General features: G+C 72.1%; 48 protein-coding genes (1 of these 48 running past the window's edge). 23 read left to right on the top strand and 25 right to left on the bottom strand.

Annotated elements, in window-relative coordinates; genetic code table 11:
• The 3 genes in view from IEY82_RS35090 to IEY82_RS35080 are tightly spaced (each overlapping or abutting the next) and all read right to left on the bottom strand, a layout consistent with a single transcriptional unit that may run on beyond the window.
• Nucleotides 1–32, bottom strand: the 5' end (the start) of a protein-coding gene (locus tag IEY82_RS35090; RefSeq protein WP_225264071.1) for an MFS transporter. The gene continues 1,336 nt to the left of window position 1, outside the view; only the first 32 of its 1,368 coding nucleotides appear in the window; the start codon lies at nt 30–32; the stop codon falls past the left edge of the window.
• Nucleotides 29–2,515, bottom strand: a complete 2,487-nt coding sequence (locus IEY82_RS35085) for an MMPL family transporter (protein ID WP_189128585.1) — start codon at nt 2,513–2,515, stop codon at nt 29–31. The genes IEY82_RS35090 and IEY82_RS35085 overlap by 4 nt, the downstream gene beginning before the upstream one ends.
• The gene (locus IEY82_RS35080) at nt 2,508–4,202 is read right to left on the bottom strand and encodes a fatty acyl-AMP ligase (RefSeq protein WP_189128584.1); all 1,695 of its coding nucleotides are present in this window, start codon (nt 4,200–4,202) and stop codon (nt 2,508–2,510) included. The genes IEY82_RS35085 and IEY82_RS35080 overlap by 8 nt, the downstream gene beginning before the upstream one ends.
• 187 nt (nt 4,203–4,389) lie before the next feature.
• Here IEY82_RS35080 and IEY82_RS35075 point away from each other — a divergent pair, with 187 nt between their 5' ends.
• Nucleotides 4,390–5,664, top strand: a complete 1,275-nt coding sequence (locus IEY82_RS35075) for an MFS transporter (RefSeq protein WP_189128583.1) — start codon at nt 4,390–4,392, stop codon at nt 5,662–5,664.
• A gap of 111 nt (nt 5,665–5,775) precedes the next feature.
• On the opposite strand, the gene IEY82_RS35070 is transcribed toward IEY82_RS35075, so the two are convergent.
• Entirely contained in the window at nt 5,776–6,909 is a 1,134-nt protein-coding gene (locus IEY82_RS35070) for an NAD(P)/FAD-dependent oxidoreductase (RefSeq protein ID WP_189128582.1), read from the bottom strand.
• 84 nt (nt 6,910–6,993) lie between these two features.
• On the opposite strand from IEY82_RS35070, the gene IEY82_RS35065 reads away from it, so the two are divergent.
• From IEY82_RS35065 to IEY82_RS35035, 7 genes are all read left to right on the top strand, one after another.
• Complete coding sequence (locus IEY82_RS35065; protein ID WP_189128581.1) at nt 6,994–7,623, top strand: IclR family transcriptional regulator; 630 nt, start codon at nt 6,994–6,996, stop codon at nt 7,621–7,623.
• A gap of 99 nt (nt 7,624–7,722) precedes the next feature.
• Nucleotides 7,723–8,892, top strand: a complete 1,170-nt coding sequence (locus IEY82_RS35060; RefSeq protein ID WP_189128580.1) for a homogentisate 1,2-dioxygenase — start codon at nt 7,723–7,725, stop codon at nt 8,890–8,892.
• Nucleotides 8,889–9,662, top strand: coding sequence for a hypothetical protein (locus IEY82_RS35055; RefSeq protein WP_189128579.1), 774 nt, complete (start codon nt 8,889–8,891; stop codon nt 9,660–9,662). Before IEY82_RS35060 ends, IEY82_RS35055 begins: the two co-directional genes overlap by 4 nt.
• Nucleotides 9,659–10,762, top strand: coding sequence for a fumarylacetoacetase (gene fahA, locus IEY82_RS35050; protein ID WP_189128578.1), 1,104 nt, complete (start codon nt 9,659–9,661; stop codon nt 10,760–10,762). Before IEY82_RS35055 ends, fahA begins: the two co-directional genes overlap by 4 nt.
• A gap of 86 nt (nt 10,763–10,848) precedes the next feature.
• Nucleotides 10,849–12,021, top strand: coding sequence for a L,D-transpeptidase (locus IEY82_RS35045; RefSeq protein WP_229697774.1), 1,173 nt, complete (start codon nt 10,849–10,851; stop codon nt 12,019–12,021).
• 71 nt (nt 12,022–12,092) lie between these two features.
• A complete protein-coding gene (locus IEY82_RS35040) occupies nt 12,093–12,524 on the top strand; it encodes an NfeD family protein (RefSeq protein WP_189128576.1) in 432 nt (143 codons plus the stop codon).
• Nucleotides 12,525–12,526: 2 nt separating this feature from the next.
• Entirely contained in the window at nt 12,527–13,600 is a 1,074-nt protein-coding gene (locus tag IEY82_RS35035) for an SPFH domain-containing protein (RefSeq protein ID WP_189128575.1), read from the top strand.
• A 109-nt stretch (nt 13,601–13,709) separates the two neighbouring features.
• Here IEY82_RS35035 and IEY82_RS35030 read toward each other — a convergent pair whose 3' ends face one another.
• Nucleotides 13,710–14,231, bottom strand: coding sequence for a hypothetical protein (locus IEY82_RS35030; RefSeq protein ID WP_189128574.1), 522 nt, complete (start codon nt 14,229–14,231; stop codon nt 13,710–13,712).
• Between the two features lie 231 nt (nt 14,232–14,462).
• Entirely contained in the window at nt 14,463–15,632 is a 1,170-nt protein-coding gene (locus tag IEY82_RS35025; protein ID WP_189128573.1) for a Gfo/Idh/MocA family protein, read from the bottom strand.
• A 172-nt stretch (nt 15,633–15,804) separates the two neighbouring features.
• On the opposite strand from IEY82_RS35025, the gene tdh reads away from it, so the two are divergent.
• The 3 genes from tdh to IEY82_RS35010 are packed head-to-tail and all read left to right on the top strand — an operon-like array spanning nt 15,805 to nt 19,118.
• Complete coding sequence (tdh, locus tag IEY82_RS35020; RefSeq protein WP_189128572.1) at nt 15,805–16,911, top strand: L-threonine 3-dehydrogenase; 1,107 nt, start codon at nt 15,805–15,807, stop codon at nt 16,909–16,911.
• Entirely contained in the window at nt 16,911–18,080 is a 1,170-nt protein-coding gene (locus IEY82_RS35015; RefSeq protein ID WP_189128571.1) for a glycine C-acetyltransferase, read from the top strand. Before tdh ends, IEY82_RS35015 begins: the two co-directional genes overlap by 1 nt.
• 39 nt (nt 18,081–18,119) lie before the next feature.
• Entirely contained in the window at nt 18,120–19,118 is a 999-nt protein-coding gene (locus IEY82_RS35010) for a LysR family transcriptional regulator (protein ID WP_189128570.1), read from the top strand.
• Between the two features lie 16 nt (nt 19,119–19,134).
• On the opposite strand, the gene IEY82_RS39625 is transcribed toward IEY82_RS35010, so the two are convergent.
• From IEY82_RS39625 to IEY82_RS34970, 8 genes are all read right to left on the bottom strand, one after another.
• Nucleotides 19,135–21,000 (bottom strand): GTPase, encoded by a 1,866-nt coding sequence (locus IEY82_RS39625; protein WP_225264073.1) that lies wholly within the window; start codon nt 20,998–21,000, stop codon nt 19,135–19,137.
• Entirely contained in the window at nt 20,997–22,850 is a 1,854-nt protein-coding gene (locus IEY82_RS35000; RefSeq protein WP_225264075.1) for a P-loop NTPase family protein, read from the bottom strand. Before IEY82_RS35000 ends, IEY82_RS39625 begins: the two co-directional genes overlap by 4 nt.
• A 60-nt stretch (nt 22,851–22,910) precedes the next feature.
• Nucleotides 22,911–23,567: a response regulator transcription factor gene (locus IEY82_RS34995; RefSeq protein WP_225264090.1), complete on the bottom strand. Its 657-nt coding sequence runs from the start codon at nt 23,565–23,567 to the stop codon at nt 22,911–22,913.
• 68 nt (nt 23,568–23,635) lie between these two features.
• Nucleotides 23,636–25,057 carry a sensor histidine kinase gene (locus tag IEY82_RS34990; protein WP_189128568.1) on the bottom strand — a complete coding sequence of 474 codons (1,422 nt, stop codon included), beginning with the start codon at nt 25,055–25,057 and terminating at the stop codon, nt 23,636–23,638.
• Nucleotides 25,057–25,749, bottom strand: coding sequence for a response regulator transcription factor (locus IEY82_RS34985; protein ID WP_225264077.1), 693 nt, complete (start codon nt 25,747–25,749; stop codon nt 25,057–25,059). Before IEY82_RS34985 ends, IEY82_RS34990 begins: the two co-directional genes overlap by 1 nt.
• A gap of 17 nt (nt 25,750–25,766) precedes the next feature.
• Complete coding sequence (gene lhgD / locus IEY82_RS34980; RefSeq protein WP_189128595.1) at nt 25,767–26,951, bottom strand: L-2-hydroxyglutarate dehydrogenase; 1,185 nt, start codon at nt 26,949–26,951, stop codon at nt 25,767–25,769.
• Nucleotides 26,951–27,955, bottom strand: coding sequence for an NAD-dependent epimerase/dehydratase family protein (locus tag IEY82_RS34975; RefSeq protein WP_189128566.1), 1,005 nt, complete (start codon nt 27,953–27,955; stop codon nt 26,951–26,953). Before IEY82_RS34975 ends, lhgD begins: the two co-directional genes overlap by 1 nt.
• A 78-nt stretch (nt 27,956–28,033) precedes the next feature.
• Entirely contained in the window at nt 28,034–28,810 is a 777-nt protein-coding gene (locus tag IEY82_RS34970; RefSeq protein WP_189128565.1) for a hypothetical protein, read from the bottom strand.
• A gap of 272 nt (nt 28,811–29,082) precedes the next feature.
• On the opposite strand from IEY82_RS34970, the gene IEY82_RS34965 reads away from it, so the two are divergent.
• Nucleotides 29,083–29,454 carry a hypothetical protein gene (locus IEY82_RS34965; RefSeq protein ID WP_189128564.1) on the top strand — a complete coding sequence of 124 codons (372 nt, stop codon included), beginning with the start codon at nt 29,083–29,085 and terminating at the stop codon, nt 29,452–29,454.
• Nucleotides 29,455–29,510: 56 nt separating this feature from the next.
• On the opposite strand, the gene IEY82_RS34960 is transcribed toward IEY82_RS34965, so the two are convergent.
• Nucleotides 29,511–30,530, bottom strand: coding sequence for a hypothetical protein (locus IEY82_RS34960; RefSeq protein WP_225264079.1), 1,020 nt, complete (start codon nt 30,528–30,530; stop codon nt 29,511–29,513).
• Between the two features lie 179 nt (nt 30,531–30,709).
• Here IEY82_RS34960 and IEY82_RS34955 point away from each other — a divergent pair, with 179 nt between their 5' ends.
• Entirely contained in the window at nt 30,710–31,678 is a 969-nt protein-coding gene (locus IEY82_RS34955; RefSeq protein ID WP_189128563.1) for an aldo/keto reductase, read from the top strand.
• A 118-nt stretch (nt 31,679–31,796) separates the two neighbouring features.
• Here the strand turns inward: IEY82_RS34955 and thpR are convergent, their stop codons facing one another.
• From thpR to IEY82_RS34930, 5 genes are all read right to left on the bottom strand, one after another.
• Complete coding sequence (gene thpR, locus IEY82_RS34950) at nt 31,797–32,354, bottom strand: RNA 2',3'-cyclic phosphodiesterase (protein ID WP_189128562.1); 558 nt, start codon at nt 32,352–32,354, stop codon at nt 31,797–31,799.
• 22 nt (nt 32,355–32,376) lie between these two features.
• On the bottom strand, nt 32,377–33,600 hold the full coding sequence (locus IEY82_RS34945) for an MFS transporter (RefSeq protein WP_189128561.1): 1,224 nt from the start codon (nt 33,598–33,600) through the stop codon (nt 32,377–32,379).
• A 23-nt stretch (nt 33,601–33,623) separates the two neighbouring features.
• The gene (locus IEY82_RS34940) at nt 33,624–34,076 is read right to left on the bottom strand and encodes a MarR family winged helix-turn-helix transcriptional regulator (protein ID WP_189128560.1); all 453 of its coding nucleotides are present in this window, start codon (nt 34,074–34,076) and stop codon (nt 33,624–33,626) included.
• A gap of 148 nt (nt 34,077–34,224) precedes the next feature.
• The gene (locus IEY82_RS34935; protein ID WP_189128559.1) at nt 34,225–36,600 is read right to left on the bottom strand and encodes an SCO7613 C-terminal domain-containing membrane protein; all 2,376 of its coding nucleotides are present in this window, start codon (nt 36,598–36,600) and stop codon (nt 34,225–34,227) included.
• 237 nt (nt 36,601–36,837) lie between these two features.
• The gene (locus IEY82_RS34930) at nt 36,838–38,220 is read right to left on the bottom strand and encodes an NCS2 family permease (RefSeq protein ID WP_189128558.1); all 1,383 of its coding nucleotides are present in this window, start codon (nt 38,218–38,220) and stop codon (nt 36,838–36,840) included.
• Between the two features lie 143 nt (nt 38,221–38,363).
• Here IEY82_RS34930 and IEY82_RS34925 point away from each other — a divergent pair, with 143 nt between their 5' ends.
• Both IEY82_RS34925 and IEY82_RS34920 read left to right on the top strand, forming a co-directional pair.
• The gene (locus IEY82_RS34925) at nt 38,364–38,579 is read left to right on the top strand and encodes a DUF2530 domain-containing protein (RefSeq protein WP_225264082.1); all 216 of its coding nucleotides are present in this window, start codon (nt 38,364–38,366) and stop codon (nt 38,577–38,579) included.
• Between the two features lie 112 nt (nt 38,580–38,691).
• Nucleotides 38,692–40,158 carry an alpha/beta hydrolase gene (locus tag IEY82_RS34920; protein ID WP_189128557.1) on the top strand — a complete coding sequence of 489 codons (1,467 nt, stop codon included), beginning with the start codon at nt 38,692–38,694 and terminating at the stop codon, nt 40,156–40,158.
• Between the two features lie 50 nt (nt 40,159–40,208).
• On the opposite strand, the gene IEY82_RS34915 is transcribed toward IEY82_RS34920, so the two are convergent.
• Nucleotides 40,209–43,340: a sacsin N-terminal ATP-binding-like domain-containing protein gene (locus IEY82_RS34915; RefSeq protein WP_189128556.1), complete on the bottom strand. Its 3,132-nt coding sequence runs from the start codon at nt 43,338–43,340 to the stop codon at nt 40,209–40,211.
• A gap of 76 nt (nt 43,341–43,416) precedes the next feature.
• A complete protein-coding gene (locus tag IEY82_RS34910; RefSeq protein WP_189128555.1) occupies nt 43,417–44,217 on the bottom strand; it encodes a DUF3027 domain-containing protein in 801 nt (266 codons plus the stop codon).
• Between the two features lie 126 nt (nt 44,218–44,343).
• Here IEY82_RS34910 and IEY82_RS34905 point away from each other — a divergent pair, with 126 nt between their 5' ends.
• Nucleotides 44,344–45,861: an MFS transporter gene (locus IEY82_RS34905; RefSeq protein ID WP_189128554.1), complete on the top strand. Its 1,518-nt coding sequence runs from the start codon at nt 44,344–44,346 to the stop codon at nt 45,859–45,861.
• Here IEY82_RS34905 and IEY82_RS34900 read toward each other — a convergent pair.
• Nucleotides 45,858–46,253 carry a cold-shock protein gene (locus tag IEY82_RS34900; RefSeq protein WP_189128553.1) on the bottom strand — a complete coding sequence of 132 codons (396 nt, stop codon included), beginning with the start codon at nt 46,251–46,253 and terminating at the stop codon, nt 45,858–45,860. The two genes, IEY82_RS34905 and IEY82_RS34900, sit on opposite strands and share 4 nt — an antisense overlap.
• A 91-nt stretch (nt 46,254–46,344) precedes the next feature.
• A complete protein-coding gene (locus IEY82_RS34895) occupies nt 46,345–46,962 on the bottom strand; it encodes an HAD family hydrolase (protein ID WP_189128592.1) in 618 nt (205 codons plus the stop codon).
• Between the two features lie 243 nt (nt 46,963–47,205).
• On the opposite strand from IEY82_RS34895, the gene IEY82_RS34890 reads away from it, so the two are divergent.
• The 5 genes from IEY82_RS34890 (at nt 47,206) to IEY82_RS34870 (ending at nt 54,065) form a co-directional block, all read left to right on the top strand.
• Complete coding sequence (locus IEY82_RS34890) at nt 47,206–47,841, top strand: TetR/AcrR family transcriptional regulator (RefSeq protein ID WP_225264084.1); 636 nt, start codon at nt 47,206–47,208, stop codon at nt 47,839–47,841.
• Between the two features lie 155 nt (nt 47,842–47,996).
• Nucleotides 47,997–50,330 carry a helicase-associated domain-containing protein gene (locus tag IEY82_RS34885; protein ID WP_189128552.1) on the top strand — a complete coding sequence of 778 codons (2,334 nt, stop codon included), beginning with the start codon at nt 47,997–47,999 and terminating at the stop codon, nt 50,328–50,330.
• Between the two features lie 81 nt (nt 50,331–50,411).
• Entirely contained in the window at nt 50,412–51,899 is a 1,488-nt protein-coding gene (locus tag IEY82_RS34880; RefSeq protein WP_189128551.1) for an AMP-binding protein, read from the top strand.
• 78 nt (nt 51,900–51,977) lie between these two features.
• Nucleotides 51,978–52,349: a DUF4190 domain-containing protein gene (locus tag IEY82_RS34875; protein ID WP_189128550.1), complete on the top strand. Its 372-nt coding sequence runs from the start codon at nt 51,978–51,980 to the stop codon at nt 52,347–52,349.
• A gap of 63 nt (nt 52,350–52,412) precedes the next feature.
• Complete coding sequence (locus IEY82_RS34870; RefSeq protein ID WP_189128549.1) at nt 52,413–54,065, top strand: DNA repair helicase XPB; 1,653 nt, start codon at nt 52,413–52,415, stop codon at nt 54,063–54,065.
• A gap of 198 nt (nt 54,066–54,263) precedes the next feature.
• Here IEY82_RS34870 and IEY82_RS34865 read toward each other — a convergent pair whose 3' ends face one another.
• Complete coding sequence (locus IEY82_RS34865; protein ID WP_189128548.1) at nt 54,264–54,608, bottom strand: hypothetical protein; 345 nt, start codon at nt 54,606–54,608, stop codon at nt 54,264–54,266.
• A 113-nt stretch (nt 54,609–54,721) separates the two neighbouring features.
• Between IEY82_RS34865 and IEY82_RS34860 the strand changes: the two genes are divergently transcribed.
• Both IEY82_RS34860 and IEY82_RS34855 read left to right on the top strand, forming a co-directional pair.
• Nucleotides 54,722–56,734 carry a HelD family protein gene (locus IEY82_RS34860; RefSeq protein WP_189128547.1) on the top strand — a complete coding sequence of 671 codons (2,013 nt, stop codon included), beginning with the start codon at nt 54,722–54,724 and terminating at the stop codon, nt 56,732–56,734.
• Nucleotides 56,735–56,824: 90 nt separating this feature from the next.
• Complete coding sequence (locus tag IEY82_RS34855; RefSeq protein WP_225264086.1) at nt 56,825–57,355, top strand: YbhB/YbcL family Raf kinase inhibitor-like protein; 531 nt, start codon at nt 56,825–56,827, stop codon at nt 57,353–57,355.
• Nucleotides 57,356–57,671: the final 316 nt, after the last annotated feature.

The following is a 57,671-nucleotide window of genomic DNA, read 5'->3' as shown; positions in this document are numbered from 1 at the left end:
CCCGGCCGCGCGGGCGCGGATGCCACGGTCACGAGTCCACCTCCACCCAGCGCCATCCCGGCCCTTCGGGGTCGGGCCTCACCACCTTCGTCCGCTCCCCGGTCACCTTCACCCACCTCAGGTGGTCCGGCGCGCGGTCCGACTCCTCCTCGCCACCGCCGTACGGGTGTCTCCGCGCGGACGAGCGCAACACCAAGGACGACCCGGGCTCCTGGGGTACGGGCGGCAGCGCCACGGACGGCCCGGACTCGCGCAGGGCGGGGAGCGGGGCGGGGACGGGTTCCGGCGCGGGTTCCGGCGCGGGTTCCGGGGCGGGTTCCGGGGCGGGGGCGGGTTCCGGGGCGGGGGCGTGGAGGGAGAAGCGAAGGCGGCGCAGCGGCCGTGGCAGCCACCAGTTGGCCGACCCCAGAAGCCGCATGGTGGCGGGCACGAGCAGGGCGCGCACCAGCGTGGCGTCGACCACGATGGCCACGAACATCCCGACCCCGAGCAGCTTCACCACGGTGATGCCGGCCGTGGAGAAGGCCCCGATCACGACGAGCAGCAGCAGCGCCGCGCTGGTGATGACACCGCCGGTCTGCTGCAGCCCCGCCGCCACGGCCGCCGTGTTGTCGCCGGTACGCAGCCACTCGGCCCGCACCCGCGACAGCAGGAACAACTCGTAGTCCATCGACAGCCCGAACACCACCGCCAGGATCAGCACCGTGACCGTGGCCTCGATGGTGCCCGTGGAGGTGAAGCCGAGGACGGAGGCGAGGTGACCGTCCTGGAAGGCCCAGACGATCACCCCGAAGGACGCGCCGATGGAGAGCACGTTCATCAGCAGTGCCTTGACGGGCAGCACGATCGAGCCGAACGCGGCGAACAGCAGCAGCCCGGTGGCCAGGCCCACCACCAGGGCCATCCGGGGCAGTGTGTCGACCAGGCTGTCCATCAGGTCCATCTGCGCCGCCGTCGAGCCGCCCACGACGACCTGCCGGACGTTCGGCTCGGGGGCCATTGACCTGATCAGGGTGACGAGGTCGCGCGCCTCGGCGGACATCGGGTCGTAGGAGTAGCGGACGGCCAGGCGTACCGCGCCGTTGTCCTGGGAGAGGCCGGCCACGTCGACTCCCGTCACCCCGTCGAGGCGGTTGAGCCGGTCGGTGAGGGGCTTGACGTCGGCGGGGGTGACCGGGGTGACGGCGCTGATCGGGGTGTGGCCCTGGCCGAGGGGCCCGGGGACGGCGGGCCGTTCGGTGAAGGCGCGTTCGACGAGCACGTGGACGTCGATGGGGGCCATGGAGTTGCGGGCGAAGTCGCGGTCGATGGTCTCGGCGACCTGGCGGCTCTCGGCGGTGACGGGCAGCACCCGGTGGTCGACGTTGCCGAACTTCACGTGCAGGAACGGCACCGCCAGGGCGAGCAGCACGGCGGTGACGGCGACGAGGTAGAGCAGCGGGCGTCTCATCACGCTGGAGGCGACCGCGTGCCAGGCCCCGCCCCGGCCGCCGGAGCCGCCGAAGTCGGGCGTGAGCCTGATGGCGTTCACGCGGGTGCCGAGAACGCCGAGCAGGGCGGGCAGCACGACGAGCGCCGCCACCATGGCCACCAGCACGACGGCCGCCGCGCCGAGCCCGATCGAGCGCAGGAACATCTGCGGGAACAGCAGCAGCCCGAGCAGCGACGTCGCCACGGTCAGGCCGGAGAAGGCCACGGTGCGGCCGGCGGTCGCCATGGTGCGCACCACGGCCTGCTCGGTGGTGGCGCCCCGGCGGATCTCCTCGCGGAAGGCGTTCAGCACGAAGAGCGAGTAGTCGATGGCCAGCCCGAGCCCCAGCATGGTGACCACGTTCAGGGAGAAGACCGAGACCTCGGTCACCTCGGTGAGCAGCCGCAGCAGCACGAGCGCGCCGAGCACCGCCAGCGCGCCGACGACCAGCGGCAGCCCGGCGGCCACCAGGCTGCCGAAGACGACCACGAGCAGCACGAGCAGCACCGGCATGGAGATCGTCTCGGCGCGCACCAGGTCGGCCGCGGTCTGGTCGTTGAGCTCCTTGAGCAGCGGCACCGAGCCGCCGACCCGGACGACGAGGTTCCGCACGGCGAGCCGGTCCTTGATGGCGGCGTAGGCGGCCTGCCGGTCGCCCTTGAGGGTGATCAGCGCGTAGGTGGCGTGCTCGTCGGCGGACCTGAGCTCCTTGGCGCCGGTCGTCCAGTAGGTGGCCAGCCGGCGAACGTGCTCGGCGGGCAACGCGCGCAGCGAGTCGTGGACGGCCTTCTTGAACCTCGGGTCGCCCACCTTGACCTTTGGGTGCCGGTAGAGGACGACGACGTCGGGGGCGTTGCCGCCGTACCAGTCGTCGTTCCAGGTGGCCGCGGTGGTCGACTCGGCGGCGGGGTCCTCGAACCCGCCGTCGGACATCCGCCCGAACAGCTCCAGCCCGAAAGGCGCGACCAGAACGGCCGCCACCAGGCTCAGCACCAGGAGCGTCCACCTGCCGCGATAGACCAGCCGGCCGGCCGTCTCAAACAAGGGCGCCCTCCAGGTACGCCCGCAGGCACGCGCGCCGCGCGATCTTCCCGCTGGACGTGCGGGGCACGGCGCCCGCCTCGGTGAGCACGAAGTCGTGGACCGCCAGGTCGTGGTGGGCCCGGACCGCCGCCCGCACCCGGCGCGCCACCTCGGCCGGATCCGCGTCCGCGCCCCGGCGTGACCGCTCGGCCACCACCACGAGCCGCTCGGTCTCCTCTCCCGGCACGGCGAACGCCGCCACGTGGTCGCGGCGCACGGCCTCGTGCGCCTGCTGCACGGTGACCTCGATGTCCTGCGGGTAGTGGTTGCGCCCGTCGACGACGACCAGGTCCTTGATGCGCCCGGTGATGTACAGCCGGCCGTCGTGCCGGACGCCCAGGTCGCCGGTCCTGAGCCAGGTGCCGTCCGCGCCGTCCAGCACGGCCCCGAACACCTCGGCCGTGCGCGCGGCGTCCCGCCAGTAGCCGCGCGCCACGTTCGGCCCCTGCACCCAGAGCTCGCCGACGTGCCCGTCCGGCAGCGCCCGCCCGTCCTCGCCGACGACCCGCACCCGTTGCCCGGTCGGCCGCCCGCAGGAGACGAGCGCGCTGCGCGCCCCCTCCCCGCCGTACAAGACGGCCCGTCCCTCGCCGAGGGCGTCGCGGTCGAACTCGGTCACGAGGTACGGCTCGTCATGGCCCGCCGCGGCCACGAAGACGGTCGCCTCCGCCAGCCCGTACGCCGGGGTCTGGGCCTCGGGACGCAGGCCGCAGCCGGCGAAGGCGGCCTGGAACGCCTCCATCGTGGCCGGCCGCACCGGCTCGGCGCCGTTCAGCATGACGCGCACGCCGCGTAGGTCCAGCCCGGCCTTGTCCTGCTCGCTCACCCGGGCGGCGGTGTACTCGAAGGCGAAGTTGGGCCCTCCGGTGAAGACGTCGTCGAACTCGCTCAGCAGCCGCAGCCACCGCACCGGGTGCATGACGAACGCCACCGGGTCCATGAACGCGACCTGGTTGCCGCCCATGATCGGCATCGCGACCGTGGCGATGAGCCCCATGTCGTGGAAGAGCGGCAGCCAGAGCACCGCGACGGAGGTGCGGGGCGTGGCCCGGAACGCTTCCCAGAGCTGGGCGGCGTTGGCGGTGACGTTCGCGTGCGTGATCTCCACTCCGGCGGGCGACCGGGTGGAGCCGGAGGTGTACTGCAGGTAGGCCACATCCTCGGGCTCCGGCAGCGGCTCGTCCCACTCGTCGGCCAGCAGGTCGGAGACCGTGTCCACGGTGAGCACCCGTTTCGGGGCGGGCGCCGTCTCCAGGAACGCGGTGACGCCGGGCAGCGCCTCGGAGGTGGTGAGCACGACCACGGGAGCGGCGTCCGCGTAGGCCGCGGTCAGCCGGTCGGCGTGCCCCGGCAGGTCGGGCACGAACAGCGGCACCGCCACGACTCCGGCGTACATCGCGCCGAGCATCGCGACCACGTAGTCGAGGCCCTGCGGCGCCAGCACGGCCACCCGCTCGCCGGGCCCGGCGAGCTCGCGCAGCCGTACGGCCAGCGCCCGGGCCTTGAGGTCGGCCCCGCTCCAGGTGAGGGTGTGCCGTGCCCCGCCCTTCGAGTGATCGGCTCTCAGGTGGTCGACGAAGGTGTAGGCGGGCGCGTCGGGCGTCTCCCGCGCCCACCGCGCCACGCGGGCGATCAGTGTGTCAGGCATGCCGCGTTCCCCTCGCCGTCGGACAGGGACCTAGCAAATTACGGGAGATGGGGCCACGATTCTTGCCATACCTCCTCACATTCCGCGTTCGGTGTTGTTGCCGGAGTGACAAGCACTGAATAACGGGACGACAGGAGTTATAACGGGCGGGCACAATAGGGTGATCGGGCGTCGAGGGGGCCACCACGTGCACAGTTACCGTCGCGATCTCGGGCTGCTCCGGGATCGGCGTTTCGCGCTGCTTCTGTCGGCGCGGACGATCTCTGTTCTGGGGAGCGCCTTCGCCCCCGTGGCTCTCGCCTTCGGCGTCCTCGGCCTGCCCGGCGCCAACGCGACCACGCTGTCGGTGGTGCTCACCGCCCAGGCGTTGCCGATGGTGGTGTTCATGCTGGTCGGCGGGGTGATCGCGGACCGCTTCCCGCGCTCCCGGGTGATGATGGTCGGCGAGCTGGTCAACGCGCTGGCCTTCTTCGCGCTGGCCGCGATGCTGCTCACCGGCTGGACCCCGCTGCCCGCCCTGGTGACGGCCGCGGCGATCGGCGGCGTGGCGATGGCGGTGCTGTTCCCGGCGCTGACCGGCATCATCCCGGACATCGTGCCCGCCGAGCAGTTGCAGGCCGGCAACGCGCTGCTCGGCCTGGGCGCCAACAGTTCCCGGGTGGCCGGGGCGGTGCTGAGCGGCATCACGGTGGTGCTGTTCGGAGGCGGCTGGGCGCTGGCCGTCAGCGGCGCCATGTTCGCCGTGGCCGGCCTGCTGATCGCGGCGCTGAAGATGACGCCCGGCGAACGTCCCGCCGGTGAGAAGCGCCACTCGGTGCTGGCCGACCTGCGCGAGGGGTGGCACGAGTTCAGGTCCCGGCAGTGGATCTGGGTGGTGGTCCTGCAGTTCTCCGTCATGGTGATGGCGATCCAGGCGGGCCACGGAGTGCTCGGGCCGCTGCTGGCCAAGGAGAGCCTGGGCGGCGCCCCCGCCTGGTCGGCGTTCCTCGCCGGTGAGGCGGTGGGCACGATGGCCGGGGTGCTGTTCTCCCTGCGCCTGCGGCCCAGCCGCCCGATCCTGATGGCCACCCTGCTCTGCCTGCCCATCGCCGTGCCGTACTTCATGCTGGGGTTCAGCACGCCGCTCTGGGTGATCGTGGGCGGGGCGTTCGTGCTCGGCGTCTGCTTCGACGTGTTCGGCGTGCTCTGGTACACGACCATGCAGCGGGAGGTGCCGGCCGAGTCGCTGTCGCGGGTCAGCTCCTACGACGCGCTCGGGTCGCTGATGTTCGGCCCGCTCGGACTGATGCTGGCCGGGCCGGTGGCGGCGCTGGTCGGCACGCGGTCCGCGTTGATCGGTTGCGGCGTCATCGTCCTGCTCTCGACGCTCGCGGCGCTGCTGTCGCCGGGGGTGCGCAACCTGCGCGCTCCGGCCGCCGCCACCGCCGCCCAGCCCGCCGCTCCCCAGCCCGCCTCCGGCTGACCTCCGTCACCCGGCCATCTCCCGTCACCCGGCCCATCTCCGGCTGACCCGCCGTCACCCGCCTGCCTCCGGCTGAGCGCCGCTATCCGGCCCGCCTCCGGCTGGGCGCCGTCATCCGGTGTCGCCGCTGGTGCGCAGGCCGCGCGACGGCACGCGGTCGTGCGGGCCGAAGCGCGGCTCCGGCTCGTACGCGCCGTCGAGCACGCCGGCCACGTACTCGGCCAGCGCCGGGGCGTGCTTGAAGCCGTGGCCCGAGTCTCCGCCGAGCAGCCAGACACCGGGCGACGTCTGCGCGACGATCCACTCGGCGTCGGGCGTGAGCGCGTACTGGCAGACCTGGCTGAACAGCACGGGCGCCTCGGCCAGCGACGGGAACCTGCGCCGCAGGTAGGCCCTGACCCGCTCGATCCCGGCCGGATCGACGACCCGCTCGCCGTCCTCCGGGTCGAACGGCCCGCCCTCCACGTCGGAGGTGGCCTTCATGCCGACCCCGTCGACGTCGCCGTGCCCGTAGGCGGAGGCGCCGTAGTCGACCCAGGCGGGCGTGCCCGGCGTGGTCCACGCGGCGGGCACCGCGAAGTGCAGGGTGTCCTGCTTGGTGACGGTCAGCTGGTCGCCCAGGTCGAACAGCCGGGGCAGCCACGCGCCGCACGCCCACACCACCCGGTCGGCGCGCAGCACCTCACCGTCGACGTCGACCGCGCACGCGTACGGCGACTCGGCCCCGGCCACCGGCACCGCCCGCGCCCTGACCAGCCTGACGCCGGCCGCCTCGGCCAGCCTGGCGGTCACCTGGGTCGCCCGGCGGGCCCTGATCACGCCCGCCTTCGGCTCCCAGAGCAGGAAACTGAGGTCGTCGCCCCGGAAGTCGGGGAAGAACCGGGCCCCGTCGGCCGGGTCCAGCACCTCACACGGAATATCCAAATTTTTCAGGACTCGGGCGCTGGCGCTCTCCCAGCCGTCCGGTGTGCCGGCGAACCACAGCATGCCCGCCTCGTGATACAGCTCCTCGCCGGCCCGCTCGCCCAGCCGCCGCCAGCCGTCCCGGGCCTTCCAGGCCAGCCGGGCGTACCAGTCGTCGGCGCCGTGGGAGCAGCGCAGCAGCCGAGTCTCGCCCGCGCTTGCCTGCCGTACATGTCCGGGTTTGTGTTGCTCGACCAGCGTCACCCGCCAGCCCGTCTCGGCGAGCCGCAGGGCCAGTGACGACCCCCAAATGCCCGCTCCGACCACAATGACCGATTTCATGGGACCACCGTGACCGGAGAATCCCTGCCGGCGCAAGGGGTCAGGCGATCATCAATCGGACGGCACGCGTAGATAATCGGCCACATGCCCGCTGAATCAGCCCAGACTCTCGAACGCGGACTCCGGCTCCTGCGCCTGCTCGCCGACGGCAGAGGCGGGCGCACGCCGACCGAGCTGAGCAACGAGCTGTCGCTGTCGCGTCCCGTGGTCTACCGCCTGCTGACCACGCTGCTCAACGAGGGCTTCGTGCGCCGCGACGCCGACGGCCGGGTGCACCTCGGGTTCGGGGTGCTGCTGCTGGCCCAGGCGGTGCAGCCGCTGCTACGCCAGGCGGCGCTGCCCGCGCTGCGCCGGCTGGCCGAGCAGGTCGGCGCCACCGCGCACCTGACCGTGGCCGAGGGCGACGACGGGCTGGCCGTGGCCGTGGTCGAGCCGTCGTGGACCGACATGCACGTGGCCTACCGGGAGGGCTCGCGGCATCCGCTCGCGAAAGGCGCGGCGGGGCAGGCGATCCTGGGCCTTCGCCAAGGCCGGACGGACTATCTCGTGACAGAGGGGCAGTTGCAGGAGGGAGCCCGGGGCATCGCGGCCCCGGTCAGCGGCCTGCCGTGGCTGGAGGCGTCAGTGGGGGTGGTGACCTTCGGCTCGCTGGACGAGTCGGCCGGACCACGGGTCGTCGCGGCGGCGGCCGAACTGGCCGACGCGCTGGGCTGACCGCGCCCGTACCGGGTTGACATCGGGTGGGCGATGAACGACGGTAATCACATATAGAGGACATAAGCGTCCGATAAACGGACTCCCGGGGAGGGGCGGATGCCGTACTACCGCGTCGTGGGCGAGGTGCCCCGTAAGCGTCATGTGCAGTTCAGGCGGCCGGACGGCGGCCTGTACGCCGAGGAGCTGATGGGCGAGGAGGGGTTCTCGTCCGACTCCTCGCTGCTCTACCACCGCCACCTGCCCACCGCCATCATCAAAGCCGAGGCGGTCACCCCGGTCACGGAGTCGCGCCTGGAGCCCAACCTGCCGCTGTCCCCGCGCCACTTCCGCACCCAGGACCTGACCGGAGCCGGCGACCTGGTGTCCGGCCGCATCCTGCTGGCCGGAAACGCCGACGTCCGGCTGTCGTACGCCACCAGCGACGCGCCCAGCGAGCTCTACCGCAACTCGATGGGTGACGAGTGCGTCTACATCCAGTGCGGCCGGGTCAGGTTCGAGTCGACGTACGGCGTCATCGAGGCCGGCGAGGGCGACTACGTCGTCGTCCCGACCGGGACGATCCACCGCTGGGTGCCCGCCGGCCAGGTCAACGCCCTGGTCATCGAGGCGTCCGGGCACATCAGGCCGCCCAAGCGCTACCTGTCGCAGCACGGCCAGTTCCTGGAGCACGCCCCCTACTGCGAGCGCGACCTGCGCGGGCCCGCCGAGCCGCTCCTCGCCGAGGGTGAGGAGGTGCCGGTGCTGGTGCGCACCCGGGGCGGGCTGACCAGGCTGGTCTACCGCCACCACCCGTTCGACGTGGTCGGCTGGGACGGCTGCCTCTACCCGTACGCGTTCAACATCGAGGACTTCGAGCCGATCGTGAAGCGGACCCACGCCCCGCCGCCGGTGCACCAGACGTTCGAGGGGCCCGGCTTCGTGGTGTGCTCGTTCTGTCCGCGCCCGCTCGACTTCCATCCCGAATCGGTGCCGATCCCGTACAACCACCACAACGTCGACTCCGACGAGTTCATGTTCTACGTCGGCGGCGACTACACGGCGCGCAGGGGCTCCGGCATCGACGTCGGCTCCATCTCACTGCATCCCGCCGGATTCACCCACGGGCCGCAGCCAGGAGCGGTGGAGGCGGTCATCGACGCCGTCGCCCAAGGCGTCACGACCACCAGTGAGACGGCCGTGATGGTCGACACGTTCCGCCCGCTCGACCTCGGTCAGGGCGCCCTGTCCTGCGAGGATCCCGGATACGCCTGGACCTGGTCACGATGAGTCTTTTCTCCGCACTGGTCGACGACGCGGGCCTGTTCCCGCCGACTTCCCTGCACATGGACGAGGCGCTGAGCCGCCACGAGCGCGACCAGGCCAGGAACAATCCGCTCCTGACCCAGCGCTTCCTCTGCCCGACCAGCCGCCTCGACGGCCTGCGCCGGGAGAGCTTCCGGCCGCGCCGCATCGGGCTGATCGTCGACACGCCGGACCTCCCGCCGTTCGAGGACCTGCCGGTCGACCTGGTCGAGGTACGCCTGCCGCCCGACATGTCGGTCGCCGAGCTGGCCCGGAAGATGACCGACCGGCTGCCGCCGGGGGTGCGGCTGTTCGTCGAGGTGCCGGCCCGCAAGGGCAACGCCGACGTGCCTGAGGGCGTCGGGCTGAAGGTGCGCTGCGGCGGCGAGACGGCCGAGGCGTTCCCGCCGGTCGAACACCTCGCGGCGTTCATCCGGTTCTGCGCCGACCACGACATCCCGTTCAAGGCCACGGCGGGGCTGCACCACGCCATCCGCCACTTCGACCCGTCGCTCGGCGTCGACCGCCACGGCTTCCTCAACCTGCTGCTCGCCGTCTGCGAGGCCGCCGAGCACCGCGACCCCGCGCCGATGCTGCGCACCACCGACGTGGGCCACCTGGTGCGGATGGCGGAGTCGGTCTCCCCGGAGACCGCCGAGCACGCCCGCCGGCTGCTGGTCAGCTACGGCTCCTGCAACACCAGCGCGCCCCTGGAGGACCTGCGCGCACTCGGACTGATCGAGGAGGAAGCGTGAGCTGGGGACTGGACAACCTGCCCTACGGAGTGTTCTCCCGGCGCGGCGAAGCGCCCCGGGTAGGGGTCCGCTACGGCGACCAGGTGCTCGACCTGGCCGCCGCGCTGCACGACGAGGTGTTCGCGGCCCCCTCGCTCAACCCCTTCATGGCCCGCGGGCACACCGCCTGGCACGACACGCGCGCGCTGATCCAGGAGAAGCTCTCCACCGACCGCTCGGTCACCGACGCGCACCTGATCCCGCTGGAGCAGGTGCGGCTGCACCTGCCGTTCGAGGTGGCCGACTACGTCGACTTCTACTGCTCGCTCGACCACGCCTCCAACATCGGCCGCATCTTCCGGCCGGACGCCGAGCCACTGCTGCCCAACTGGCGCCACCTGCCCGTCGGCTACCACGGCCGGGCGGGCACCGTGGTGGTGTCCGGCACGCCGATCAGGCGGCCGAGCGGCCAGTTGCGGGCCGGGGTGTTCGGGCCGAGCACCAAACTCGACATCGAGGCCGAGCTGGGCTTCGTCGTCGGTGTCCCCTCGGAGCTCGGCTCCCCGGCGGGGGCGTTCGAGGAGCACGTGTTCGGGGTGACGCTGGTCAACGACTGGAGCGCGCGCGACATCCAGTCCTTCGAGTACGTGCCGCTCGGGCCGTTCCTGGGCAAGTCGTTCGCCACCTCGATCTCGCCCTGGATCACCCCGCTGGAGGCGCTGCCCCGGATCCCCGGCCGTCCGCAGGAGCCCGAGCCGCTCGGCCACCTGCGCAGGCAGGGCGACTGGGGGCTGGACATCACGGTCGAGGTGTGGCTCAACGGCGAGATCGTCTCCCGGCCGCCGTACCCGAGCATGTACTGGACGCCCGACCAGATGCTCGCCCACCTGACCTCGAACGGCGCGTCGCTGCGCACCGGCGACCTGTTCGCCAGCGGCACGATCTCCGGCCCGCAACGCGAGGAGCGCGGCTCGCTCATCGAGCTGAGCTGGAACGGCGGCGACCCGATCAAGCTGGCGAGCGGCGAGACCAGGACATTTCTGGAGGACGGCGACACCGTGACCCTCCGCGCCACCGCCGCCGGACGCTCCTTGGGAGAGGTTGTCGGAACCGTCCGATAGATCACTCGACGTGCTCACTCCGTGACTCGCCGCTACTCTGAGGGTTCCCTTCCCCGGAGAGCAGGAGTGAGATGCGGCGAGCCGCGATGATCCTTGTCGTCGCCCTCTTCGTCACCACGAGCTGCGCCGCGGTGACCGCCCCGGCGCCGTCGCCCGCACCCGCCGTCGTCCGGGTGTCACCCGCCTTCGACGTCAGGCAGGCCCCCACCGAGAAAGGGCTGCAGGTCAGGGCGCGGGGCGGCACGCTGCGCAAGGTGGTCGCCCACGCCGCGGGCGTGCCCGTGCCGGGCAGGCTCGACGCGACCGGCACCTTCTGGCGCTCCGACTGGACCCTCAAACCGGGGACCGAATACACGGTGTCCGTCACCGCCGCGTCCCCGAGCGGCGCGCCGACGGTGACGGTGGGCCGGTTCCGCACCCGCCCGGCCGAGCGCGCCTTCGGGCTGGCCTCGGCCGTGCCCATGCCCGGCGAGACCGTCGGGGTGGGCATGCCGATCATCCTCGACTTCGACACCCCGGTGCGCGACAAGGCGGCCGTGGAGCGCGCGCTGGAGGTCAGCACGGCGCGCCCCGTCGAGGGCGCCTGGCGCTGGACCAGCGACACGCAGGCCGTCTACCGGCCCCGCGCCTACTGGGCGCCCCGGCAGCAGGTCACCGTCACCGCCCACCTGGCCGGGGTGCGCGCGGCCCCCGGCGTCCACGGCACGGCCGACCGCACGTTCGCCTTCACCGTGGGCCGCGAGCAGACCAGCACGGTCGACACCCGCACCCACCAGATGGAGGTCCGGCGCGGCGGCCGGGTCGTGCAACGCATGGCGATCAGCGCCGGCATGGCCACCACCCCCGAATACACCACGACCAGCGGCGTCCACCTGACCATGGACAAGGGCAACCCCGTCCGCATGATCTCGCCGGGCCGCGAGGAGGGCGACCCCGGCTACTACGACGTGCTGATCGACCACGCCGTCCGCATCTCCGACAGCGGCGAGTACGTACACGCCAAGGACAACCTCTGGGCCCAGGGCAGGGCCAACGTCAGCCACGGCTGCGTCAACGCCCGGCCCGACCAGGCAGCCTGGTTCTATGCCGGCAGCCTGCGCGGCGACCCGGTGACGATCACCGGCACCGACCGCGAGCTCGCCTGGAACAACGGCTGGGGATTCTGGCAGCTGCCCTGGGACAGGTGGCTCGTCGGCAGCGCGCTCGCCGACCCCCATGAGATGATCGCCGACACCACCTCACCCCTGCCGCAGCGGTGAAACGGCGACTACGGTAGGGGAAGGGAACAGTCATGGACACAGGCCCGTTGTCCTAACAGGAGGGCCGAAGCATGGATGAATGGATCATCTGGATAATCCTGGCGGTAGTCCTCGGAGTGGCGGAGATCTTCACGGTCACCATGGCGCTCGGCCTGCTCGGCGCCGCCGCCCTCCTCACCGCGGCCACCGCCGCCATCGGTCTGCCTGTTCCTTTTCAACTACTCGTCTTCATCCTGTCCTCAGCGGCCGGGCTCGTCCTGATCCGGCCGATCGCCATGCGTAACGTCCGTCAGCCACAACTGCAACGCTTCGGCGTGGAAGCACTGGTCGGGAAGCCCGCCTACGTGGTGGCCGAGGTCACCGGGCGCGATGGCAGGGTCCGCATCGGCGGCGAGGAATGGTCGGCCCGCGCCTATGACGAGACCCTGGTGATCCCCGCAGGGGCGACCGTAGACGTCATCGAGATCGAGGGCGCGACGGCCCTCGTATATCCCCGGGAGTGATCATGGATCCGGTGTTGGTAGTCGGGATTCTCATCATCTTGTTCGCGGCGTTCACGGTGCTCAAGGCCGTGCGGATCGTTCCTCAGGCCCGAGCGCGCAACGTGGAGCGCCTCGGCCGCTATCACCGCACGCTCAAGCCAGGCCTCAACTTCGTCATCCCCTACATCGACCGCGTCTACCCCATGATCGACCTCCGCGAGCAGGTCGTGACCTTCCGCCCGCAGCCGGTCATCACCGAGGACAACCTGGTCGTCGAGATCGACAACGTCCTCTACTTCCAGGTCACCGATCCTCGGGCGGCGTCCTACGAGATCGCCAACTACATCCAGGCGATCGAGCAGCTCACCGTCACCACGATGCGTAACGTGATCGGCTCGATGGACCTGGAGAAGACCCTCACCTCCCGCGACACCATCAACAGCCAGCTGCGTGGCGTCCTCGACGAGGCCACCGGCAAGTGGGGCATCCGCGTCAACCGCGTCGAGGTCAAGGCGATCGACCCGCCCAAGACCATCAAGGACGCGATGGAGAAGCAGATGCGGGCCGAACGTGACAAGCGGGCCGCCATCCTCAACGCCGAGGGCCAGCGACAGTCGCAGATCCTCACGGCCGAGGGTGACAAGCAGAGCCGCATCCTGCGGGCCGAGGGCCAGCGCACCGCCGCCATCCTCGAGGCCGAAGGTCAGTCACGGGCCATCGACCAGGTCTTCCAGGCGGTCCACCGCAACGACCCCGACCCCCAGCTGCTCGCCTACCAGTATCTCCAGGTGCTGCCGCAGCTCGCCCAGGGCGAGGGCAACACGTTCTGGGTCATCCCCAGCGAGGTCACCTCGGCCCTGCAGGGCGTGTCCAAGGCGTTCACCGAGTCGCTGCCCAGGTCCGCCGCCACCCGCGAGGTGCCCGAGTCGTCCGCCATGGAGGAGGAAGAGGTCGTCAAGGCTTCGGAGGCGGCGGCCGAGGCCGTGGCCGACGCCCAGGACGCCGGCACTCCCGCCGGCCCCCGCCAGCTGACCCAGGCCGCCAACGAGCCGGCCACGCCCTTCCCCGACCTCGACCGCGAACACCAGGAACGCTGACCCGCCACTCCATCCGGACGGTGCCCGTCCCCGCGACGGGCACCGTTCGCATCTCCGGCCTCGGGCGCGTACGACCGAGTCCCGCCGTCCGGGCGGCCAGGCGGGGCGGTCAGGCGACTTCGAGGAGGCGGCGCACCAGGGGCTCCTGGCGCATGGCCCTGGCCCGGCAGGCGAGCTTGACCGCCGCGTCGGCGAGGGCGAGGTCGCGGTTGCCGGGCGGGAGGTCGTCGCCCATGGTGGTGCGCAGCCAGTCGGAGATCTCGGCCCACGAGTAGACGCTGACGTTGTCGGCCTCCATGAGCGGCTCCGGAAAGCCGCCCGGGCCACGCTGACCGCTGGCGAGCTGCCGCAGGCTCGCCTGAGTGCGCCCCCCGTGCCGCCGAGCCGCATCCCCCAGCGTCACCGCGTCACCATGCCCGACGCTGACGCCCCACAGTCCGTTGACCTGTCTGATCTGTGCGAGGACGGACACGACGGCCTCCAGGAGGCTGTCCGCCTCACGATCACACATGAGGGAGGGCTGGGAACCTCCGGTCAGGACACAGTCGTCCATGCCCGCCTCAACGAGCCGGTCGTACTCATCAGAGTCGGGCTCACGGTTGAGCATGACCCGGAAGTCCCAGATGGTCATGAGGTCTCCTCTTGCTCACTCGCCACTGTTGATCTCGCGGAAGGCCTTGAGCACCGCGTTGATCTCGTTGTTCCGGTGTCCACCTCGACCGACCATGTAGCAACCCTGCAACAGGGTGGCAGGGTTGGCACACCCTTTCCACCCCTGGAGTCCCTACTAAAAGTTCCGTACTGACTACACAAAGCGAGGGCCCGCTGAGGCGCGACCCGACAGAGCCCCGCCAGAGACGGGTCAGCGCTGGCCGGCGTCGAAGTAGGCCGCCAGCTCCGGATCGAGGGGCGGGATGTCGTACGGCATGCCGCCGTCACGCAGCGACATCGTGGCCATGTAGCCCGCCGCCACGCTCATCCGGGCCCCCACCGGCGAGGTGTCGGTCACCCCGCCCTCCCTGGCGAACCGGCAGAACTCAGCCATGATCGCCGTGTCCGCCCCGCCGTGCGTCCCCTGGGCGTCGGGCACCCGGTAGGTGACGTCGGCGTCGTCCCGGTAGGCGGACGGCCCGGTGTTCCACACCTTGACGGTGTCGCCCGGCCGGTCGCCGAAGTTCTCCAGCCGCCCCTCGGTGCCGATCACCGTGTAGTTGCGCACGTAGTCGGGCGAGAAGTGGCACTGCTGGTAGGCCGCGATGACGCCGTTGTCCAGCCGCATGTTCATCACCGACACGTCCTCGACGTCGACGACGTCGTTGAGGCCGGTGCGGCTGGTCGGCGGCCACTCGAACTCCCGCAGCCACCCCTCGGGGCGTGGTTCGCCAGGGGCGCGACGGGGCAGGTCGCCGTGGAGCATGAGGTCGCCGAGGGCGTTGACCCTGGTCGTGTAGCCGCCGGCGAGCCAGTGGATCACGTCGAGGTCGTGCGCGGCCTTCTGCAGGAGCAGGCCCGTGGTGCGGCTGCGGTCGGCGTGCCAGTCCTTGAAGTAGTAGTCGCCGCCGTAGGAGACGAAGTGGCGCACCCAGACGGTCTTCGGCTCGCCGATGTCGCCGCGCCGGATGGCGTCGCGCATCAGCCGGACCACGCCCATGTGGCGCATGTTGTGGCCGACGTACAGGCGGGTGCCGGTGCGTCGGGCCTCGCGCAGGATGTTGTCGCAGCCGTCGACGGTGATGGCGAGCGGTTTTTCCAGGTAGAGAGCCTTGCCGGCCTGGAGGCAGTCGATCGCGACGCGCTCGTGGGTGTCGTCGGGCGTCATCACGATGACCGCGTCGAGGTCGTCGCGGTCGAGCAGCCGGCGGTGGTCCTCGGTCAGGAAGTCGGCGTCGAACCGTTCGGCCTGGCGCTTGAGCACCGCCGGATCGGAGTCGCACAGGGCGGTCACCACCGATCCCCGTCCCGGCCGGTGCGCGGCCAGGGCGAGGCTGGCGCGCAGGCCGAGGCCGACGACTCCGATGCGCAGGTCTTCCACAGACGTCCTCTCCTCCAGGTACGGCAGCAATCTAGCCCCCCGTCCCGGGCGCCTCACCATCCGGCCTGCGGCGTGAAGCGGAGCTGTGGGGGCACTTAAGAATCCCTCGATGGACATGCCCGCTGGGGACCGGGCACAGTGCGTAGGGTTCGGATGAGGGGGAGATTGAGCCATGAAAGCGCTGGTCAAGGAGAGGGCCGAAGCCGGTCTGTGGCTGGTCGACGTGCCGGAGCCGGTGCCTGGTCCGGGCGAGGTGCTGATCAGGGTGCTGCGTACCGGCATCTGCGGCACCGACCTTCATATCCGGAAATTTGACGATTGGGCCCAACACACCCTGAAACTTCCCCTCATCGTGGGACATGAGTTCAGCGGCGAGGTCGTCGAGGTCACGCCCGGCGTGGAGGACATCTCGGTCGGCGACCTGGTCAGCGGCGAGGGCCACCTCGTCTGCGGCAAGTGCCGCAACTGCATGGCCGGCCGGCGCCACCTGTGCCGCAACACCGTGGGCCTGGGCGTCCACCGTGACGGCGCGTTCGCCGAGTACGTCACGCTGCCCGCCTCCAACGTGTGGGTGCACCGCACCCCGGTCGACCCCGACGTGGCGGCCGTCTTCGACCCGTTCGGCAACGCCGTGCACACCGCGCTGTCGTTCCCGCTGGTCGGCGAGGACGTGCTGATCAGCGGCGCGGGCCCGATCGGGCTGATGGCGGCGGCGGTCGCCACCCACGTGGGCGCCCGCAACGTCGTGATCACCGATGTCAGCCCCGAGCGTCTCGACCTGGCCGCGAAACTGGGCGTCTCCCTCGCCCTCAACGTGGGCCAGACCTCGATCGCCGACGGCATGCGCCGGCTGGGCATGCGCGAGGGCTTCGACGTGGGGCTGGAGATGTCGGGCAACCCGCAGGCCATGCGCGACATGATCGCGAGCATGACGCACGGCGGCAGGATCGCCATGCTCGGGCTGCCCGCCGAGGAGTTCGCGATCGACTGGGCCACGGTGGTCACGTCGATGATCACCATCAAGGGCGTCTACGGTCGCGAGATGTACGAGACCTGGTACAACATGTCGGTCCTGCTGGAGAAGGGGCTCGACCTGTCACCGGTGATCACCGACCGGTTCTCCTACCACGACTTCGACGCCGCCTTCGACACGGCCGCGAGCGGCCGCACCGGCAAGGTCATTTTGGACTGGAGCGGAGGAGCTCGGCCTGAGAGAGCGAGGCACGAGCCAACGAAGGCCGAAGCGGCCGCGACCATCGACACGAGCGGAGGCACCTGATGTTCACGAACGTGCGCGAGCAGTTGCGTACGACCCTCGATGAGATCACCGAGGCCGGGCTGCTCAAGCCCGAGCGAGTGATCACCACCCCGCAGAGCGCGTCGGTGAGCGTGGCCGGGCGCGAGGTGCTCAATTTCTGCGCCAACAACTATCTCGGCCTGGCCGACCACCCGGCCGTCGTCGAGGCCGCCAAGCAGGCGCTCGACCGGTGGGGCTTCGGCATGGCCTCGGTCCGCTTCATCTGCGGCACCCAGGAGGTGCACAAGGAGCTCGAGGCCCGGCTGTCGGAGTTCCTCGGCATGGAGGACACCGTCCTCTACAGCTCGTGCTTCGACGCCAACGGCGGCGTCTTCGAGACGCTGCTCGACGAGCAGGACGCGGTCATCTCCGACGCGCTCAACCACGCGAGCATCATCGACGGCATCCGGTTGTCGAAGGCGCGGCGGCTGCGCTACGCCAACCGTGACCTGGCCGAGCTGGAGGCCCGGCTGAAGGAGGCGTCCGACGCGCGGCGCAGGCTGGTCGTCACCGACGGAGTGTTCTCCATGGACGGCTATGTCGCGCCGCTCGCCGAGATCTGCGACCTGGCCGACCGCTACGACGCGATGGTCATGGTCGACGACTCGCACGCCGTCGGCTTCGTCGGCCCCACCGGCCGGGGCACTCCCGAGCTGCATGGCGTCACCGACCGGGTCGACATCATCACCGGCACGCTCGGCAAGGCGCTCGGCGGGGCCAGCGGTGGCTATGTGTCGGCCCGCAAGGAGATCTGCGACCTGCTGCGCCAGCGCTCACGCCCCTACCTGTTCTCCAACTCCCTCGCCCCCGTCATCGCCTCCGCCTCGCTGCGCATCCTCGACCTGCTGGAGACGTCCAGCGAGGCCCGCGAGCGGCTGCGCGCCAACACCGCGAGGTTCCGCGACAAGATGACGCGGGCCGGGTTCGACCTCCTGCCCGGCGACCACCCGATCGTCCCGGTGATGATCGGCGACGCCGCGGCGGCCGGCGCGATGGCCGAGCGCCTGCTCGACCTGGGCATCTACGTGATCGGCTTCTCCTACCCGGTGGTGCCGCACGGCAAGGCCCGGATCCGGGTCCAGCTGTCGGCCGCGCACACCGCCGACGACGTCGACCGGGCCGTGGAGGCGTTCGTCCAGGCGCGCGGCTGACCGGTCGGCCGGGCGCCGCGCGCTCTGTATCCTCGCTCCGTGATAGACACGCGGCGCCTGCGCACGCTGCGCGCGGTGGCCGACCACGGCACGGTCACCGCCGCGGCCGCCGCCCTCCACCTGACCCCGTCGGCCGTGTCCCAGCAGCTCGCCGCGCTCGAACACGAGGTGGGCCACCGGCTGCTCACCCGCGACGGGCGCGGGGTGCATCTCACCGCCGTCGGGCGCATCATGATCCGGCACGCGAACGAGGTGCTCGCCCAGCTCGAACGCGCGCAGGCCGAGGTCGCCGCCTACACGACGGGCGCGGCCGGTGAGGTGACCGTGGCCTGCTTCGCCACCGCGATCAGCGCCGTGCTCTCCCCCGCGATCGGCCGGTTGCGCGAGCAGGCGCCCGGCCTGCGGATCCGGGTACGCGACGCCGAGGGCGACCACGGCCTGACCATGCTCCTCGACGGCACGGCGGATCTGACGATCGCGGTCGAATACCGCGGCGCCCCTGACGCCACCGACCGCCGCCTGTCCCTTCTTCCCCTGTACGCCGAGCCCTTCGACCTGGTGCTCCCGCACGACCACGCCCTGGCGGCCAGCGGTCATCACTCGGCACCTCATGCTCTGGCGGGCCTCGGCGGACTGATCGCAGCGTCACCGTCCGCCGGGGGCGACATCGGCGGGTCGCCTCCGCCGATCTCGCTGGGCAGCCTCGGTGACGAGACATGGATCGGGCCGTATCCCGGCAATCCCGTGCATGACGTGATCGCGTTCGCGTGCGAGCGGGCGGGATTCACGCCGCGCTTCGCGCACTGCTCCGACGACTTCCGGGCCGTGGTGGCACTGGTCGGCGCCGGTTCGGGGGTGGCGCTCGTGCCCCGGCTCGCGCTGCGGGACATGGCGCTCTCCGGCGTGGTCGTACGCCCCGCTCCCGGGCCGGAGCGCCGCGTCTTCGCCGCCATCCGGCGCGGCGCCGACGCCCACCCCCTCCTACGCCCCCTGCTCGACGCCCTCCTCGCGGTCGCCGGCCCGCTCGGCGGCGGCTGACCCGTTCTGACGTCCCTCAGGCGCGGGCCAGCGCGACGGCGTCGCGGAACCTGGTGTACCTGGCGAGCTCCTCCTCCACGGGCCGCAGCACGTACGCGCCGCTCACCTCGTCGATCGCGGCACGCAGGGCTTTGGCCGTACGGCGGGCACGGCGACGCCCGCCCGCCCAGGCGGCCAGCCGCGACAGCAGCGCGATCAGCACGCCGGCCAGCGCGCCTCCGGCGAGCAGCACGGTCGGCCAGGGCACCTCGCCCACGGTCGGCAGCGGCGGCTGGGGCAGCCGCAGATAGTCCATCGCGAACAGCACGCCCAGCCAGAGCCCGCCCACGGCCATGGTCGCGAACACCAGCCACTGCAGCACGCCCACCGCCGTCCACCAGCGCGGTCTCCTGGTCGCGCGCAGCGAGGTCGTCGCCACGGCCCGGTCGACGGCGTCGGCCAGCTCCGCCGACCGCGAACGGGCGGCCCGCCGCACCGCCGCCGCCCACCGCTCGGGCAGCCCGTCCGCCGCGGCGTCGCTGACGTCCCTGATGGCGGAGTCGACCTGCGCCTTCTGTACGGTGCTCGCGGCCGGCACGGACGTGCGCCCGACGATCTCGGGGGCGCCGTCACGGCCGGAGGCGCCCGTGCCGATGCGCAGCCGGCGCAGCGGGTCGGGCCGGAATTTGCGCAGCCACCGGGTGACCGGCCAGCCGGTGGCGACGACGGCCCGGTGGCGGTGCCCCTTGGCCACGGCCGCCACGACGAGCGGCACCCCGGCGGCCTCCGACAGCGACTTCGTGAGCCCCCGCCCCGCCAACGCGCCACCGTTGACGGCGGGCAGAGCGGCGGGCTCACCGGAGACCGCGATGTCACGGCCCACAGCCAGCGTCCCCGGCCCGTGCCCCAGCGCGGCCAGCGTCCCCGGCCCGACCCTCGGCGTGTCCGGCGTGTCCGGCCCGTGCCCCAGCGCGGCCGGCGTCCCCGGCCTGACCCCCGGCCTGACCCTCGGCCTGACCCCCGGCCTGTCCGGCGTGTCCGACCTGGCTCCCAACTCGGCCGGCGTACCCGGTCCGGGCCGATGGGTGGCGGCGTCGGTGAGCAGGACGGCGGCGGTGGACACGTCCGCCGACACGCGCGCCGCCCAGGACACGTGCTCGGAGACCCGCTCGTCCAGCAGCGCGTGGAGCCGGTCGACGCCGACGCCCGTACGGGCGGACGCGGCCAGCAGCGGGACGCCGGACAGGCCGTCCTCGTCGAGGAGGCGGCGCAGGTCGTCGAGGCAGCGCTGAACCGCGTCGGGCGGCAGCCGGTCGATCTGGTTGAGCACCACCACCATCACGTCGCGGTGCCTGGCCAGCGGGCGCAGGTAGCGCTCGTGCAGCGCGGCGTCGGCGTACTTCTGCGGATCCACCACCCACACCAGCAGGTCGACCAGCTCCACCAGGCGGTCGACCTCCAGCCGGTGGGAGAGCCGGATGGAGTCGTGGTCGGGAAGATCCAGCAGGATGAGTCCGGACAGGTCGCCGGTGGCGGCCGGCGACGGCGCGGCGGTGTGGCGTTCGAAGATGTCGAGCCAGTCGAGGAGCGGACCCGCGCCCGCGCCGTCCCACAGGGCCGCCTGGGCCGCCGACGTCGTGGGCCTGGTGACCCCGACGACCGCCACCTGCTCTCCGGCCAGCGCGTTGAACAGCGACGACTTGCCGCTCCCGGTGGCCCCGGCGAGAGCCACCACCGTGTGGGCCACCGACAGGTCGCGCCGCACGCCGGCCCGCTCGGCCACCGCCCGCGCCCCCGACACGGCCTCCTCGGGCAGCCGCCCCTCCCCCAGCTCGGCGGCCTCCAGCAGGGCCGCCAGCCGCGAGTCGAGCGACGGCCCCTCCTTGCGGCGCAGCAACTTCACGATCCCTCCGAACCAGGAGACCCCGCCGAACCGTCCCCACCCGCCTCAGGACGGCCCACCTCAGGACCACCCGCCTCAGGACCACCCGCCTCAGGACGGGCCGCGTCAGGACGGCCCGCGTCGGCGCCGGGAGACAACGGCCGGACGGATGCGGCGGGCAGGTCGCCGCTGTGCGCTCGCACCGACGCGCCCGCGGCGAGCAGGGCGTCGGCCGTGCCCTCGGCCGGCTCGATGGACTCCAGCAGCGCCGTGTAGCGCGCGGCCTCCTCGTCCAGCAATCCCCGCACCCGCTCCCGCAGATCGTCTCGCGCCCGCGCCGTCAGCGTGCGCACGGCCTGGTCACCGAAGATCGCCTCCAGCAGTTTCTGCGACAGCACGCTGGTGCCGCCGGCGATGCCCACCTCGATGCCGGTCAGCCCGCCGGTCGAGGCGAAGACGCCCAGCATCAGCAGCAACCCTGCCCCGTTCACCCCGAACGAGGCGACCCTGGCCGTGGTGCGCCGCTCGCCGCCCTCCAGGCGTACGAGGTCGAGGACGAACTCCTGCCAGCCGCGCACCGCCGCCTCGGCCCGTTTGCCGAGGTCGGCGGAGGCGCGGCCGAGCCGGGCGGCCTCCACGGCCCCGACCCGTTCGATCATGCCGGGCCCGCCGGGCGCGGCCGACCAGCCGTCCAGGGAGCGTTCGGCGGCGGCGTCGGCCGCCCCCCTGATCAGCGACTCGACCCCGCTCTCCAGGGCGTCGCGCAGCTCCACGGCAGGGACCCGGCCGGTGAAGAACCCGACGATCCGGTCACGCAGCCAGCCGACCCGGCTCTCCAGCGACCGCATGAGGTCGCCCGTGCCGATGAAGTCCTGCCAGCGGGCCAGCACCTCACCGCGCAGCAGCGAGCCGTCGCGCATGCCCTCGTCGAAGTCGGCCATCCCGCCCGCGTACGCCCCCGCCACGATCGAGCGCAGCCCGTCGAAGCCGGCCTGCTGCCGGGAGACGGCCGCGGCCAGCGACGGCACCCGCGCGGCCAGGCTGTCGAGCGCGCCCGAGAGGGTCTGGCGGACGACCCGGGACCGCTCGGCCGCGTCGGCGGCCAGCTCGGTCAGCCAGCTGACGATCGGCTCGACCAGCTCGGCGGGCAGCCGGGCGCGTTCGGAGGACAGCACCGCCTCCGGAACGGTGAACAGCCGGGTGCCGTCCAGCCCGTTGGCGACGAGGAGGCGTTCGAGGTCGCGGGTGACCGGCTCGACGGCCTCCGGCGGCGCCCGGTCGAGCACCACGGCGAGCGCGGTGCTGCGCTCGCGGGCCGAGCGCAGGAAGCTCCACGGCACCTCGTCGGCGTAGCGGGCGGCGGTCGTGACGAAGAGCCACAGGTCGGCGGCGGCGAGCAGCTGCGCGGCCAGCTCCCGGTTGGCGGTCACCACCGAGTCGATGTCGGGCGCGTCGAGCAGCGCCAGCCCCTCGCCGAGGGCTTCGGACGTCACCACCCGCAGCGCCCCTACGGCGGAGCCGGTGGCGCGGGAGAGGCCGGGCAGCACGTTCGGTCCCATGAACCAGTCGTGGTCGGCCGGGCTGACCACGAGCGTGGGCACCAGCGTGGTGGGCCGCAGCACGCCGGGCTCGGCCACGTCGGCTCCGACCAGCGAGTTGACGAGGGTGGACTTGCCCGCGCCGGTGGAGCCGCCCACGACGGCCAGCAGCGGCGCGTCGATCGCGCGCAGCCGGGGCAGCAGGTAGTCGTCGAGCTGCCCGGTCAGCTCCCGGAGCGCGCGCCGGTCGGCCGCGGCCTCGCCGATCTCCAGCGGGAACAACTCGCTGTCGAGCCGGCGGCGTAGTGCTTCCAACGCGCCCAGCAGGTCCATACCGCCCACGCTACGGGGGACGGTGTTCGGCGGTCCACCGCAGGTGGCGGCGTTTCGCGCCTAGCCCGCCGGCGGCTCTCTCAGCACGTAGCCGACGCTGCGAAGCGTGTGGATGAGCCGCGGCTCCACGTCGTCGACCTTGCGCCGCAGGTAGGAGACGTAGGACTCGACCACGCCCGCGTCGCCGCCGAAGTCGTAGTTCCATACGTGGTCGAGGATCTGCGCCTTGGACAGCACCCGACCGGCGTTGGACATGAAGTAGTGGAGCAGTTTGTACTCGGTCGGCGACAGCCGGACCGACCGGCCGGCCCGCCAAACCTCGCGGGAGTCCTCGTCGAGCTCCAGGTCGGCGACCTTCAGCCGGCTGACCGGGGTGCTCTCGCCCCGGGTCCGGCGGAGCACGGCCCGGATCCGGGCCTGTACCTCTTCCAGGCTGAACGGCTTGGTCACGTAGTCGTCGCCCACGCCGAGCCCGGCGATCTTGTCCTCGGTGGCGTCGCGCGCCGTCAGGAAGAGCACCGGCGCGGTGATCCGCCTGGCCACCTCGAACCCGTCGAGGTCGGGCAGCATCACGTCGAGCACCACCAGGTCGGGTGAGGTCCGCTCGGCAACCTCGACGGCCTCGTAGCCGTCGGCTGCCGTCAGCACCTCGAAACCGGAGAAGCGCAGGCTGGCGGAGAGCAGATCCCTGATGCTGGGCTCGTCGTCCACCACCATGATCAGCGCCTCAGGTCCCTGGGTCACCTGCCTAGCGTGACCCAGGGACCTGAGGAATAGCTGAAGGCTCACTCCAAGGCGAGTGGGAGTTCGACCCGGAAGGTGGAGCCGACCCCCGGGGAGCTCTCCAGGGTCACCGTCCCGCCGTGGGCCCACACCAGCGCCTGCACGATGGCCAGCCCGAGCCCGCTGCCCCTGTCCTCGCCCGAGCGGCGGCGCGACCTGGCCGAGTCGGCCCGGTAGAACCGCTCGAAGACCTTCTCGGCCTGTTCGGAGGTGAGGCCGGGCCCCTTGTCGGCCACCTCCAGGAACACGGTGTCGGCTCCGGCCCCGACCCGGATGGTGATCGGGCTGTCCTCGTCGGTGTGGATGAGGGCGTTGGTCATGAGGTTGGTGACGACCTGGCGCAGCCGTACCTCGTCGCCGGAGACGATCAGGGCGGCGCCGCCGACGACGTCGAGGCCGATGGTGCGTCCGGGCGCCAGGATCCGAGCCTCCTGCACGGCATCGGCGGCCAGCGCCAGCATGTCGACGGGCCGCATGCGCAGCGGCCGCTGCTGGTCGACGCGGGCGAGCAGCAGCAGGTCGTCCACGAGCAGGCTCATCCGGCCGGCGGCCTTCTCCACGCGCTGCATCAGCTCGGCGGGGTCGGCGCCCGGGTTCTGCCTGGCGTACTCGGCGAAGCCGCGGATCGAGGTCAGCGGGGTGCGCAGCTCGTGCGAGGCGTCGCCGACGAACTGGCGCATCCGGTCCTCGGAGCGGCGGGCCGCCGCCTCGGACGCCGAGCGCGCCGCGAAGGCCGTCTCGATCTGCGCGAGCATCCCGTTGAGCGAGCGGGCCAGGCGCCCGACCTCCGTACGGGGGTCGCCATCGGGCACCCGGCGGCCGAGCTGGCCGGCGGCGATGGCCTCGGCCGTGTGCTCGATCTCGGACAGGGGGCGCATGCTCCGCCGGACGATCGTCACGCCGCCGACGGCGAGGATGAGCAGGATGCCACTGCCGCCGAGCAACTCGATGAGGGCGAGCCGCCGGGTGATCTCGGTGACCTCGGTCAGGTCCGCCGCGACCACGAACTCGGTGCCGGCGGCCGAGGTCTCCAGCACCCGCCACTGGCCGTCGCCCGCGATGGCCGGGGCGGTGTAGATGACGGCTTCCGGCGCCACCGACAGCACCGGTTTGGGCTTGATGTCGACGTCGCGTTCGACCTGCAGCGGCGTCAGCGTCCCGGCGGGATCGCGGACCAGGACGATCGTGTCGGACTCGATGAGCAACGGCTTGTCGCTCACCTTCTTGCCCTTCTCCCGCCGCTCGCGGTCGTACTCCAGCTTCTTCTGCATCCGCACCGAGACCAGGTGCACCTGGCTGTCCACCCGGTCCATCAGGTAGCCGTGCAGGACCGAGACGCTGACCAGCCCGATGAACGTCAGCCCGAGCGCCAGCAGGGCCAGCATCGCGGCGATCAGCTTGATCCTGAGCGGCAGCCCGGCCATCAGGAAGCCGGTGGCAGGCGGAGCACGTATCCGACGCCTCGCAGGGTGTGGATGAGCCTCGGGGTGCGGTTGTCGATCTTGCGCCGGAGCACCGACACGTACGACTCGACGATGCCCACCTCGCCCCGGAAGTCGTAGTCCCAGACGTGGTCGAGGATCTGCGGCTTGGACAGCACCCGGCCCGCGTTGGTCATGAAGTAGCGCAGCAGCTTGAACTCGGTCGGCGAGAGCGCCACCGCGTGGCCGCCGCGCCACACCTCGTGGCTCTCCTCGTCGAGCTCGATGTCGGCGAAGGTCAGCCTGGGCGGCGGAGCCGGCAGGTCACCGCTGGTGCGGCGGAGCACCGCCTGGATCCGGGCGACCACCTCTTCCAGGCTGAACGGCTTGGTCACGTAGTCGTCGCCGCCGATGGTCAGGCCGCGGATCTTGTCCTCGGTCTCGTCGCGGGCGGTGAGGAAGACCACGGGGGTGTGCATTCCGCCGCCGCGGATTCGCCGTACGATCTCGAACCCATCCACATCGGGCAGCATGACATCGAGTACGACGAGGTCCGGCTGGTGCCGTTGCACGGAGGCGACGGCGTCGTGGCCGTTCTTGGCCGTGGTCACGTCGAAGCCCGCGAACCTCAGGCTCGCGGCGAGAAGTTCGAGGATGTTGGGATCGTCCTCGACGATCAGCAAACGTGCGTCCATCACCCCCAAGGATGCCCTCATCGGGCGAGTGCTGGGACAATTCCCCTGATGTGCCGCGCAATGGCGAGGCTCGACGTGGCGGCCGGCGAGGGTGCGTTGCGGACGAGCACCACCCTGCCCTGCACGTCCACGGCGAAGTCGTCGACCAGGCCGCCGTCTCGCGCCACGGCCTGGGCGCGCACCCCGCCCTCGGTCCGCCGCAGGTCACCGGCACGCAGCTCGGGCACGTAGCGGCGGGCGGCGTTGAGGAAGGAACGCCTGGCCAGCGAGCCGTAGATCTCCTTGACGCCGGTGCGCCAGTGGTGGCGGGCCATCCGGAGGGTGCCCGGCCAGCCGGCGATCTGCCCGAGATCACGAACATCCCGCCAGCTGTATCCCTCGTAGGCGAGCGCCAGCACGGCGTTCGGCCCGACCAGGACCTCGCCGTCGAGGCGCCGGGTCAGGTGCACCCCCAGGAACGGGTACCGCGGGTCGGGCACCGGATAGATCAGGCCGCGCACGAGGTCACGGGCCGCGCCGGCCAGCGCGTAGTACTCGCCGCGGAACGGCACGATCCGCACCTCTCCCGGCCGGCCCGCCATGGCGGCCACCGCGTCGGTGCCGAGCCCGGCGCAGACCACCAGCCGGTCGAAGGTGAACCTCCGGCGGGCCGCCATGACCTGGACACCCCCGGAGCTCTCCCTGATGGCCCTGACCGGGTGCGCGAGCCGTACGGAACCGCCCAGCTCGACCACGTCGAGCGCGAGCCGGCGCGCGATGGCGGGGAAGTCGGCGATGGCGGTGCGCGGGGAGTGGACAGCGCCGACACCGACCGCGTGCGGCTCGATCTCGCGCAGCCCGAGCCCGTCGAGCTCGGCGACACCGGGCACACCGTTGGCCCGCGCCCGCTCGGCCAGCTCCCGCAGCAACGGCCGCTCCGCGCGGGTGCTCGCCACGACCAGCTTGCCGACCTCCTCGTACGGCAGGCCGTGCTCGGCGCAGTATTCCCTGAGCAGCGCCACGCCCTCGCGGCACAGCCTGGCCTTGAGCGAGCCCGGCGGATAGTAGATGCCCGCGTGCACGACGCCGCTGTTGTGCCCGGTCTGGTGCGCGGCGACCCGGTGCTCCTTCTCCAGCACGGTCACCTCGGCACCCCTGGCGGCCAGCTCGCGAGCGACCGCCAGCCCGACGATGCCTGCCCCGACGACTCCGATCTTCTCCATCACGGCGCCAGTCTGCCGATTTCGCGAGGTTTCAGATGCCCTTCCGCTACCAGCCACCGCAATGTATCCGAAACGGTGTCATCCGCAGGGCGCAATGTGACGCCGAGCTCCTTGAGCGCGGTGGTGTCGTGAGTGGGGACCAGGGTCAGCATGAAATCGGCCGCGTCGCGGGTGAGGGGGTAGGCGACCCGCAGGCCCAGCCCCTTGACGCCGTCGAGGGCCGCCGCCAGCGCGCGCAGCAGCGTGCCGGGCATCCTGAGCGTCCTGCCCTTCCGCCCGGTGAGCCGCCGGGCGAGGAACGCGATCTCCGCCCAGGTCAGGAAATTTCCCCCGAGTACGTAGCGGCGGGCGCCCTGGCCGGGCACGAAGCAGCGGGCGAGCGCCACGGCCAGGTCGCGGACGTCGAGCACGCTCACCCCGCCCGGCACGATCGGCCAGCCCGAGCGCAGCCCCGCCCGAAGCCCCTCGTTGAGCCCGTCGAGCGTGGGCTGGTGCGGCCCGGCGACGCCGCCGGGGTAGACGATGGTGACGCCGCGCAGATCCCTGGCGTAGCGGTCGCCCTCGACCTTGGACCGGCCGTACCCGTTGCGCGGGGAGGCCAGCGGGCTGTCCACGGTGATCATCGGCCCTGTGGGCGGGACGAAGACGGCCACCGTGGAGACGTGCACGATCGGGTCGAGGCCCAGCTCGGCGGCCTGGCCGAGGACGTTCGCGAGCCCGGTGACGTTCGTGCCGCGCAGGTCGGTGGCGTGACCGGTGACGCCCATGTCGGCCGCCGCGTGCAGCACCGCGTCGCACCGCTCCAGGGCCCGCCGTACGGCCGGGGCATCGCGGATGTCGGCCTGGTGGATCGGCCACTCCTGGGGCGGGGCCAGGGCTGCGAGGACGCGTACCACCTTTTCCGGATTTCTCACCAGAAGGTGGGGCTCATGCCCCAAGGCGGCCATGGCGACGGTCGCGTGCGCGCCGACGAACCCCGAGGCACCGGTCACCAGGACGCGCATGCCAGCCAAGCTAGCGCTCAGTTGGGTTACCTATCAAGCAGGGTCCGGGAACGGCGGTGAGAGCTTGCGGGCCGCGCCTCACCGCCGAGACCGCCGGTCGCGCCCGCGGGGGCCGCCAGGTGCGGCCGTCGTCGAAGGACGCCTCCACCTGCAGCGTCCGCAACGCCTCGCCGTCCCGGCGATGGTGATCGTGGTGTCCGATCCGGCCCTGGCCCTGTTGTGGGCGTCCAGACCTTCGGGCGTGTACTTCACCGACGGCAGGTCGAGAGCCCGGGTGCCGGTGGTGCGCCCGGAGGCGAACGTCCACACCGAGTCGATCGCCGTCGTCAGCGACGAGTGTGCGACGTCCCTGCGGGCGGACACGCCGAGCGTGTACGTGGCGGCCGCCCCGGCCAGCTCGGTCTTGAAGCCGCACCGGCGGTCGAGCCGGCAGTTCTCGAGCCGGGCCTCGTGCAGGACGTCACCCGTCCGGGTGAGGGTGGGCGCAGCAGGGCCGGTGACCGCCGCGTTCCACAGCTCGGCGTGGTGTCCGCGGCGCAGGGCGCGCCCCTGCTCGTCCGACAGCTGGTAAACACCGGAGGCGTCGCTGAACCACCCATGCCACAGCAGCTCACGATGAGGGGTGACGTAGTTGATCAACGTCCCGGGAGCCTGTACCGCGGTGGGGCCGTTGAACATGATCCTGCCGCCGTCCCGGAAGGCCGCGCTGCGTTCGAAGGCGGCCGGGACGGAGCTCGCGGTCTGGGCCCGGAAGGTCGCGGTGACCCTCGCCAGGTCCGCGGTTCTCGCCCGTACGCCTGGATCGGACGGGATGCCGCCGGTCCGATAGTCGGCCAGGTCGTACCGGATCGACAATCCTGACCTGCGCCTGCGCGGTTTCGGCCGCTCCGGCGGCAGACGGCGGCAGACGGCGGCGCGGTCACCATGCCCGCGGCCATCACCGCCCCCAGAACCGCCGCTCGTGTGAACCTCACTCGGTCTCCTCGCGCTGATGATCGATCTTCGGCGGTAATCGCCGCGAGGGACCGCGCCAGTTCCCTGGAGTCAGCCGGGCGCGCGCCATATTCTTACGGGCCACCCAAGCACCACGTTCCGGCAACCGAATCGAACGTGAGTACGATAGTCTCATGTACGTCCCGCCAGAGTGGCCCGCCGAGGTCCGCCCGCCGAGCGTCCCCGACTGGGAGACGTCCGCCGTGGCCTGGCTGCTCGACGCCGTGCCGCCCGACTACCGAGCCTACGAGGTGCTCAGGCGGCACCCGATCGCGCTGGCCAGGATGGCGAGCCACCATGTCAACGCCGAGGTCGAGGCGGCCCGCGCCGGCTACCGTGGCGCCGCCGTCGACCTCAAGGGTCACCTGCCGCCGCACGCCATCGAGGCGGTCCTCGACGCCTACCGCGAGGAGGGTCCGCGACTGGTCCGCCTGTCGCGCTCGATCGAGGTGGTCGAACGCGCCCTGCGCGGCGGCCTCTTCACCGCCACCATGCGCCGCCCCTGACGTGCGTGACGCTCGCACGTCACCGACGGCACCGTACGGCCAGGCCGCCGAGGACCTCAGCGCGTACGGCGGGCGATGAAGGCGATCACCCCGATGGCGGCCACGGCGGCGGCCAGCCAGACGAGCACGTCACGCAGGCTCAGCCCGGCTCGCTCCTCGGCGACGACGGGGCGGGCCGACTCCTTGGCGGCCTCGGGCCGCGCCGAGGGCGTGCTGGAGGGGCGGGGGCTGGGCGCGAGGGCCCGCTCGGGGACGGGCACCCGGTAGACCGGGCTCGACTTCCCCTCAGACCCGGTGAGCAGCGACCTGCCGTCGGCCGTGTAGGCGATCGACTCGGCCTGCGCCAGCTCCGGCATCGACACCTTGGCGATCGACTCGCCGGAGGGCTTGTAGAGGGTGGCGGAGAAGTAGGTGCGGACGACGTACGACGAGCCGTCGGGCGCGTAGGCGGCGTCGGTGGCCATGAGTGGCGCGGCGGCGACCCGGCGCAGGATGTTGGTCCGGTCGGTGCGCAGCCGCTTGGGCGCCGCGTAGACCGACCCCGCGAACTCCTTGGATACCACGTAGAGCCGCCCGGTCCTGGGGTGGACCATGAGGCCCTCGGCATTACGGGCGCCGTCCTCGTAGCGGAAGCGGTAGCGCACGGCCGGGAGCGTGGCGTCGCGCAGGCTCTGCGGCTCCGTCACCTTGTAGACGGAGATGTCGGGCCAGGCGCCGTCGAGGTTGTCGCCGATGTCGGCGAACCAGAGCACGCCCCGTCCGGTCGAGGGGTCCTTGGTCGCGGCCATCGCCTCCCAGTCGCGCGCCTCGGCCCCTCGCAGGTGGAACGTCGCCTTCGTACGCCCGTCGGGACCGACCGCGTAGAAGACCGGCGCGTCGGAGCTGTCGTTGTGCGTGTAGTAGACGCCGTCGTGCGTGGGCGACACGGCCAGGCCGCTGGATTCGGTGATCCGGGAGTCCCGGAAGGTGAACAGCTTCTCCCCCGCGTCGTCGGCGAAGGCCGGGCCCGCCGTCACGGCACAGGTCACGGCGGTCATGGCGGTCACGGCGAGCGCTCTGATCAGGACATCCCCCACGCCGCCATCATGCCGCAACCGGAACCCGCCCGATCCGGGCGCTGTGGCGGTGGAAGCCCGCGCCCTGGAGCACGACGAGGTTCACGCGGGAACAGGGGCACCGCCGCACGCAGGAGGCCGGGGATCATCACGACGAGCCTGTGGCCTGGAGTGGACTCCAGGTGCCTAGGGTGGAGTGCATGGATTACGTGAACCTCGGACGCAGTGGGCTCCAGGTCAGTCCACTCTGCCTCGGCACGATGAACTTCGGCCCCCAGACCAGCGAGGAAGACTCCTTCGCGATCATGGACCGGGCTCACGAGCTGGGCATCAACTTCTTCGACAGCGCCAACGTGTACGGCTGGAAAAAGGGCGAGGGCATCACCGAGCGGATCCTCGGCAACTGGTTCGCCCAGGGCGGCGGGCGCCGGGAGAAGACGGTCATCGCGACCAAGCTCTACGGCCCGATGGGCGACTGGCCCAACGACGACAAGCTGTCGGCGCTGAACATCCGCCGCGCCTGCGACGCCTCGCTCCAGCGCATGCAGACCGACTACATCGACATCTACCAGGCACACCACATCGACCGGAACACCCCGTTCGACGAGTTCTGGGAGGCCATGGAGATCCTGCGCCAGCAGGGCAAGATCCTCTACGTCGGCTCGTCCAACTTCGCCGGCTGGCATCTGGCCAAGGCCCAGGAGACCGCCGCCAGACGCAACACGTTCGGCCTGGTCAGCGAGCAGTCGCACTACAACCTGCTGACCAGGGCGGTCGAGCTGGAGGTGCTGCCGGCCTGCGAGGACTACGGCCTCGGCGTCATCCCGTGGAGCCCGCTGGCCGGCGGCCTGCTCGGCGGCGTGCTCCGCAAGATCGACAAGGGCCGGTCGGCGACCGACCAGATGGTCGCGCAGTTGGAGAAGCACCGCGCCAAGATCGAGCAGTACGAGCAGTTCTGCGACGACCTCGGCGAGGACCCCGCGCACGTGGGCCTGGCCTGGCTGCTGACGCGGCCCGCGGTGACCGCCCCGATCATCGGGCCGCGCACGCTGGAGCAGCTTGAGGGCACCATGCGGACCCTGGAGATCACGCTGGACGACAAGGCGCTGGCCCGGCTGGACGAGATCTTCCCGGGCCACCGGACGGCGCCGGAGGACTACGCCTGGTAACTCGGATGATCACGGCCGGGTGGCTCAGGCCAGCACGGCGCCGACGACCACGATCAGCAGGAGGAGGCCGAGCACGAGGGGCAGCAGCCAGCGGCGAGGACGGTCCACGCTGTGGAGCCTAGCCCTGTCGCGCCGGTGCCAGCGCCCATTCGCCCAGTGACTCGTACCTCACCCGCGGTCCCGGGTGGCTGCGCACGAGCCGGACACCTTCCGCCCGCCATGGCGAGCCGCTGAATCCCGACAGCGCCTCGACCAGCGGGCGGAGGTCCGTCTCGGCCTTGGACCGGGCCAGCGTCAGGTGCGGATGAAAGCGTTTCTCGTCGGTCTGCGCGGCGCCGGCCCGGCGGCCCGCGGCCCTGACCGAGTCGGCCAGCCGCCCCATCGGGTCGCCGGACAGCCCGGCCCAGAACACCCTGGCCCGGCGGGCGGACGAGAACGCCCCGAACCCGGTGAAGGCCAGGTCCAGGGCGTCGTAACGATGTACGGCCCGCGCCAGGCGGACCTGGAGGCCGGGGAGCACGTGTTCGGGCACCTCGCCGAAGAACGCCAGCGTGATGTGCCAGGTGTCACGGTCGGGCCAGCGCAGCCCTTCCACCTGCCCGACATAGGGGGCGATCGCCCGTTCGAGCTCGTCGAGCACGCCGGCCGGTGGCACCACGGCCGCGAAGAGCCTCATGCTCACTGATTGTGCAACAAGGTCAGGCCGCCGCCGGCGTCAGCCTCGCCCTGCGGGCGGTGATCACCCGGGTGAGCAGGATGGCCAGGCCGGTGCCGACCACCACGAGCACTCCGGAGAGCATGACGCCGGCCCTGGGGCCGCCCAGCTCGGACAGCCAGCCGACCAGCGGGGCGCCGATCGGCGCGCCACCGGTGAAGACCAGCATGAAGATGCCCATGACCCGGCCGCGCATCTCGGGCGCGGTGGCGAGCTGGACACTGGCGTTGGCGGAGGTGTTGAAGGTGATGAGCGCGATGCCGGTGGGGATCAGCAGCAGCAGGTAGATCGGGTAGAAGGGGGCGAGCCCGGTGGCGATCTGGAACAACCCGAACCCGATCGCGCCCGCGACCAGCATCCGGCGCGACGGCCGGGCCCGGCGCGCGGCGAGCAGCGCGCCGCCCAGGGCGCCGATCGCGAACATGCTCGACGCCATCCCGAACGACGACGCCCCCGCCTTGAAGACCTCGCGGGCCATCAGGGCGATGGACATCGAGAACGCCTGGGCGAACATCGACACGAAGGCGACCAGCAGGATCGGCATGAGCAGCTCTTCGCGCTGGAGCACGTACCTGAGCCCCTCGCGGAGCTGACCCTTTGCCCTCGGCACCGGCGGTGCGAGGTGCAGCTCGGACTTCCGCATGAAGACCAGGCTGGAGATCACCGCGGCGAACGTCAGGGCGTTGACCAGGAAGATCGGCCCTGTGCCGCCGAGCACGTAGATCAGCACGCCGGCGATCGCCGGGCCGACCACGCGGGCCAGGTTGAAGATCGAGCTGTTGAGCGCGATCGCGTTGCTCAGATCCTTGCGGCCGACCATCTCGACCACGAACGCCTGCCGCGTGGGCACCTCGACGCAGGAGATGAGCCCGAGCGCGAACGCCATGACGTACACGTGCCAGACCTGGGCGGCGCCGGTCATCGTGAGCACGCCTATGGTCAGCGCGAGCCCGGCCATCATCGACTGCGCCGTGATGAGGATGGGCCGCTTCGGGTAGCGGTCGGCGAGCACGCCGCCGAACATGCCGAACAGCAGCATCGGGAGGAACTGCAGGGCGGTGGCCGTGCCGAGCGCCGCGGCGCTGCCGTGGGTGAGCTCCAGCACCAGCCAGTCCTGGGCGGTGCGCTGGAGCCAGGTGCCGACGTTGGAGACGGCGCCTCCGGCGGCGAACATGCGGTAGTTGCGAATCTTGAGCGACCGGAACATCCCGGTCTCGGGTTCTTCGGGCTCTAGATCCTGCTGAGCTTCTCCAGAATCGGCGCCGCCTGCCTGAGGATGGCCCGCTCCTGAGGTGTCAGCTCCTTGAGCTGCCGGGTCAGCCACGCCTCCTTGCGGCGGCGTTCCTCCTTCAGCAGCCTCTGGGCCTCTTCGGTCACGGTCACGGTCACCTGGCGCCGGTCGGTCGGGTGCGGTGAACGGGAGAGCAGCCCACGTGCCTCGAGCGCGGCGACCACCCGCGTCATCGAGGGTGGCTGCACCTTTTCGAGCTCGGCCAATTCGCCGGGGGTTATCCCGGAATGCCGTTCGACGGCGGCCAGTGTCGCGAACTGCGTGGGAGTCAGCGAGTGCACCGCCGCCTGCCGCCTGAGCCGCCGGTTGAGCCGCGCCATCGAGACGCGTAGAGCTGATGCCAGACCCGCGTCGCTGCGGAGATCCGTTTGGGACTGGTTCTTGGTTAGCATGAGTCATTACCTTTGCTAACTATACGGGAGGCCGGGATATTTCCCCAACTCATTATCGCCCCCGGGGTTCCCGCACCATGGCCGGGCGGGCTCGCCGTCCGCCCGGCAGAGCCAGGTCAGAGCCTGGGCAGCGCCTTGGGCGAGGATGTCAGCCCATCCTCGCCAGGCTGTCCCGCAACCGCTTCAGGTCTCGCTTCCGCGCCTCGTACGTCGCCCCGACCGCCACGAGGAGCAGCCCGCCCACGGCGATCGGCACCCAACGCGGCACCGTGAGCAGCATCTCCGACACGTACGGAGCGAGTTCCCGCACCACGACCCCGGCGAGCGCGACACCACCGATCACCGTGGGCGCCTGGAGCCGGGATCGGGCTCCGGCGAGCAGGACCGCCAGCGCCAGCACCCCGAGGGCGAGCGACCGCCGCCATTCCGTGTCCGCGTAGACCGCCACCAGGCTCGGCAGCATCGTGAAGGAGAGCCCCGCGCCGTAGGCGGCCCATGACGAGATGTGCGCGGTCCGCCGCCGCCACCAGCCGAATCCCAGCAGGACCAGCGAACACGGCACGGTGTACGCCTCCACGACGGTGACCTCGCCGGCCCACAGCCGTAACCACGAGGCCAGCAGCAACAGGGCGGTGCCCGTATACCTGAGCCACTCCAGGTTCGCCCCGTCCCGACCGGCCCGGCCCGGCCACAGTGACCTGCCCAGCAGGAGCACTCCGGCCACCGCGCAGCCCACGCTCGCCGCCACCCTGACCGGCGCGCCCACCGCCAGCCCCACCGCCGTCGCCTCCAGGCCGAGCAACAGCACGGCGGCGCCCAGCCCCCACACCCGCAGGGCCGTCACCCTGGCCGCCAGGGCCAGGGCGGCGGCCGGCACCGCCAGGATCGGCAGCGCGACCAGCGTCGCCGGCCTGCCGCCGAACGCGTACGCCACCGCCTCCACCGAGGCCACGCCGGCGACGACCGCGCAGGCCACCGCCCACCAGGGCCTTTTGCCCAGCAGGGCGGCCACGGCCAGGGCGGTGGCCAGCAGCACCTGCACCGCCACCGCGGCCGGGTGAACCATCGCGAAGGCCGCGGGGGCGACCGCGACCGCGAGCGCCCCGGACACGAGCGCGCCGACCACCGCCGTCCGCGCCCGCCACCCATCCCTCGCGCCGCCCGGCAGCGCGGCCTGCCGCGCGGCGACGCGGCGCGAGGACAGGCGCGCGGCCGCGAGCAGGAGGCCGGCCGCCAGCGCGCCGAGCACCACCACGTCCGCCGGAGAGGTGACCTCTCCCAGCCACGGCTCGCCCGCCCACGTGCCGGTCCAGAGGGTGTCCAGCCAGGCCAGCGGCGTCACCAGGGTGACCACGAGCCGAGGCAGCAGCGTCAGCGCGGTCAGCAGCGCCACCGTCCCGCCGGTGGCCAGGGCGGCCGACCGCACCTTGCGCCAGGGCAGCCAGGTGGCGGCGAGCGCCACCGCGAGCGCCGGGATCAGGTAGGCCAGACGGATCCAGTCCGGACTCGACGCCGACTGCCCCGGCGCGGCCAGGACGGCGATCAGCGCGAGCGTGGTCCCGACGGTGACCAGCGAGGCCCAGGTCTCCCCATCCCGCTTGCCCGCTCCGGCCAGGCTCCGCGCCACCCACGCACCGAGCAGGACCAGCGCGATCAGCGGTGCCGACCTGCCCAGCGCCTGCCCGGGGGAATCGGCACTGAGCGCGTACGGCACGCCGCCCAGCAGCGCGAGGGTCGCGACCGCGCTCCCGCAGAGAGCGGCCGTCGTCCGCACCCCCGTCCGGCCCCGCCGGACCAGGGGGACGTCCAGCGCCGCCGTGGCCACCAGCGCGGCCACCAGCCAGGTCGCCGAGGCGTCCCCGACCAGCAGCGGCAGAACCGGCTGCGCGAACACCACGGCCACCGGGGCGGGGCCGCGAAGCGGCACCACCCGGGCATAGGTCATCAGGAGCAGCGCGATGACCCCGCACACTCCCGCCGCGTAGTCCAGCGGTTCGACGGCGTCGACCCCGAGGAGCCCCACCCGCCTGGCCGCGTACCCGTCCAGCAGCAGCAGCGCGACGGCGAACCCGGCCACGGTCTCGGCCGTCGCGGTGAGCCCGCGCCGGACCAGCACGACCGGGGCCAGCATCGCCAGCGCGGTGAACCCCGCCAGCACGGCCGCCCGCCCGCCGATGCCCAGCAGACCCCAGCTCACCACGGTGAACACCACCGCCGCCACCGTCAGCAGCAGCCCGCCGAGAATGAGCAGCAGATTCTGTACGGCTCCCGCCGAGACCTCCCGAGGCCGGGCGACCGGGCCCGGTGCCGAGATCCCCGGCAGCGGAGCATGCGGGCCCGGCGCCGGGACCGCCCACGGCGGGGCATCCGGGCCCGCACTCCCGCCTCCGCCCTGACCACCCGGGGCTCCCGGGTAGGGGTCTGTCTCCCCCGTGCGTCCGGCGCGCAGGCTGCCCAGCAGTTCCTCCCTGCGGGTCAGCAGCCGCGTCTCCTGGAGACGTATCCCGGCGAGCGCCTCATCCACGCGCCACAACTCGTGCGCGACGGGTCCCCACAGCGGGAGCGCGCACTCAGCGCACCTGGGCGGCGACGCGGGCGCGGGAGGCCGGTCTCCGGCCAGGGCGGCACCGCAGCCAGGACACTTCACATCTCCACGCATAGGAGAACAATGCCGCCCTTCAGCCCACCTCGTGTACGCACCGAGGAGATCTTCACTCGCACCGGTAGCCGCCCCCCATCGAAAGGGGCGGCTCCCAGCAGGTCAGAGCCCGAGCAGCGCCTTGATCGGGCCGAGCGCGAAGTACAGCACGAAGAGGATGAAGACCACCCACATCAGCGGGTGGATCTCCCGCACCTTGCCCCGGACCAGCTTGATCAGCACGAAGCTGACGAAGCCGGCGCCGACACCGTTGGAGATCGAGTAGGTGAACGGCATGACGACGATGGTGAGGAAGGCCGGGATGGCCAGCTCGTAGTCGGTGAAGTCGATGTCGCGGATCGCGGTCATCATCAGGAAGCCCACCACGACCAGCGCGGGCGCGGCGGCCTCGTACGGCACGATCGTCACCAGCGGCGCGAAGAAGATCGCCACCAGGAAGAGCAGCCCGGTGACCACGCTGGCCAGGCCGGTCCGCGCGCCCTCGCCCACGCCGGCGGCCGACTCGATGTAGGTCGTGTTCGACGACACCGAGCCCGCACCGCCCGCCGCGGCGCCGAGCGAGTCGACGAGCAGGATCTGCTTGGTGCGCGGCAGCATCCCGTCCTCGCCGACCAGCCCGGCCTGCTTGCCGACGCCGACCATGGTGCCCATGGTGTCGAAGAAGTCGGTGATGAGCAGCGTGAACACGAGCAGGACGGCCAGCAGCACCGTCACGCGGCTGAACGCGCCGAACGGGTCGAACTCCGTGAAGAGCGTCAGCGGGTTGTGGAAGCCGAGGATCTGCGTCGGCATCGTGGGCACGTTCAGCTGCCAGCCGCCCGGGTTCTCGGCGGTGGCCCGGCCTGCCTTGGCCCCCAGTTCCACGAGCACGGCCAGCACGGTCGTGCCGACGATGCCGATCAGAATCGCGCCCTTCACCTTGCGGGCGACCAGCGCCGCGGTCACGAGCAGCCCGACCACGAAGACGAAGATCGGCCAGGAGGTCAGGTTGCCCCCGATGCCCATCTCCAGCGGCGGCCCGGCCGGCACGCGGCGGACGAACCCGGCGTCCACGAAGCCGATCAGCGCGATGAACAGGCCGATGCCGACGCTGATGGCGGTCTTCAGCTGGCCCGGGATGGCGTTGAACACGGCCACCCGGAAGCCGGTCAGCACCAGGAGGCCGATGATGATGCCTTCGAGGAAGACCAGTCCCATGGCCTCCTCCCAGCTCATCAGGGTGGCGACGTTGAAGGTGACGAAGGCGTTCAGCCCCAGTCCGGCCGCCAGGGCGAACGGCACCCGGCCCACGACGCCCATGAGGATGGTCAGGATGCCCGCCACGAAAGCCGTGCCCGCCGCCACCAGCGCCACGTTGCCCTGCGTGCCGTCGCCGATGACCTGGCCCTCGATGTCCTTGCCGTTGGCGATGATGATCGGGTTCAGCACGACGATGTACGCCATGGTGAAGAACGTGGCCAGTCCGCCACGTACCTCACGGGACATGGTCGAGCCCCGTGCGGAGATTGCGAAGAATTGGTCGATTTTAGACTTAATGTCACTCACGCGCGAAGAGTGACAGAAGTGGCCCACCTGGGCAAAGGGCAGGTGATCGGATCGAAACCGGATTGGAAGCTAGGCTGGATCCCGTGAAGCGCGAGTGGCATCCCGATCCCGAGCCCATCGAGACCAACGACAGCAAGGCCGTCCTCGTGGGCATCGCGCTCTGGGTGGTGGCACTGGCGGTGCTGCTGGTCTTCCGCCCGGCTCCGCAGGACACCTGGTGGATCTGGACCTGCGTCGCGGGAGTCGGCCTGGGCCTGCTCGGCCTCGGGTACGTCCGCAGGCGGGCCTCTCGCGGCTGACACGCTCGCTCTCGCGGTTGACATACGTCATCTCCGGCCGATCCCCGAAGTCATCGCCAAGAGCTGTTACAGGCCACTACCTGGGCCGGAACACCCAGACCATCCTTATGACATGAACAAGACATTAGTCACGTCCCTCGTGTGCTTGACGGCGCTCGCCGGATGCGGCCTCACCGAGGGGCCCGCCGCGAAGGAGGCCGTCAAGGACACCGGCACGGTCGCCTGGAGCACGTGCACCGGCCTGAGCGGCCCCGACGGCAAGCCGGCCCGGCCCGACGACTCCGTCCAGTGCGGCACGATCAAGGTGCCGCTCGACCACGCGAAGCCCGGCGGCGACCAGATCGACCTCGCGCTGATCCGCGTCAAGGCCCGCGGCGACCGCTCCGGCTCCCTCGTGTTCAACTTCGGCGGCCCCGGCGGCTCCGGCGTCGACATCCTGGCCCAGGCCGCCCAGGCGTTCGGCAGCCTCGGCACCCGCTACGACCTGGTCAGCTTCGACCCGCGCGGCGTCGACCGCAGCGCCGGGGTCACCTGCGGCGGCCAGATGGCCGAGATCCTCGCCGCGCCCAGCGCCGCCGAGAGCGACAGGCTGGCCAAGGAGCTCCCCACCGCCTGCCAGAAGGACTCGGGCAAGGTGCTGCCCCACGTCGGCACCGTGAACGCCGCCCGCGACCTCGACCTGATCCGCGCCGCCCTCGGCGAACAGAAGCTCAACTACTTCGGCCTCTCGTACGGCACGCACCTCGGCGCCGTCTACGCCACGAAGTTCCCGAAGAACGTCGGCCGCTTCGTCCTCGACAGCGCCTACGACCCGGCGGTGACCTTCGAGGAGCGGGCCGCGATCCAGGCCACCGGGTTCGACCAGGCCTTCGAGGCGTTCGCCGAGGACTGCGTGGCCCAGGGCTGCGACCTCGGCACGAGCCCGGCGGCCGTCGAGCGGACCGTGGAGGGGCTGCTCGACGGGCTGAAGACGAAGCCGCTCCAGGTCGGCGACCGCAGCCTCACCTACGGCCTGGCCCAGCTCGCCGTCATCACCCCGTTGTACGCCAAGGCCACCTGGCCGATGCTGGAGCAGGCCGCCGCGGCGGCCCTCAAGGGCGACGGCGCCACGCTGCTGGCGCTGGCCGACTCCTACACCGGCCGCAGGCCCGACGGCACCTACTCGACCGCGATGAGCAGCCTGCAGGCGATCAACTGCGCGGACACCACCGAGCGCCCGACCGCCGCCGAGACGGCCAGGATCAACGACCGGATCGAGCAGATCTTCCCGATCCTGGCCGTCGAAGGGACCGCCGCGCCCTGCGAGGACTGGCCGGCACCCGGTGACGACGAGGCCAAAAAGATCGACGCCACCGGCTCCGCGCCGATCGTGGTGATCGGCGGCAAGGGCGACCCGGCCACCCCCTACCGCTGGGCCACCACACTCAACGCGCAGCTCAAGACGGGCATCCTGGTCACCTACGAGGGCGAGGGCCATGGCGCCTATCTGAGCGGCAGCACCTGCGTCACCCGCCTGGTCGACGCCTATCTGCTCACCGGGAAGACGCCCGACCAGGGAGCCACCTGCCCGGCGGGCTGAGCGGCCGGCCGGTCAGAGCCACCCGCCCGGCGGGCTGAACGGCGGGCCGGTCAGGACAGGTCGGCCTCGGCCAGCAGGAGCGGCACGGCGGTCGGGTCGCGCAGCAGCGCGGCGACCGCCAGCCGGTCGTTCCACTGGCCGGTCGCCCACGCCAGGCCGCGGGCCAGCCCCTCGACACCGGTGCAGTGCACCGACCCCTCGAAGAACCGCCACGTGCAGGCGACGCCGTCGACCAGCAGCTTGTCGTGCTCGACGTAGGTCTCGGGGGCCGTCGGGAGCAGGGAGCGCACCTCGGGCGGCACCTGCCGGACCTCGCCCTCGGAGGTGACCTCGCCGGGAGCGAGCTCACCGGCCAGCGGCAGGTCGAGCAGCTCCGACAGCGACTCGGCCAGGTCGTAGGGGGCGAGCACCAGCGCGTGGTCGGCGACCAGCTGGAGCAGGTCGGGGGCCTCCACCACCACGGCGTCGTCGGCGGCGGCCACCACGATCTCGCCCCGCAGCACCGACCGCACCCGCGACGGCGGCGCCACCCGCGAGGGAGCGACAGCCGCCAGCGCGATCCACAGCGCGCGCAGCTGGGCCCGGTCGACCTCGATCGACTCGTCGGCCATCAGGTCGAGCAGCTCCTCGGGGCCACCGTGCGAGTCGAGCAGCTCGGCGAGTGTGGTGCGGACACCCAGCATCGCCAGCGCGCCCTCGTCGAGCCCGGCCGGGGCGTCGCCGTAGAGGCCCTGCAGCAGCGGGTCGGCGCCGGGCAGCCGCAGCTCGCGCGGCCGGCGCCCGCCCAGCACGGGGTGACCGGCCAGCCACCACGCCGTGTAGGACGGCACCTCGACGCCCTCGACCCGCAGCGGATGGAGCGCGGCCCGCAGCGGCGGCCGGGTCAGCAGCGTCAGCGCGGCCTGCCAGTCGGCGACCAGCTCCAGATCGCGCACCGCCGCGAACTCCGGCACCACGGGCGGCACGTCCAGCTCGGGCAGCAGGTCGAGCACATGGTCGAGCCACTCGTCCTCGCCGTCGAGGTCATGGTCGCAGTCGTCGTGGTCGAGCAGCACGTCGGAGTCGTGCACCACGGCGAACCCGTCGAGCACGCCGGCGGCGGCCAGCACCCGGGATCCGTAGGTCTCCTCCAGCTCGGGCGCGGCCACGCCGAGGTGCGTGTCAGGCTCCAGCAGCCCGGCCAGCGCGCCCTCGGCCAGCATCAGCTCGCCCGCGGGATAGAGCTCGCCGTCGGCTCCGCGCAGCGCCAGCCCGCCCAGCCAGGGCGCCTCGCCGGGCGCCAGCCCCGCGGCCTCGACCAGCGAGAGCACGGCCCCCGCCACGGGCTCGGGGTCGGAGCTGTCGAGCGACTCCGCCACGGCCGCCTTGGTGATCGGGTCCTCGAGAACGGTGCGCGGCGTGGCCTCGGCGGCACCGAGCCTGAGCAGCACCGGGTGGGCCGCCTCGGGATGCACGATGCGCAACCCCAGCGGCGTCAGGTCGAGCCCGGCCCCCGACGAGCCCGTGCCGGCGAGGTCGAGGATCAGCGTGCCGCGCGGGCCGCGCACCACGCGGCCGTCGGCCAGCGGCACCGGCAGCGCGCCGAGCGACTCGGGGTCGTCGGCGGGCAACACGTCGTAGAGGGAGCGCCACCAGCCCGGCTCCCTGCCCTCGACCGCCTCGCCGGACAGCAGGTCGACCACCTCGGCCAGCTCGACCCGGCGTACGCCGAGCGACCCCATCGCGGGGTGCCGGGCGGGCCAGCCCGCGGGCAGCAGCCCCGGGACGAACGCGGCGATGACCGCCAGCAGCTCACCCGAACCGGCGACCACCGCGGCCTCCCGGCCGGCCACGACCCAGCCGTCCGCGTGCGGCTCCCTGGCCGGATGCTCGACCCGCCACTCGGCGTCGGGCTCGTAGACCTCGGCGTCGGCGAACGACGGCGTCTGCACGGCCGGCGCGGGGGCCGACAGGGCGGGCAGCAGCGGGACCTCGGGCAGCCGCCGCAGGATGGCGCGGCGGATCCGGGCGTCGAGCTCGCCCTTGCCCATGAGCGAGGGCACCAGGTCGAGCAGCCGGGGCGTGCGCGGCAGCTCCTGGAGCAGCCTGACGTAGGCGTCGGCGGCCCGCTCGACCAGGAAGTCGGTCAGCGGCCCCTTGGCCACGTGGCGCCGGTCGGTGGCCAGCGGGAACGACGCGATGAGCAGCGCCGGCAGGTCGAGCGGCTCGTCGCTGGGGGTCGGCGCGTGCACCACGGGCGGCACGGTCGCGGGCAGCGGCCCAGGCTCCGCCGGCTCCCCCGAGGCCGGCTCCCCCGAGGCCGGCTCCCCCGAGGCCGGCTCCCCTGGGGTCGACTCCCCCGAGGCCGGCTTCCCTGGGGCGCCGGCCAGCGGCACCGCCCAGCGCAGCGACCAGAACGGACGGGCCCGCTCCTCGGTGGGCCGGTCGGCGAACAGGGCGGCCACCTGGTCGGGTGTGAACGCGCCCGACTCCGACACCACGTGCCAGCCGTCGGCGACCACCGTGCGGACCGAGCCGTCGAGGTCGATCTCGATGCTCGCCAACGCCGGCAGGCCCAGCAGCAGGGCCGGGCTCGCCTCCTCCAGCAGCCGCCGGACCGCCGCGACCGCCGCCTCGTCACGCAGCGGCAGGCGGACCAGCGTGTCGAACCCCTCGGGCACCTCCAGCGGGTCGGCCGCGAAGGGAAGGCGGAGCAGGGGCACGTGGCCCGAACGGGAGGTCAGCTCGGCGGCCAGCGACGGCACCGAGGACACCAGCGCGGCCGTCTCGTCGCGGGACCAGCGGACCGCTCCGGAGTCACGGGAGCAGATGAACGGCTCATCACAGACCGACACGACCGCGGCGAAGCCGACACCGAACCGGCCGGCGGCCCCCGCGTCGTCACGCTTGCCGGAGACGCGGAGCGTCGACAGGCCCTCCACCCCGGTCGCGTCGAGCGGCGCGCCGGTGTTGGCGGCCGTCAGCACGCCGTCACGCAACGTCAGCCGGAGCACCCCGGGGTTGCCCGCCTGCAGAGCCGCGTCGGCGGCGTTCTGCGCGAGCTCCACGATCAGCCGGTCGCGGTAGCCGCCGAGCGCGAAGTCCTCCTCGGCGTTGGCGTCCTCGCGGAAACGGGCGGGCGAGGCCGTCCAGGCGGCGAGCACGGCGGCCCGCATCCGGTCGGTGCCAAAGGTGTCGGTCATCGATCACGATCCTGATAGAGGGTAGGGGGCCACCGTAGGCTAGCGGCCCGCACCGACACTCCCTGACGAAACGGGATCAGGAGTGGCCGAGCTCCTCGGTGGCCGTCTCGTCGACCGAGCCGGCCTCCACCTCCATCAGGTCGAAGCCCAGGTCGTCGAGGATCGGCGTGGCCTGCTCGACGGCCGGCGGCATGACCGCGGCCTCCGAGTGGGCGCCACAGCCGTGGTCGGCGGCCACCACCTTGCCGTCGTCGGGGGCGTACTCATTGGTGCAGACCCCGAACGACAGCCGGAGCTCGCCGGCCAGCAGCCAGTAGAAGCCGCAGGTGGAGCACTGCGCGGGAGCGGCGTGTGCGATCGGAGTGTGCGGCCCGTGCTCGCCGGAGTGCCAGCGCCTGGCAGCCCGCTCCCTGCCGATGGCCGAGAGCACACGTGCCCGGCCCAGGCCGTACTCGAAAACCATCTGGTGCTCTACGTCGTCGTCGGTCTCGGTGTAGCCGGGCACGAGACGGTCGTCGTCCTCGGAGGTCGGCAGCAGGTCGCCCACGCCGAGGTCGCCGGGGCGCAGCCGCTCGCTCCACGGCAGCCATTCGGGGGCCAGCAGCGCCCCGGGGCCGGGCAGCAACACGCCCTCGCTGACCGTGACCTTCTTGGCGCGCGAGGCGCGGGTCACGGTCACCGCCCACCGCCAGCCGCGGTAGGCGCGGTCGAGGCAGGCGAAGTAGTGGGTGACGATGCGGTCGCCCTCGGCCTCGTAGCCGAGATGCTCACCCGGCTCACCCGGCCGCGCCAACTCCTCGGCCGCGGCACGCGCCAGGTCGACCGCGGCGACACAGGCCTGGTCGGGGACGGAGACACGTGTCCTGGTCCGGCTCATCGGGCCGCCTCCGCCGAAAGGTGCTGTTCGCTCACACTTTCATTCTCACCCATGCCCGGACCCGCCGACACCCACAGTGCCCATCCGGCGCCGAGTCCGATCTCCGATCGGGTAAGACTTGTATGCGTGGAGGGTGGGTGGGACAAGACGCGCGACATCTCGCGACGCCTCGGCCGCGGCGTCGCCGATGCCGGTCGCGCGACCGTCCGCGCCGGCCGGGCCACCGTCGGCGGCGGCGTGCGCGCAGGTCAGGCCACCGCCAGGGGCGCCCGCAATGTCGGCAGGGCCGCCCGCCGGCTGACCCACGCCAACGGCGCCGACCGCACCGGCCTCGGCCGGCTGATCGAGCTCACCGCCGGCCACAGCGCGGGCGACGCGCTGGTCACGGTCGCGCTCGCGAGCACCGTCTTCTTCGGGTTGCCCGTGGGCGAGGCCCGCGGCCCCGTCGCGCTCTACCTGGTCATCACGATGCTGCCGTTCGCGCTGCTGGCGCCGTTCGTGGGGCCGATCCTCGACCGGTTCCGGTCCGGCCGCCGCTACGTCATGGCCGGCACGCTGTTCGGCCGGGGCCTGCTCTGCTTCGCGATGGCCGCCGCCGTGGGGCCGGGCGACCTGGTGACGCTGTTCGCCGGGGCGCTGGGCGTGCTGGTGCTGTCCAAGGCGTACAACGTGTCACGCGCGGCGATCATGCCGAGTGTCCTGCCCGCCGACATCACGCTGGTCTCCGCCAACGCGCGGGTCGCGCTGTTCTCGCTCGTCTCGGCCGGGGTGCTGGTGCCCGTGGGGGCGGGCCTGGCCGCCTGGCTGGGCAGCGCCACGCTGTTGCGCATCGCGATGGTCGTGTTCCTCCTGGTCGGGGTCTTCGCCGTACGCCTGCCGCGGCACGTCGACTCGCCCGACCTGGAGGAGGAGGCCGAGGAGGGCCGGCCGCCGCGCTGGCGCACCCTGCTCAACGTGGGCCCCACGGTCGCCGAGGCGGTCTGGGCCAACGTGGCGATCCGGCTGTTCTCCGGTTTTCTGCTGTTCTTCCTGTTGTTCCTGGTGCAGGACAAGGGGGTGCCGTGGCTGGCTCCGCCCGACCCGTTCTTCGACGTGCCCAGGACGATCGCGCTGCTCGCGGCGGCCGCCGGGCTGGGCGGCCTGGTCGGCGCGGTGGTCGCCAACTGGACGCGCAACCACTCGCCGCAGCTGATCGTGCTGCTCACGCTGACCTTCACCGGTCTGACGACGATCGCGACCGCCGTGTTCTTCGGCCTGTGGACGGCGGTGCTGATCTCGGTCGTCACCGCGTTCGCCCAGGAGCTGGGCAAGCTGGCGCTCGACGCGATCGTGCAGCGCGAGATCGGCGAGGAGGTGCGCTCGTCCACCTTCGGCGTGGTCGAGGCGCTGCTGCAGCTGGCCTGGGTGTTCGGCGGGCTGGTCGGGCTGGTGCTGTCGCTCGCCCAGAACAGCGTGGCCGGGCTGGTCACGCTGGCCGTGGCGCTGACCGCGGCGCTCGCCTGGCTGATCGTCCGCCGGCGTCAGCGCATCCGCGCGGCCAACCGGCGCCACCACGCCGACCTGTCCGGCAGGCACGCCGGCCTGCCGGACAACCGCGGTGACACCATGGACCCCACCAAGCCGCTGACCAACCCCAACGCCTAGGCGTCGAGGTCGTCGGCGACGGCCCGCAGCACCTGCGCGATCTTCTTGGCGTGGACGGGGTCGGGCTGCTTGCCCCGCTGGTAGGACGTCGAGACCCCGTCGAGGAGCTTGATCAGGTCCTCGACGATGACGACCATCTCGTCCGGCTTCTTGCGCTTGCCCTTGGGCTTCGCCTTGGCCAGCGTCGGCGGCTGCTCGAGGATCCTGACCGAGAGGGCCTGCTGGCCGCGCCGGCCCTCCGCCACGCCGAACTCGACCTTCTGGCCAGGCTTGAGTGGCCCGGCACCGGCAGGCAGCGCGGAGGAATGCACGAAAACCTCACCGCCGTCGTCACGGGTGAGGAAGCCGAACCCCTTGTCGGCGTCGTACCACTTGACCTTGCCACTCGGCACAGGAGGGACCTCGTTCAAACAGTCGAAAAGGATGAATGGATGTAGGTTATGCCCCGCAGCGCTCCAGGGCGACCGGGTAATTGACGGACAATTACCCGACTTCGTGCGGAGACCGCCAGCCCGCGAACCAACTGGCGAATTGGGTCAGGTCGGTCAGTGCCACATCCGTTCCGTGAGCACGTAGTTCCTCCACCGTGTACGGGCCGGTCGCGACCGTGACGCTGACCGCGCCCCCGGCCCGCGCCGCCTCGATGTCCGCGACATGGTCACCAACATAGGCGGCGGCGCCGAAGCGCGCGAGTGCCGAGCCTTTCGCGGCTCCGAAGACCGAACCGACGACCTCGTCGACCTCGAAACCGAGCGTCATGACCGTGCTGGTCGCGTCTCTGAGGTTCTTGCCGGTCACGACGATGACCTTGCCGCCCCCGGCGCGTACGAACTCGATGGCTTCGCGCGCTCCCGCCATGGCGGTGTGCGCCGGCACGGCCACCTCCGGATAGATCTCCCTGAACAGGGTGGCCGCGGCCGGGATCGCCTCGGCCGGCAGCCAGTTGGCCAACTCGTGTTCCAGCGGCGGCCCGAGCCTGGTGATGATCGCCTTGCTGTCGATGGGCACGCCCAGCCGGGCCGCGACCTCGTCGTAGACCGCGGCGATGCCCGATCGCGTGTCCGCCAATGTCATGTCCAGATCGAAACCCACCGAAGTCATCACAGATCGCAGGATGCCAAACCTCCGGGAGTCACGCGTAACGGCGCTTGTTGTGGGACCGTTCGGAATGGGCAGAAAGGAATTACTTATCGGGAGCCGCGCCGGTCTGGTCGCCCGTCGGCACGGTCGCGGCAGGGGCGAACCAGCGCACCGTGCCACGACGACTACGCTCCTAACGGAGGTGTCACGCAGGACATGACCAGATCGTCAGGCGCAGGAGCTCGGTCCGAGAGGGCTCGCAACGTGCCGACCAGGACCGGCACGACCATGACCACCCGCGAGCGCATCATCGACGAGGCGCTGCGGCTGTTCGCCGAGCGAGGCTACTCCGCGACGTCCGTGGCCGAGATCGAGGCCGCGGCCGGGCTCTCTCCCGGCGCGGGCGGGCTCTACCGGCACTTCAAGTCGAAGTACGAGGTGCTCGCCGCGGTGATCAACGAGCACGCCGCGCGCACCCGCATCCAGGTGGCCGAGAGCCTGGCCGAGCTGGGCGACATGGAGACCTCCACCGACCTGGAGGCGCGGCTTTCGCGCGTGTGCCGCGCCGGGCTGGCCAAGGTGCGCGAGGAGTCCGAGCTGACCAGGGTGTTCTTCCGCGACCTGAGCCAGTTCCCCGAGCTGGTCACGATCGTGCGCGAGGGGCTGCTGCAGCCCATGTTCGACGCCATCACCACCTGGTTCCGCGCCCAGCCCGAATATCGCGACGCCGAGATCGACTGGAACGGCATCTCCGCCGTGCTGGGCGGCTCGGTCGTGCACTACCGGCTCTTCCAGGAGACCGTCGGCGAGTCTCCCGGCCGCACCGAGAAGGACCAGTTCGTCGACGCGTGGGTACGGCTGGCGGTCGGCCTGCTGCCCAGCCCGGCTCCGGTCGGCTGACGCCGGGCAGGCGGTAGGCCGGCCCGGGCACGCCGAGCCCGATCAGCCGATCGCGCACCGCCCAGCCCCAGCTCAACAGGACGAGCACGACCGGTCCGCTCGCTCGATCGCGTGAGCCATGCTGCCTCGATCGGGAGGGACATACCATGGCAACGATGGAGTTCACGGAGTGGATCAGGGGGCGCACCGACGAGCAGCTGCGGGCGCTCGTCTCCGCGCGTCCTGAGCTGATCACCCCGGTGCCCGCCCACCTTGAGGGCCTCGCCTCACGGGCGGGCAGTCCTTCTGCGATCGCCAGGGTGCTCGACCGGCTCGACCGCTTCACGCTGGCCGTCGTCGAGACGCTGGCCGTACGAACCGAGCCCATGACCAGGTCCGGGCTGGCCGGCCTGCTCGGCCGCGCGCTCACCGGCGCAGAGCCGGAGCCCGCTCTGTCGGTCGCGCTCGACCGGCTGCGTGACCTGGCGCTCGTGTACGGCCCCGACGACGGGCTGGACCTGGCCCCCGGTGTCCGCAAGGCGCTCGACGACCCCGCCGGGCTCGGGCCGCCCGCCGCCGAGGTGTTCCGGCACCACCCGCCCGAGCAGCTCGACGAGATGGCCGACGAGATCGCGCCCGGCACTCCGGGCACCGGCAGGGAACGCCTGGCCGCGGCCCTGGCCGAGCCTGGCCGGCTGATCGCCGAGGTGTCCGACGAGGCCCGGGCGGCGCTCGACCAGCTCGCCTGGGGGCCGCCGACGGGCCGGGTGCCCAACGCCCGGCGCGAGGTGCGTCTCGGCTCCGCCCGTTCGCCGATCGAGCAGTTGCTGGCCCGCGGGCTGCTGGCGGCCACGGGTGAGGAGAGCGTGGCGCTGCCCCGCGAGGTCGGCCTGCACCTGCGTCAGGGCCGGGTGCACCGCGACCTGCTGCCCGTGCCTCCCGCGCTGGAGGGCGCCACACGCGATCCCAGGCTGGCCGATGCGACGGCGGCGGGGCAGGCGTTCGCGTTCGTCCGGGCGGTCGAGGAGCTGTGCGAGCGGTGGAGCGTCGAGCCGCCGGGCGTGCTGCGCACCGGCGGGCTGGGCGTGCGCGACATGAAGCGCACCGCGACCGAGCTCGACCTGCCCGACTGGGCGGCGGCGCTGGTCGTGGAGGTGGCCCACGCGGCCGGGCTGGTCGCCGCGGGCGGCGGCGTCGACGGCGAATGGCTGCCGACCAACGGCTACGACCTGTGGCGGGTCAGGGCGACGGCCGACCGGTGGGTGGCGCTGGCGCGCGCCTGGCTGCACATGGACCGCGTCCCCGGGCTGGTCGGCGAGCGTGACGAGCGCGACCGCCCGCTCAACGCCCTGCACACCGATCTGCGCAGGTCCTCGATGCCCGCGGTGCGCGCGGCGACGCTGGGCGTGCTCGCCTCGGCCCCCGGCCTCGCACCGACCCGCGACTCCGTGCTCGACCGGTTGGCCTGGGAGCGGCCACGCCGCCGCGGCCCGCTGCGCGAGCAGCTCACCGAGTTCGCGCTGCGCGAGGCCGAGCAGCTCGGCTTCACCGGGCTCGGCGTGCTGTCCGGTCACGCGCGGGCGCTGCTCGCCGGCGACGACGCCGCCGCCGCGCTCGCGCCGCTGCTGCCCGAGCCCGTCGACCACGTGCTGCTCCAGGCCGACCTCACCGCCGTCGCGCCGGGCCCGCTGACCAGCGGGCTCAACCGCTGGATGACGCTGGCCGCCGACGTCGAGTCCAAGGGCACCGCGACCGTCTACCGGTTCAGCGACGGTTCCATCCGGCGCGCCCTCGACGCCGGGCAGGGCGGCGACGAGCTGCTCTCCATGCTGGAGCGCCACTCCGCCACTCCGGTGCCGCAGGCGCTGTCCTACCTGGTCACCGACGTGGCCCGGCGGCACGGCCGGATCCGGGTCGGCACCGCCAGCGCCTACGTACGCTGCGACGACCCGGCCCTGCTCGACCAGATCACCGCCGACCGCCGCTCGGCCGCGCTGCGGCTGCGCCGGCTGGCCCCGACCGTCATCGCCTCCCGCACCCCCAGGGCCACGCTGGTCGACTCGCTGCGCGCGATGGGCTACGCGCCGGTGGCCGAGTCGATCGACGGCGACGTGATCATCTCCCAGCTCGACAGCAGGCGCGTCGAGGCGCTGCCCGCCGCCCGGGTGGTCTCCTCCGCCAACGGCCTCGACCCCGAGGTGGCGACCGCGGCCGTGCGGGCGCTGCGGGCCGGCGACGCCGCCCACCTGGCCCGGCGCGAGCCGGTCGAGGCTCCAGGCGGCAGCGTCCCGCGAGGCCCGGCGACGGCCACGATCTCGGCTCTGCAGGACGCGATCAGGCAGGGCGTGCGGGTGTGGATCGGCTACCTCGACTCCCAGGGCAACGCCACCTCCCGCATCCTGGAGCCGGCCAGGATGGAGGGCGGCTACCTGACGGCCTACGACGAGACGAGGGCCGCCGTGCACCGCTTCGCCCTGCATCGCATCACCGGGGTCGCCGGCCTGTCTTGACGTCCCGCGGTGATCAGGCAAGGTTTGGATCAGGTACGGGCGCGGAGAGGCCGCCCGGGTCGGGCCGGCGGAGGAGACGTCGTGAGCGAGCTGACGCTGGGCCGGTTGGCCGAGGAGTCCTGGAGCAGGTTCGACGACTTCGACTCGGTGTTCTACGACGGGGTCTGGCATCGCAGCCACGCCTTGGCCGAGCGGGCGCGCCGGGTGTGCGGCGGGATCGTCGAGGCGGGGATCCGGCCGGGCGACCGGGTCGTGGTGATGATGGCCAACTCTCCCGAGGTGCCGCTGATCTACCAGGCGCTCTGGGCGGCCGGCGCGGTGGTGACGCCGGTGGTGTTCCTCGTGGGGGCCGAGGAGCTGCGTCACATCCTGACCGACAGCGGCGCCGCGGCGATCGTGACCTCGCCGGAGCTGGTGCCCACGGTCGAGGCGGCCCTGGCCGGCGGTCCCGGCGTCCCGGTCTTCGTCGACACGGGCGAGCTGGAGCGGGCCGCCGAGCACGGGCCCGTGCCGCGTGACCCCGCCGACCTGGCCGCGCTGATGTACACCGGCGGCACCACCGGCAAGGCCAAGGGCGTCATGCTCAGCCATCACGGGCTGTGGCAGGTGGCCAAGGACTCCTACGCGATGTCCCACCAGGAGGGCATGGACCGCGCGATCGTGCCGGTGCCGCTCTCGCACGCGTACGGGCTGATCGTCACGATCGCCGGGATGCACGCGACCGTGCCGCAGCAGGCGGTGCTGATGCGCTGGTTCGATCCCCAGGTGTTCCTCACGCTGGCCGCCGAGCAGCGCGTGCGCTACGGCACGGTGGTGCCCGCCATGCTGCAGATGCTGCTGGCCGAGCCCCTGGAGCGGCATCCGCTGCCCGACCTGGCCTTCCTGACCTGCGGGGCGGCGCCGCTCGGCCGCGAGGTGCTGGAGGAGTTCGAGCGCCGGATGCCGGGCGTGCAGATCCTCGAGGGCTACGGCATGACCGAGACCAGCGCCGTCACCACCTTCAACCCGCCGGGCCGGCGCCGGGTGGGCAGCGTCGGGCTGCCGCTGCCCGGCTACAAGGTGACGATCCGCGACTCCTCCGGCGACGAGGCCGAGCCCGGCGACCCGGGCGAGATCTGCGTCGCGGGCGACTCGCTGATGCTCGGCTACTGGGGCGAGCACGCCGCCGACCCGGAGGGCACCACGATGACCGGCGGCGAGCTGCGCACCGGCGACATCGGCTGCCTGGACGACGACGGCTACCTCTACGTCGTCGACCGGAAGAAGGACCTGATCATCCGGGGCGGGTTCAACGTGTTCCCGCGTGACGTCGAGGACGCGCTCAACACCCATCCCGACGTGCTGATGTCGGGCGTCGTCGGCCGTCCCGACCCGCGCGTCGGCGAGGAGGTCGTGGCGTTCGTGCAGCTCAGGCCGGATGTCACCGTAGCCGCCGAGGAGCTGATCGAGTGGGCCCGCGACCGGGTGGGCCGGGTGAAGTATCCCCGCGAGATCACGTTCGTCGACTCGATCCCGGTCACCAGCGTGCTCAAGCTCGACCGCAAGGCCCTGCGGTCGCGGCTGGGCTGATCGACTCCGGCCAAGGAGCGATCTCGACCGAACGCGTGCTTATTCCGTGATAAATGTTGACCGTCAGGAGGTGAACACGTGAACCAGGATCCGCCCGGTGACTATCCGTACCAGCCCTACGGGGCGCCGTACGGACAGCAGCCACCTCCCTACTACGGTCAGGACTACGGCTACGGGCCGCCGCCGCGACCCCACTCCGAGGGGCCGAGGGCCCAGGCGATCGTCGCGCTCGTGCTCAACCTTCTCGCCATCGTCTCCTGCTGCAACATCCTCGCCATTCCCGGCGCCGTGCTCTCGGGGATGGCGCTCGGCCGCACCACCACCGAGCCCGAGGCGGCCCGTGGGATGCTCGTGTGGAGCTGGGTCCTGTTCGCCACGGGTTTCGTGCTGACGATCGCCACGTTCCTCTTCCTCGGTTTCAACGGCTATTTCGACGAAGAGCCCAGCTGATTGCCTGTTCGGGGACTGTTCTTGCCCTCGGATGTGTTGGATAGGCGTCAACCGTTTGAAGGGATGTCAGTGAACGACGGCCCGCTCATCGTCCAGTCGGACAAGACGCTGCTCCTCGAAGTCGACCACGAGAAGGCCGACGAGTGCCGCAAGGCGATCGCGCCGTTCGCCGAGTTGGAGCGCGCGCCCGAGCACGTCCACACCTACCGTGTCACTCCGCTCGCGCTGTGGAACGCGCGAGCCGCCGGCCACGACGCCGAGCAGGTCGTCGACGCGCTGATCAGCTTCAGCCGCTACCCGGTGCCCCACGCGCTGCTCGTGGACGTGGCCGAGACCATGGCCAGGTACGGCCGGCTCAAGCTGGAGAAGGACCCCGTCAACGGCCTGGTCCTGACCTCCACCGACCGGGCCGTGCTCGAAGAGGTGCTGCGGTCCAAGAAGATCCAGCCGATGCTGGGCGAGCGCCTGACCGCCGACTCGGTCATCGTGCACCCGAGCGACCGGGGCAACGTCAAGCAGGCGCTGCTCAAGCTGGGCTGGCCGGCCGAGGACCTGGCCGGCTACGTCGACGGCGAGCACCACCCGATCGAGCTGGCCGAGAACGGCTGGAACCTGCGGCCCTACCAGCAGGAGGCGGCCGACGCGTTCTGGCACGGCGGCTCCGGCGTGGTCGTGCTCCCCTGCGGCGCCGGCAAGACGATCGTCGGAGCGGCGGCCATGGCCCATGCCAGGGCCACCACGCTGATCCTGGTGACCAACACGGTGAGCGCCCACCAGTGGAAGCAGGAGCTGATCAAGCGCACCTCGCTCACCGAGGACGAGATCGGCGAATACTCGGGCACGAAGAAGGAGATCCGCCCGGTCACCATCGCCACCTACCAGGTGATGACGACCAGGCGTAAGGGCGTCTACAGCCACCTGGAGCTGTTCGACGCGCGCGACTGGGGCCTGATCGTCTACGACGAGGTGCACCTGCTGCCCGCGCCGATCTTCCGGATGACCGCCGATCTGCAGGCCCGCCGCCGGGTGGGCCTGACCGCGACGCTGGTGCGCGAGGACGGCCGCGAGGGCGACGTGTTCTCGCTGATCGGTCCCAAGCGCTACGACGCGCCCTGGAAGGAGATGGAGAACCAGGGCTGGATCGCGCCCGCCGACTGCGTGGAGGTCCGCGTCACCCTCAGCGACGAGGAACGGCTGGCCTACGCGATGGCCGAGTCCGAGGAGCGCTACCGGTTCTGCGCCACCACGCCGTCCAAGACCCACGTCACCGAGGCGCTGGTCCGCCGTCACCTGGGCGAGCAGGTGCTGGTCATCGGCCAGTACATCGACCAGCTCGACGAGCTGGGCGAGCACCTCAACGCGCCGGTCATCAAGGGCGAGACCAGGGTCAAGGAGCGGGAGCGCCTCTACCAGGCCTTCCGCGACAAGGAGATCCAGGTGCTGGTCGTCTCCAAGGTGGCCAACTTCTCCATCGACCTGCCGGAGGCCGCGGTGGCCATCCAGGTGTCGGGCACGTTCGGGTCACGCCAGGAGGAGGCGCAGCGGCTCGGGCGGGTGCTGCGGCCCAAGGCCGACGGCGGCGGGGCGCGCTTCTACACGGTGGTGAGCAGGGACACGGTCGACCAGGAGTTCGCGGCGCACCGGCAGAGGTTTCTGGCGGAGCAGGGTTACGCCTATCAGATCATCGACGCCGACGACGTGCTCGGCGGGGTGTGAGGCCCGGCCGCTCATCCTCGGAGCGGCCAGGCACCGGCATTCGTGTCACGTCCACGAGACTCCGCGGGCCGTCGACAATCGAACCACCCCCCTCACCTGCGTACTGTTGCCGCCGCAATCAACCGCCCAGCGACATACCCTCATGATCCGACAAATCCACCTGATATGCCCGAATGTTTCGGTTTTATCGGCCAGTTCTCAGGTTCGCGCAATGGCGAGCAGACCGCCGACGAAGAGCACTCCTTCGGCCGCGATCCAGGCGGCCAGGCCGGCGCCCATGAACCAGGTGAACACGCGTGGATCCTGCCTGGCCCGCGGGGCCAGCCAGGCACCGGCCGTACAACAGGCGGCCAGCACGGCGAACAGCCCCGACACCGCCGAGACCGAGCCGAGCCGCCGCGCGCAACCCGCCGCCGGCTCGCCCCCCGCGCAGAACGCCTCCAACCCCCAGCCCGCGAACACCGACAGCCCCCAGAGTGACGCGAGCAGAAGACTCGCGATGGTGGGAATGATCGGCGAGAAGCCCAGGTGGACGCGTCCCACGCCCTGCCTGTACCCCGGCTAAATGCTGTGGAAGCCTGCCCGGCCGACGACTAAAATGGCCTGCTCGCTACCTCTACCACCTCCGTCCACTCTCACCTGGGAGGCCCTTCCGCATGCCCGCACACCAGTTGGCACCCGACATACCCTCCGACCTACCCTCCGTCGTGCTCGCCGCCGAACAGGCGCACCTGGCCGACTCCAGGGCCGCGCTGCGGGCGATGCGCGCGCACGCCCAGTCGCTGTCGGCCGACGCGGCGGGCGACTGGGTCTCGCAGCAGATCCTCCAGTCGCTGCTCGACCAGCGGGTGGCCGCCCTGGCCGACCACCCCGACACGCCGCTGTTCTTCGGCCGCCTCGACCGCTCCGCCGACGACGACCTGCCGGGCACCATCTACGTCGGCCGCCGCCACGTGCACGACGGCGCCAGCCGTCCGCTGGTCATCGACTGGCGCGCCCCGGTGTCCCGCGCCTTCTACCAGGCCAGCCCCGCCCAGCCGATGGACGTCGTACGTCGGCGCCGGTTCGGCTACCACGGCGGCCGGCTGACCGCGTACGAGGACGAGCCGCTGGCCGAGGGCGGCGAGATCGGCCCGTCCCGGATCCTCACCGAGGAGATCGAACGCCCGCGCACCGGCCCGATGCGCGACATCGTGGCCACGATCCAGCCCGACCAGGACGAGATCGTCCGCTCCGGCCTGGCGCAGACCGTGTGCGTGCAGGGCGCGCCCGGCACCGGCAAGACCGCGGTCGGGCTGCACCGGGCCGCCTACCTCCTCTTCACCCACCGCGAGCGGCTGGCCAGGTCGGGCGTGATGATCGTCGGCCCCAACCGCGCCTTCCTGTCCTACATCTCCTCCGTGCTCCCCGCACTGGGCGAGGTCAAGGTCGACCAGACGACGGTCCCGGGCCTGCTCGGCGAGCACGCCGCGCCGGAGGACCCCTCGGTGTCGGCGATCAAGGGCGACGCGCGGATGGCCGCGGTCCTCGACCGCGCGCTCTGGCTGCACATCGTCAAGCCCGAAGAGGGCCTGGTGTTCAGCAAGGGCGCCTACCGCCACCGCGTCGCCGACCACGAGGTGCGCGAGATCGTCGCCTCGCTGCGCGGCACCACCCGCTACGGCCCCGGCCGGGCGGCCCTGGCCCAGCGGCTGGCCCACCAGGTGCTGGTCCGCATGGAGCAGCGCGGCGAGTCGCCCGACGACCGGGTGCAGGACGCCGTGGCCAGGTCCAGGCCGGTCAAGCAGCTCGTCGACGCGGTCTGGCCCAAGCTGGCGCCCGAGCAGGTGCTCCACCGCCTGCTGTCCGACCCTGAGTTCCTGGCCAAGGCCGCGCGGAACGACCTGACGCCCGACGAGCAGCGGTCACTGCTCTGGCCGAAGCCGCCCCGGGGATGGCGGTCCGCGAAGTGGTCGGCGGCCGACGCCGCGCTGCTCGACGAGCTCGGCGACCTGATCGAACGCACCCCGTCGCTCGGCCACCTGATCGTGGACGAGGCCCAGGACCTGTCGGAGATGCAGCTGCGCGCGCTCGGCCGCCGCTGCCGCAACGGCTCGGCGACCGTCCTCGGCGACCTCGCGCAGGGCACCACGCCCTGGTCGACCAGCTCCTGGGAGACCGTGCTCAAGCACCTCGGCCAGCCGGAGGGCGAGGTCACCGAGCTGACGCTCGGCTTCCGCGTGCCGCGCGAGGTGCTCGACTTCGCCGCCCGCCTGCTCCCCTCGATCGCCCCGGGCCTGGCCCCGCCGCGTTCGCTGCGCCCCGGCGCGGGCTCCCTCACCGTACGGCCGGCCGTCGACGTGGTCACGGCGGCCCGCGAGGCGCTCGACCGCGAGGGCTCCATCGGCGTCATCGTGCCCGACGCCATGACCGGCCGGGTGTCCGAGGCGCTGACCGGCCTCCCCCACGCCGTCCTCGGGCCCGACTCGACCGAGGAGCACCGGCTGCTCGTCATCCCGGCCACGCTGGCCAAGGGCCTGGAGTACGACCACGTGATCGTGGTGGAGCCGGCCGACATCGTCGAGGCGGAGCCGCGCGGCCTGGCCCGGCTCTACGTGGTGCTCACCCGAGCGGTCACCTCGCTCACCGTCCTGCACGACCGGCCGCTGCCGGCCCACCTGGCCTCCTGACCGGGCTGAGGTGCGAGTCCACCTGGCCTCCTGGCGAGGCCGGGAGCCGGTCTTAGGATGACGAAGAGGATCTCACCCAAGGAGGATGCCGTGCCCGCACCGCTTCCGTACGAATACCTGCCGTCGGTTCCCGCCCTCGTGGTCGAGAGCGACGACATCACCGACGGGGAGAGGCTGGGCGATCTCCACGTCTTCAACGACTGGGGCATGACCGGCCAGAACCTGTCGCCCGCCCTGCGCTGGTCGGGCGCCCCCGAGGGCACCCGGGGCTACGCCGTCACCTGTTTCGACCCCGACGCGCCCACCGGCAGCGGGTTCTGGCACTGGGTGTTGTTCGACGTGCCGGCCTCGGTGACCGGGCTGCCCACCGGGGCGGGCACCGGGCCTGAGTTCAAGGGCCTGCCCGAGGGCGCCCAGCACGCCCGCAATGACTACAACCGCAAGGAGTACGGCGGTGCCGCGCCCCCGCCCGGCACCCCTCACCGCTACGTCTTCGCCGTCCACGCCCTGGGCGTCGACAAGCTGGGCGTCGACAGCGACACGAGCCCGGCGGTCGTCGGCTTCAACATCACCGCCAACACCCTCGCCCGCGGCCTCATCGTCCCCCACTTCGGGGTGTGATGTAGGCAGGGGTGCCCGTCAGGGCCATCCAGACGGCCGGCAAGGCGCCGTTGCGGCGGGGCGGCAGGATGCGGGTCAGCGGGCGTCTCCCTGGAGGCCCTCAGCCACGTGCGGCGGGTGGGCCCTCCTTGGCGGTGCCGTAAAGGAGGGAGAAACACAAGGGCGGCCGGACCAATGTGGTCGGGCCGCCCTGGTGATGGACGAGCTGGCTCAGAAGTCCATGTCGCCGCCGCCGGGCATGGCGGGAGCGGCAGGGTTCTTCTCGGGCTTCTCGGCGATGACGGCCTCGGTGGTGAGGAAGAGCGCCGCGATGGAG

This window comes from Nonomuraea cavernae (assembly GCF_014646355.1).
In the GTDB taxonomy this organism is placed as follows: Bacteria; Actinomycetota; Actinomycetes; order Streptosporangiales; family Streptosporangiaceae; genus Nonomuraea; species Nonomuraea cavernae.
Note: the sequence above shows the minus strand (reverse complement) of the source record. Positions and strands in the feature narration are given on the sequence as shown.

Excerpts from the sequence above, each read along its gene's own strand:
- IEY82_RS35065 (WP_189128581.1), top strand. The coding sequence starts at position 6,994 with ATGCCCGCTGAATCAGCCCAGACTCTCGAACGCGGACTCCGGCTCCTG.
- IEY82_RS34920 (WP_189128557.1), top strand. The coding sequence starts at position 38,692 with ATGAACAAGACATTAGTCACGTCCCTCGTGTGCTTGACGGCGCTCGCC.
- IEY82_RS34940 (WP_189128560.1), bottom strand. The coding sequence starts at position 34,076 with ATGCTAACCAAGAACCAGTCCCAAACGGATCTCCGCAGCGACGCGGGT.
- IEY82_RS35040 (WP_189128576.1), top strand. The coding sequence starts at position 12,093 with ATGGATGAATGGATCATCTGGATAATCCTGGCGGTAGTCCTCGGAGTG.
- IEY82_RS35000 (WP_225264075.1), bottom strand. The coding sequence starts at position 22,850 with ATGGACCTGCTGGGCGCGTTGGAAGCACTACGCCGCCGGCTCGACAGC.
- IEY82_RS34955 (WP_189128563.1), top strand. The coding sequence starts at position 30,710 with ATGGATTACGTGAACCTCGGACGCAGTGGGCTCCAGGTCAGTCCACTC.
- IEY82_RS35055 (WP_189128579.1), top strand. The coding sequence starts at position 8,889 with ATGAGTCTTTTCTCCGCACTGGTCGACGACGCGGGCCTGTTCCCGCCG.
- IEY82_RS34965 (WP_189128564.1), top strand. The coding sequence starts at position 29,083 with ATGTACGTCCCGCCAGAGTGGCCCGCCGAGGTCCGCCCGCCGAGCGTC.
- IEY82_RS34885 (WP_189128552.1), top strand. The coding sequence starts at position 47,997 with ATGGAGTTCACGGAGTGGATCAGGGGGCGCACCGACGAGCAGCTGCGG.
- IEY82_RS35045 (WP_229697774.1), top strand. The coding sequence starts at position 10,849 with ATGATCCTTGTCGTCGCCCTCTTCGTCACCACGAGCTGCGCCGCGGTG.
- IEY82_RS34975 (WP_189128566.1), bottom strand. The coding sequence starts at position 27,955 with ATGCGCGTCCTGGTGACCGGTGCCTCGGGGTTCGTCGGCGCGCACGCG.
- IEY82_RS35030 (WP_189128574.1), bottom strand. The coding sequence starts at position 14,231 with ATGACCATCTGGGACTTCCGGGTCATGCTCAACCGTGAGCCCGACTCT.
- IEY82_RS34915 (WP_189128556.1), bottom strand. The coding sequence starts at position 43,340 with ATGACCGACACCTTTGGCACCGACCGGATGCGGGCCGCCGTGCTCGCC.
- IEY82_RS34945 (WP_189128561.1), bottom strand. The coding sequence starts at position 33,600 with ATGTTCCGGTCGCTCAAGATTCGCAACTACCGCATGTTCGCCGCCGGA.
- IEY82_RS34870 (WP_189128549.1), top strand. The coding sequence starts at position 52,413 with ATGTCAGTGAACGACGGCCCGCTCATCGTCCAGTCGGACAAGACGCTG.
- IEY82_RS35080 (WP_189128584.1), bottom strand. The coding sequence starts at position 4,202 with ATGCCTGACACACTGATCGCCCGCGTGGCGCGGTGGGCGCGGGAGACG.
- IEY82_RS35070 (WP_189128582.1), bottom strand. The coding sequence starts at position 6,909 with ATGAAATCGGTCATTGTGGTCGGAGCGGGCATTTGGGGGTCGTCACTG.
- lhgD (WP_189128595.1), bottom strand. The coding sequence starts at position 26,951 with ATGGAGAAGATCGGAGTCGTCGGGGCAGGCATCGTCGGGCTGGCGGTC.
- IEY82_RS34990 (WP_189128568.1), bottom strand. The coding sequence starts at position 25,057 with ATGGCCGGGCTGCCGCTCAGGATCAAGCTGATCGCCGCGATGCTGGCC.
- IEY82_RS34995 (WP_225264090.1), bottom strand. The coding sequence starts at position 23,567 with ATGGTGGTGGACGACGAGCCCAGCATCAGGGATCTGCTCTCCGCCAGC.
- thpR (WP_189128562.1), bottom strand. The coding sequence starts at position 32,354 with ATGAGGCTCTTCGCGGCCGTGGTGCCACCGGCCGGCGTGCTCGACGAG.
- IEY82_RS34860 (WP_189128547.1), top strand. The coding sequence starts at position 54,722 with ATGCCCGCACACCAGTTGGCACCCGACATACCCTCCGACCTACCCTCC.
- IEY82_RS35060 (WP_189128580.1), top strand. The coding sequence starts at position 7,723 with ATGCCGTACTACCGCGTCGTGGGCGAGGTGCCCCGTAAGCGTCATGTG.
- IEY82_RS34930 (WP_189128558.1), bottom strand. The coding sequence starts at position 38,220 with ATGTCCCGTGAGGTACGTGGCGGACTGGCCACGTTCTTCACCATGGCG.
- IEY82_RS35035 (WP_189128575.1), top strand. The coding sequence starts at position 12,527 with ATGGATCCGGTGTTGGTAGTCGGGATTCTCATCATCTTGTTCGCGGCG.
- IEY82_RS34910 (WP_189128555.1), bottom strand. The coding sequence starts at position 44,217 with ATGAGCCGGACCAGGACACGTGTCTCCGTCCCCGACCAGGCCTGTGTC.
- IEY82_RS34985 (WP_225264077.1), bottom strand. The coding sequence starts at position 25,749 with ATGGACGCACGTTTGCTGATCGTCGAGGACGATCCCAACATCCTCGAA.
- tdh (WP_189128572.1), top strand. The coding sequence starts at position 15,805 with ATGAAAGCGCTGGTCAAGGAGAGGGCCGAAGCCGGTCTGTGGCTGGTC.
- IEY82_RS35015 (WP_189128571.1), top strand. The coding sequence starts at position 16,911 with ATGTTCACGAACGTGCGCGAGCAGTTGCGTACGACCCTCGATGAGATC.
- IEY82_RS34895 (WP_189128592.1), bottom strand. The coding sequence starts at position 46,962 with ATGACTTCGGTGGGTTTCGATCTGGACATGACATTGGCGGACACGCGA.